Origin of the sequence: Mesorhizobium sp. M4B.F.Ca.ET.143.01.1.1 (genome assembly GCF_004792275.1) — a bacterium.
Classification (GTDB): Bacteria; Pseudomonadota; Alphaproteobacteria; order Rhizobiales; family Rhizobiaceae; genus Mesorhizobium; species Mesorhizobium abyssinicae.
The window spans coordinates 338,041-394,235 of the sequence record NZ_SRSR01000001.1 but is presented as its reverse complement, the minus strand read 5'-3'; the positions used below and the strand labels follow the sequence as shown (position 1 = coordinate 394,235).

Here is a 56,195-nt window from a genome sequence, read left to right as displayed (position 1 = left end):
CTGCCGGTGGTATCGAACGACCTTGAAGTGATGCGCGAGGTGCTGACGGCCGAGGACGGCGAAGCGGCGGCGATCTTCGTCAAGGCCGATGCCGACGGCATGGCCGGGGGCCTTGCGGAGATGCTCGCCAGGCCGGAGCTGATGGCCAGGCTCTCCGCGGCGGGACGGCGGCTGAGGGACAAGTACTCGCCGGCGAGGATGTGCGTGGGCTACGAGGCGCTACTGCTTCCCTGAACGCTTTCGCACCGCCGCGATCCCGTCGATCACTTCCAGCCGGCCCGCGCGGTTGAGGGTGTGGATCTTCGGGTATGGCCAATCGCCTTCCGGGTCTACCGGCCGAGGCTGCGAAAGCCGCACCGTCCGCCGGTCGAGGTCCAGCAATTCCGACAGGCCAAGCCCGCCGCCGTAGCCGAGCGTTCCGTCCTGTACCGGAAGCAGGATACGGCCCTCGCGGTTGCGAACGAAAGCTCCGCCTGGGCGTGCCATCCGAAGGTCGATCAGGACAGGGTTCATGGGATGCGGGGTCCACGGGCCGGAGAGCGCTGGAGCGCTGAAAACCACCAGCGTGTCGGACGTGCTGCCGTAACCGTCACGATCGGTCGCGAACAGCCAAAGTTGCCCGCCATGCTCGAGCAGCGTCGCGTCGGAGATCTCGCCTTCGACCAGCACCGTCTCGACGGCCCAGCGGTCCGGGAAGCCCGTGGCGCGATAGAGGGTGAGCCTGCCGCCGGCGCTGGCCTCGGGAAGCATCCAGACCGCGCCGTCACGCTCGAACACCTGCGGGTAGGAGAGGTGGTGCGGCTCCTCCAGCACGACCCTCGGCGTTTCGGGGGTGCCGCTCGCATCGAACGGCACGACGGAGATGACCGCCTTGCCGGTCGAATGAGGGTAATCCTCGACGAACAGGAATGACTGGCCCCGCCACTCGAACGGAAAAGGGTCGGCGTAGAAATGGTCGCCCGGATCCGGCAGGACCGACCAGCCGGTTCCGAGCCGGCCTGTGTCCGCCACGCCGGGCGCATCGGTGAAGCGGTAGCCGACGCGCCAATGCGCATGGCGATAACCGACGCGCCTTATGGCCTCCCTGCCGAGCCGCGGCAGCGCTGAGCCCAGATAGGCGGTGGCGAAGCCAAACGCCGTCGCGCCCTTTCGGCCCCGGGCGTCAGGCGTACCTTCGTTCGCGAGTGATCCGCTTTTAGCGAATGCCCGGGCGATCGAGACGACCAGGGTCCCGGCGCGGGCCAGCACATCCTCGGTGCCGAGCGCCGCCGATTCCCGCTTGTCCACCATCGGCCGAGCCCGGCCCACAACCGTCTTTCCGTCGAGGACGGCCTCGATGACCGGCAGCCTGCCTGCAGCGACCGCTGTAGCCGCCGACAGGTCGGAATTCGATCCGTCAAACAGAAGGCCAACTGTCGGGACATCCGATGGCGCCGCATTGCCGGCAAGGTCAAGTCTCAACGCGGCGGGCCGGCCGCCGGATCGTGCCTCGATCCTGTCCAGCGGAGCGCCGAGGCCGGGCCCTTTCCGTCGAAACAGGCGCTGCTCGAAGGCAAAGGCGAGCTTTGCCGCGGCCGGCCAGGCGGCGGCTTCGGCCTGATGCAGCACGGCCACGTCATGACCGTCGGCCCGAAGCCGCTCGATGACGAGCTCTTGCCATCGGCGAGGGGCGGATTGCGGAACAATCACGTCGATCGAGACCATGTCATTCCCGTTCGCGGTTGTATTGGTGCTCGGGCCGCAGACACTCGAAAAGAAATCACTTGGCTGAAAAAGCTTACCTTGCGGTTACACTTGAAATCCGGATGCGTGATTTGGGGAAAAATAAATCTCGACTGCCTCGGCCTGATCCTGCCGAGCGCCGAATGCATGACAGATTTGCGACCGGCGTCGCAACTCTTGCATATACCAAGTTTCTAACTTTCCTGCGATTTGCCTTGACGCGGAACGCAAGACATCGTCGATAGATCGGGCCGCAGTCTGCCGGTTCGGATACATATGTTTGAAGTCACTGCCGAGGATTCCTTCGACTTCCGCTCGACGGAATATGCCGAGCTGTTCGCCAGCTCGGCGGCGACAGCTTTTCAGCACCCGATATGGCTGGCGCAGCTCTATGAGCGGATCGTCCGGCAAAGCTCCGCCACACCGCTGATCATCGTCGTGCGCAGCCGGCAGGGCGGCAAGCTCGCCATGGTCCTGCCGCTGGTCAGGCGCCGGTACACGCTGCTCAAAGTCGTGGAATTCGCCGACATGCGCGTTTCCGACTATGTGTCCCCGGTCACCGACGAGGAGACCCTGTCGCGCATTCTGGCGGACAGCCGCGTCGTCGCCTCGATTCGCAGGCTCTTGCGACCCTATGATCTGCTGCGCATCGGCAAGCTGGCGGATCGGTCGCTCGCAATGGAGCGCCTGTTCGGCATTGAAAAGCGCGAAAGCATGGGCATGAGCGCCTATTCCAGCAAGCTGGAGCCGACATTCGCCGCCTGGCGCGAGCATCAGCTCGACCAGTCCTACCGCAAGGAGCTCGACAAGAAATCCCGGCAACTCGGCCGACTTGGGGAGGCGCGCTTCGAATGCGCCGAGAGCATCGACACCATCCGCACGACATTCGACGCGCTCAAGGTCTATCGCGGCAAGCGCTTCGACGGCAGCAACGGCCCCGCCGACCTGCTGCAGCAGCCGTCCTATTTCGATTTCTATCTGGCCGTGGCGGCGGAAGGATGCGGCGGCTTCGCGCGCACCTACACGTTCTGGATGAACGACAGGGCGATCGCCGGCGCGCTCGGGCTTGCGCATAATGGCTCGCTTCTCGTCATCCTCGGCGGCTTCGACGAAGCCGGGTACAGGAAGCAGTCGATCGGCAGCCTGCTGTTCGAACAGATCGCGCGCGACTGCATCGAGCGCGGCGACCACTCCCTCGACTTCACCATCGGCGACGAGCCATACAAGCGCATCTTCGGCGGCCGGCCGTCGCCGATGTGGCAGATTTTCCGAGCAGGAAGCCCGCTCGGCTACGCGGCGCATCTGACGGTGGAGAAACTGCCGGCGGCGAAGGCGCTCGCGCGGCGCGTGCTGCACGGCAAGAAGGCCGCGCCCGATCGCGCGATCGCGGCGCCGGTTCCCGTGGACGAGGAGTTCAGTTCCGAGGCCCGAAAAACCTGAAGCGCGTCGCGCCTGGTCGACCATCGGTGCAAGCGGTATGCGGTCTGGAGATCAGCCCGCGATCATGTCGCGGCTTCGAGGGCGGGCCTCTTGAGGCCGCGCAGCCTTGCGGCGAAACCGGGGCTCAGCCTGTTGATCCCATGCATGATGCGGCGGCGGCTGAAGTGGAGATGCCGGCGCGCGCGCCAGCGCAGATCGTTCTCGATGGTCAGGCGGCGGCGAAAATCCGCCAGTTGCAATCCGTGCGCATCCATCGCCAGCTTCGCGGGATCGCCGTAGAAGGCCGCGATTTTCGCGGCCGCCATGCCGGGGGAGGCCAGCCATTGCGGCACATGCGCCTTGCACAGGCGCTCGACGTCGGTGAGCAGACGGCTGACGCCCGTTCCCGCGGCCGGACAGGATGTCTGATAGGCATCGCCGATCAGGACGACGCCGTCCTTCACGCAATTCTCGGCGACGGTGATGTCGGTCAGCCAACTCTCGACCTTATCCATCACCTCGAAATCGCCGAATGCCTTGACCAGCCCCGGCAGCGTGTCGATCAGCGTTTCCTTCGGCTGTTCGCGCAGCGCCTTCACCCAGGGGTCGCGATGATCCCTGAAGACAAACAGATTGGCGCGCGTGACGTCGGCGGCCGGGAACAGGTTGAGATAGTCGATGCCGTCCGAGGTCCGCTCGCCATAGTAGGTGAGCGCGGAATGCCTGAAGGCGCCCGCTCCCGCCGGGTGAAGGTTGAAGCCGAAGGTCAGCGACTGCCGCTGGTGGACGAACCTGCGTTCGATGCCGAGGTCGCGCTTCAGGATGTCGCCCATACCGGTGGCCAGCACGAGCAGCCTGGCGGTGACGTCGCCCTGTCCCAGGATCGACACGCGCTGGCGCTCGGCGCCTGCCTCCAGAGCGTTGACCCGGCCGGCGATGAAGCGGACGTTGTCGGGCAATGCCGCCCGCATGGCGTTGACAAGATCGTCGTAGAAGATGCCGTAGTGGCGCGCGTGCGTGCGGTCGAGAAGGCGCCCCTTGCGGATGTTGACGATCTCATCGAATGCGACGGCCGCGCCGGCGAGCCTGTCGAGCAAGCCGATCCGGCGCAACTTTTCGATCTGGTCGCCGGCGATCTTCTCGACGCGGAATTCCCGGGGGAAGACGGCATAGCGATCGATCAGCGTGACCTGATAGCCGGCGCGGCCGAGCACGTTGGCCGCAAGCGTGCCGGACAGCCCGCCGCCGACGATGACGATCTCCGTATCGATGCCCGCCGGCAGCGGAGGGCGGGACTGATCGGCGGTCATTTGGAATACCTCAAGATGGCGTAGATGGCCTGGGGGCTGGTTGTGAAATAGCGCCAGAAAAGCCGGCGCGGCTCCATCAGTACGCGCCACAGCCATTCGAAGCCGGCCTTCTGCACCCAGAGCGGCGCCCGCCGCACTTTGCCGGCAAGATGGTCGAAAAGCCCGCCCGACGTCTTGATGACGCCGACATTCGAAAGCCGCGAGGCAAAGTCGCGCACGAAGATCTGCTCGCGCGGAACGCCGAGGCCGAGCCACAATATGTCGGGCGCGAGCGCGTTGATCTCGTCGAGCTTCTTCTCAAGCGCTTCGCCGGCGAGGTAACCGTGGCAATTGCCGACGATGCGCAGGCCGGGATATCTGGCCCTCATTCCGGCGACGGCGCTGCGGTTCTCGGCCTCCGTCGAGCCGAGCAGGTAGAATGTAGTGCCCTCGCGCTCGGCGAGCCTGGCCACATCGTGAAAAAGGTCGGTCGTGGCGACGCGTTCCGGCAATTGCACCCTGCACAACAGGCGCGAGGCGAAAACAAGCGGCTGACCGTCGGCGAAGATCTGGTCGGCTTCGCAAAAGAGTCCGGCGGTTTCCGCATTGACGCGCGTCTGGGCGATGACGTCCCCATTGGCAGAGGTGAAATAATAGGGGCGGCTGCCGGAAAGGTGTCCCCGCGCCGCCGCTACCATCAGTTGGGCCGCGTCCTGCCTGTCGATCACAGTGATCGGCAGCCCGCCGATCAAAACGGTCGGAAAGGTCGAAAGGCCTTCCGGAAGGGATGCTGCTTCCCGCCGCGCGGCGGCCGCCCCACCCGCACCGGACGCAGACCCCTCAAAAACTCCCTGTGACTGTTCCATTGCCCTGCGCATTCGAGAAGTATTCCACCTTCGAATATTCTAGGTAAAACCCGCAGAAAGTTAAGCAATTCGTTAATCGTTAGTTAACTCGTCAATTTTTACTAAAACTATCTGCAACGACCGGATTCTTTGTTTCATCCAAGGCGTGTATCGAGGTGGTATGAGAGCGCAAAAACTCGCCACCGAGTCGATCTCCGGGAAGAGGTGGCGGTGCCCAAAGTCCTGCCGTTTTTCAGGACTCCGGGCGGCCGATGGGAAGACCCGTCACGGTCAGAAGGTCGGCGGGGTGTTGATCCAGAGCAGGACGGTTTCGCCGTCGTGGCGATTGCGCCAGGAGTGGTAGCGGCGGCTCTCGAAATACAAGGAATCGCCCGGGCCGAGATCGAAGAACTGGTCGGCATCGAGCACCAGTTCCAGGCGTCCGGACAGCACGTGCATGAATTCCTCGCCTTCGTGGCGGTAGGCGCCTTCGCTGGCGGCGCCCGGCGCCAGGACGAAACGGTGGCAGTCCATCATCGTGCGGCCCTCGGCGAGAAGCTGCACCGTCACGCCCGGCGTGGTTTCCGGCCATGTGCGCCAGGCGCCGGCGCGCACGAGCGCCGGCACATCGTCACGCTCCTCGCCGGAAAGGCGTGAAACGGTGGTGCCGTAATACTGCGCCAGATCGTGCAGGGTCTTGAAGCTGACGCCCTGTGATGTCCGCTCCAGCGTGGAGAGCGTGGAGGCGGCAATGCCGATATCGGCGGCAATCTGGTCCAGCGTCTTGCCGGCGCCGTGGCGAAGGCTGCGCAGCCTGCGGCCGAGGTCGGACGCATCCGTGGCGTCGGGACTGTCAGACGGCGCCTCGCTTTCCAGCGCCTCGCGGATGGCCGCCGGGTTGAGGCCGCGCTCGGTCCGATACCAGGCGATCTTCTGCAGCCGCGCCACATCCTCGGCGCTGTATTGCCGGTGGCCGGTCTCCGACCGTCCCGGCACCACGAGCCCCTGGCTTTCCCAGAGGCGCAGCGTCGAGGCAGAGACGCCGGCCGATTTCGCCGCCTCCGCCACCTTGTAGCGTACCGGCGTGGCATTGCTCATGAGCCGAATATTCCCGGTTGGTTTGTCTCTCAGCCCTGTTCAGGACCATCGCCGAAAACGGCGGCGGTTTGAAGCCGAAAACACCGCTTGCATTCTTGCAGAAAAAATGTAGGAAGTTTGTATATGCCTTGCAGAAATTATGCAAGATATCAAATCCCACCCCAGAGCGCAGGAGCGCATGATGGCCGCGACCACCCTCACTGACCGCAAGAATGCAGCGATTTCCCGCGGCGTCGGCATGACCACGCAGATCTATGCCGAGCGCGCCGAGAACGCGGAAATCTGGGACAAGGAGGGCCGCCGCTACATCGATTTCGCCGCGGGCATCGCCGTGCTCAACACCGGCCATCGCCATCCGCGCGTGATCGCGGCGGTGAAGGATCAGCTCGATCATTTCACCCACACCTGCCACCAGGTCGTTCCCTATGAAAGCTATGTGCGCCTGGCCGAGCGGCTCAACGCGCTGACGCCGGGCGATTTCGCCAAGAAGACGATCTTCGTCACGACCGGCGCCGAAGCTGTCGAGAACGCTGTCAAGATCGCTCGCGCCGCGACCGGCCGCTCCGCCGTCATCGCCTTCGGCGGCGGCTTCCATGGCCGCACCTTCATGGGCATGGCGCTGACCGGCAAGGTCGTACCCTACAAGGTCGGCTTCGGCGCGATGCCGGGCGATGTCTTCCACGTGCCGTTTCCGATCGATCTCCATGGCGTGACTTCCGAACAGTCGCTGGCGGCGCTGAAGAAGCTGTTTGCCGCCGATGTCGATCCGCAGCGCGTCGCCGCGATCATCATCGAGCCGGTGCAGGGCGAGGGTGGCTTCTATCCGGCTCCGGCGTCGCTGATGAAAGCGCTGCGCGAACTGTGCGACCAGCACGGCATCCTGCTGATTGCCGATGAGGTGCAGACTGGCTTTGCCCGCACCGGCAAGATGTTTGCGATGGATCATCATGCCGTGGCGCCCGACCTGGTGACCATGGCCAAGAGCCTCGCCGGCGGCTTTCCGCTTGCCGCCGTAACCGGCCGAGCGGAAATCATGGACGCGCCGGGACCGGGCGGGCTCGGCGGCACCTATGGCGGCAGCCCGATCGGCGTCGCGGCCGCCCATGCCGTGCTCGACGTCATCGAGGACGAGGATCTCTGCGGCCGCGCCAACCAGCTCGGCAACCGGCTCAAGCAGCGCCTGGAATCGCTGCGCGAGAAGGCGCCGCAGATCGTCGATATCCGCGGTCCGGGCTTCATGAACGCGGTCGAGTTCAACGACAGGACGACGAAGCTGCCGAGCGCCGAGTTCGCCAACAAGGTGCGGCTGATCGCGCTCGATAAGGGCCTGATCCTGCTGACCTGCGGCGTGCATGGCAACGTCATCCGCTTCCTCGCCCCAATCACCATCCAGGACAGCGTCTTCGGCGAGGCGCTCGACATTCTGGAGAGCGCGATCCTCGAAGCAAGCGCCGGCAACTAGCCGGAGCCCCCGTCCATTTTCCGGAGCAGATGACATGGCCTTCACGACCGCGTTGACCAAGCATGTTTCCTTCTCTTCGCGCTTCCTGCGCGACACCGGCTACATTGACGGCGTCTGGACCGCGGGCGACGCGACCCGGACCTTCGACGTCCTGAACCCGGCAACCGGCGAGGTGCTGGCGTCGCTGCCCGACATGGGTGCCGCCGAGACGCGGGATGCGATCACCGCCGCCCATGTCGCGCAGCCGGCCTGGGCGGCGCGGCCGGCCAAGGAGCGCGCCGCGATCCTGCGCATAGCTGATGGTCGCCAACGCCGATGAGCTGGCGGCCATCCTGACCGCCGAAATGGGCAAGCCCTTCGCCGAGGCGCGCGGCGAGATCCTCTACGCCGCCGCCTATGTCGAGTGGTATGCCGAGGAAGCCAAGCGCATCTATGGCGAGACGATCCCCGCACCGTCGAATGACAAGCGCATGATGGTCATCAAGCAGCCCGTCGGCGTCGTCGGCACGATCACGCCGTGGAACTTTCCCGCCGCGATGATCGCCCGCAAGGTCGCGCCGGCGCTCGCCGTCGGCTGCACGGTCGTCTCGAAGCCCGCCGAGCAGACGCCGCTTTCGGCGCTGGCGCTGGCCGTCCTTGCCGAGCAGGCCGGCGTGCCGGCGGGCGTCTTCAACGTCATCGTCGGCGAAGACGGTCCGGCCATCGGCAAGGAATTGTGCGGCAACGACAAGGTGCGCAAGATCAGCTTCACCGGCTCGACCGAGGTCGGCCGCATCCTGATGCGCCAGTGCGCCGACCAGATCAAGAAGGTCAGCCTCGAGCTCGGCGGCAATGCGCCGTTCATCGTCTTCGACGATGCCGATCTCGACGCCGCGGTCGAAGGCGCGCTCGCCTCCAAGTACCGCAATGCCGGCCAGACCTGCGTCTGCGCCAACCGCCTCTACGTCCAGTCCGGCGTCTATGACGCCTTCGCCGCCAGGCTCGCGGCAAAGGTGGCGGCGATGCCGGTCGGCGACGGCTTCGAGGCAGGCGTGATGGTCGGCCCGCTGATCGACGACAAGGGCCTGGCGAAGGTCGAGAGCCATGTCGAGGACGCGGTATCGAAGGGTGCCAAGGTGCTGACCGGCGGCAAGCGCATCAAAGGCGCCGGCACGTTCTTCTCGCCGACAGTGCTGACGGGCGTCACAAGCGGCATGCAGGTGGCGCGCGAGGAGACTTTCGGCCCGGTCGCGCCGCTCTTCCGTTTCGACACCGTCGAGGACGTGATCGCGCAGGCGAACGACACCGAATTCGGACTTGCGGCGTATTTCTTCGCCGGCGACCTGAAGAAGGTCTGGCGGGTGGCCGAGGCGCTGGAATACGGCATGGTCGGGATCAACACCGGCCTGATATCCAGCGAAGCGGCGCCGTTCGGCGGCATCAAGCAGTCCGGCCTCGGCCGCGAGGGCTCCCGCCACGGCGCGGACGACTATCTGGAGATCAAATATCTCTGCATCGGCAATCTGTAGGCAGCTACTCTCGACTCAAGCGGCAACATCTGGCCCGTTGCCGACATCAGCCCGGACAGGTGCCGGTTGCAGGGTCCGCAGGCAGGAAGAAGCTCCGCCGCTCGCAAGCGGTGAGCTCGCGGGGCACGGTGCGCCGGGCGAAGTCGATGAGGTCCCTGGGTGTCTTGGAGACGCGAACGATGCGGATACTTTCTTTGCCGGAAACAATTGCGACATGAGTGCCGTCGGCGCTGAAAGCTGCGCGTGTAAGGCCGAGTCGAACGCTTGCTTCGTCCTGGCTGCCAAGGACTGCAAGCTGGCGCCCCGATTGCGTCGCCCATAACCGGACCGTTCGATCTTCGGTCGACGCGGTCACGATGTACAAGCCATTCGGACTGAACTCAGCGCTGTTCACCGCGCCGCTGTGGCCCCTGAGAACGGCCCTTTCCAGACCGCCGGCGACGCTCCAGATCCGCACGGTTCCATCGCGCGAGGCGGTCAGCAGCGACTGACCGTCGGGGCTGAAGGCGACCGCCGTGACCGCACCGGTATGTCCCTTCAGCGTTCCGACGGTCGCTCCGTCGGTGGTTGACCAAATTCGGGCCGTGTGGTCGCGTGAGCCCGTGGCGACCATTTGACCGTCCGGGCTGAAGGCCGCTGCCGTGACGCGATCCTGATGCCCCACAAGTGCCCTGAGCTCAGCTCCGTCCGGCTTGAGGATGTGGCCCGCATTGTCTTCCCGGGCCGCAAGCATCAGATTTCCGTCAGGGCTGAGAATGGCCTGCGGCAGATTGCTGCTTGTATTGATGACGGCCAGCTCGGTGCCGGTCGTCGCGTCCCACAGTTGCGCGGTACCGTGGATCGATGCGGATAGAAGCGATTTGCCATCGCGGCCAAACTGGATCTGGATCAAGCCGCCATCCGATCGGAACTGACCGGTCTCGTATCCCCTGGCCGCATCCCAAACACGGACCTGCCCCCCAAGAGATGCCGTCGCGACGCGCCTGCCATCCGGACTGAACGTCGCGCTTTGAACCATCTCATGTGTATCGAGCCGGACTATTTCGCGCCCGCTCGTAACATCCCATAGATGCGCCGCGCTATCGCCGCCACCGGTCAGCAGGTGGACGTTGTCGGGACTGAAGACGGCGAAAGTCGGCCGGTATTCATGAGAAAGCATGGTCGTCACGGCGCCGTCGACATCCCACAGCCGAGCGGTGCCATCGTGTGAAGCAGTGAGAAGAATGTTGCTGTCGACCGGGCTGAATTCCAGATGTTCGACCAAGGATTCATGTCCGGCGATCGTCGCCACCAACGAGGCGCGGTCAACGTCCCAGATGCGGATCGGCCCATTGACGGAAGCGGTCGCCAGGAAGCGGTCGTCTGGGCTGAAAGCACCGTTCATCTCCTCATCGCGTTCATCGGTGCCGATGTCTGAATACTTCAATTCGGAAACCTCCTGGCCGAGCACGCCATCCAGCGTGCCTGACGCTCCATCCCAAATCCGGGCAGTGCCATCGAGGGATATCGTGGCGATCCGCTGACCCCCGTGACTGAAAATCACGCCGTTCAATTGCGTATCGCTCTTGCTGCCGGCCAACTTTGCGATCTCCGTTCCTTTCGACACATCGAAAAGGCTGGAAGTGTCGCGGTGCGAATGCCAACCCCACGGACCGGCCAGCATCCGGCTTCCGTCCGGGCTGAACGCCAGGCTGTAGGGCCAGTAGTTCCCTCGGATTGTCCCCGTCAGCACGCCATCTGCGGTATTCCAGATCGAAACAAGATGTTTGCCCGCCGCCGCGAAGCTGCGGCCGTCTGAACTGAAAGCGGCACGCCCATATCCGTCGCTGTCTACGCTTAGGAGTTTCTTTCCGGTCCGAGCGTCCCAGAGCATTGCATCGCTGTCCTCCCCCGTGGTCAGCACCCGGGTGCCATCCGGGCTGAAGATTGCCGTTGGATAGTTGCCTACCGGCCGCAGGATGAAGAGCTGTTCTCCCGAGACGGCGTCCCAGAGACGTGCAGTGCTGTCCCTCGCGGCCGTCAGGATACGGCTCCCGTCCGGGCTGAATTCAGCCCTCTCCAAGGCCTCCTCATGACCTTTCAGAACTGCGGTTTCGGCGCCGCTGGAGATGTCCCAGACGGCTGCAGTCTTGTCATAGGATGCGGTGACGATGCGATCGCCGGTCGGATTGAATGCCGCATCCGCCACACCGGCGCCAGGCCGGAAGATCTTGATCTGGTGGTGCGCCAGCAGAGCCTTGTAGAGCGCTGCTTCCGCCTCGAAGAGATATGGCCGCTCGGATTGGTCTTTCGAGGGCAGTGCTTCAAGCGCCAACAGGATCGCAGCCTCGGTGTTGCCTGCCGCTGTGGACTGCTCCGAAAGAAACGAGAGCGAAAGGAACTGATTGCGCATCGCCTGGTCGCGTTGGCCCCTTGCGTCCTCGCGCGCTTTGAAGGCGACCAGCGCGCCTGCGCCCGCCATGAGAGCGAGCATTATCGCCACGATCGCGGCATTGCGCGTACGTCGGGCAAGCCGGTTTGCCGCGGCAGCCGCGAGGTTCCGGCGCTCGGCTTCGCGCTCCAGGCGCTCGCGTTTTGCCTCTTCCGCGGCCTCGATCAGCGCCAGCTCCGCGTGCCGGTCTTTCTCCTCCTTGTGCCGATGGGCACGCAAGGACTCTTCGATGTACTCAAGGACGGCATCGTCGACCTCCTCCCGTCGTGACAGCATCAGCTCTTCGCCCTCGGCGAGACGTTTGCCGGACGGAAGGAGAAGCTCCCTATTCCTGTTCTCCAGGTGCCAACGGTGAGCGTCGGCCCTGAGGCGGTCGCGTGTCTCGAGGAAGTTCCGGTTTGCGTTCACAATGTCACCGGCGCGCGGCCAACGGCTCAGCAGTGCTTCATGTGCTACGCGGACGACGACATGGCTTGCGGCGTCCTCATCGCTGACGAGGAGCCGGGCGTCGATCAGGGCCCTGACGAGGGCCGATCGCGCGGGAGTGCCTGCAACTTCGGTGAGCAGGGCAGGACGCGCCGTCACCGTTTCATCGCCCGGATTTGCCGTGGTGAGGGCGCCCAGCACCGCGGGCAAGGCCTCCTGGATCTTGGGCGCCAGCAGGTCTACGACTTCATCGGCGCGGCGGGCGATTGCGCCTTCGAGCCCGCCGAGCGCGCGATAATGCGCAAAGGTGAGGAGCCGGCGCTCGCGACCGGCCTCGTACAACGCGTCGAGCACAAACTCGAGAAGCGGCAATGATCCGGGATCGGCAGCAGCTGCCTCCTGCAGCACATCATCGAGCCGCCCCAACTCGGCATTCTGCTCGAAGCGGAGCCCGGCAACGCCCGCGGGCTCGCGGATGATCTGCGCGATCTCCGGGCCGGTCGGCGGCAGGAGTTCGTAGCTGGCGAGACCGTCCTTGAGCGCCGAGAAGCCCGGCACCTCGCCGCAGCGGTGAAAGAAGTCCGAACGGATCGCCGCGATCACCCAGACCAGTCCGCTCGCGGCCAGCACCGCCATGAACCGCACAAGGGCCTCGCGCGTCGCCGGTTGCTTCTGCGTGGTGAACAGCTCCTCGAGCTGATCGATGGCAACCAGCAATCTGATCTGCGAGCGGGCCGATCCGCCAGCCTTGCCAAGTGCCTGCCGGATCATCGCCAGCGCCCGATCCGGAGCGTTCCTGCAGAGCAGCGCCAGCTCCGTGGCTGTTACTTCGCGGGACAGTTCCGGCACAGCAGCTTCGCCAAGCAGTGCCGCAGCCAGCACAGCGAACGCATCCGGCCCTTCTGAGAGGCGGATCAGGCAGCGGCGCCACAGGGATATGCCCGCCACGGCCCCAGGCCGCGTCAAAGACGGCATCAGGCCGGCGCGCAGCAGGGAAGACTTGCCGCAACCGCTCATCCCGTAAATGAGCAGGAATGCCGTGCCGCTGGCTGCCTGCTGCTCCAATCTTGCGGTGCAGGCAGCAATCGCCCGCGCCCGGCCGAAGAACAGGTCGGCATCTTCGAATTCGAAGGCATCGAGGCCGCGAAATGGCGACTTGACCGGTTCCTCCGAAGCAAGGGGTACGCGGTAGATGCGCAAGGCGCGCGCGACACTCTTCAGCTTGTGCTCGCCGAGATCGACGAATTCCAGCGAGAGCCGGTCTTGCGCCTGGGCGTGGACCGCTTCGGTGACGCAAATCCCACCCGGTCGTGACAGAATTTGCAGATGCGCGGCGACCTCGACGGCCTCGCCCGCGAGGTGGTCGCCCTCGGCGACGACATAGCCCAGGTGGACGCCGATGCGGAAGCGCAGGCGCTTTGTCTCGGGAACTTCGCAGTCCCGCCTGTCGACCTCATGCTGGATCTCGCTCGCACACCGCATCGCCTCGACAGGGCCGGCAAACTCGGCGACCAGGCTCCCTTCGCCGTTCCAGAACGCGCGGCCCGCATGTTGGACCAGCAGCCGATCGATGATCTGCCGGTAGTCCCGGAGAGATGCGGCGGAAATCCGCTTGACTGTCGGCCGGCTCTCGGAGGCCAATTCGGCTGCCAGGATGGTCGCCATCCTCGGTCCGGCATTTGCGGGAAGGACCAGCCTGTAGCCGCGCCTCGGCACTGTCTGCACGACGGTCTGCCGGCTGTCGTTGAGCGCCGCACGGATCTCGTGAATGCATTGCACCAGGCTGTCGTCGGTGACGGCTATCCCGTTCCAGACCGCCCTCATCAGGTCGTCTTTGGTGACGACGCGATCCGCGTTCGCCAGAAGGTGACGAAGCACCGCAAAGGTCTGCTGGCGAAGTGCGATGGTCCTGTTGGACTTGTCGCGCAAGGTCTCGCTGCTCACGTCGGCGGTAATGCCGTTGAGTACGAACGTCGTGGGCGGCGAGCTATCCAAGCCGGTTTCCTCACGCACGAAGCCGCAGTCCAATGCTTCGATATTAGCACGGACTGCGAAGCGTCATCACCATCCGACGGGCGCGGAGCGCAGATTTCGGCGAATGATCGGAAGCTGTTCGTGACGCGCAGGACGCCTCGGACCGACAATTGCATGTCAGCGAGAGGCTCGCCATGGACGACCTTGTGCGGATTGCTCGATGTGCGGGTGCAAGACCGGTGCTGCGGCTCACGGCCGTCTGCTTTCTGCTCTTCGCTATGGCGTCGCAGGCTCTCGCGACCGACCGTCCCGCTGACCACCTGGCCGAAGTCGATCTGCAATTGATCCTGGCCGTGGACGTTTCGCCCTCGATGAGCAACGTTGAGCAACGAGTGCAACGCGACGGCTACGTCAGCGCCTTCCGCCACGCAGACATCGCGACCGCCATCAAGTCGGGAGAGCGGGGCAGAATTGCAGTGCTTTATCTGGAGTGGGCAGGGCCAGACCAGCAAACAGTCATCATGCCGTGGACAATTGTTGAAGGCCGCGAGGACGCCCTGATCTTGGCAGACAGGCTCGCGGCGCTGCCGTTGACCGTAGGTCGCGGAACGTCGATCTCCGGCGCATTGTGGGCGGCGCATGATCTGTTCGCGAAGAGTGGCTTGCGAAGCCCGCGCAGGGTTGTTGACGTATCCGGCGATGGACCCAACAATGCCGGAGCGCCGCTTGATCCCATCCGGCAGGTCCTTCTGGCGGAAGGCGTGACGATCAACGGGTTGCCGATCGCACTGCCCCGCATCGGCTGGGCCGGCGGGTTTGCGATCTACGACCGTTCCTATCTGCAATCCTATTTCGAACGCTGCGTCATTGGCGGACCAGACGCATTTGCGATCGGCGTCACCGAGGCCGCCATGTTCGCTACCGCGGTCCGGCTAAAGCTGGTGCGTGAAATTTCCATGAACATGGGTCAGGTGATCCACGCCGCCTACACGACGCGTTCCGACCGCACAGCCGACTGCAACATGATCGCTCAGTCGCCGGGCCGGTAAGTTCGGCAATGGGGACCGCGATGCAGGGCAGCAACGGAAGGCGCAAAGTCTAGTGGTGATGCGCTAAGTATGTGCGTTACCTAGCATCGCCCGGAGGCCTGAGTCGTTCTGGCGGAGACGTTCCTCGATCCATTGCGCCGTGCGGCCGTGGGCGTCCGAAAACAGCTCGGAATGCCGACTCCAATCCATGAAGGTGCTCGAGACCTGCGGACAGACCAAGACATCCTCGTCGCCGACGGCAATGTCCTGCGGCCCGTGTGCCAGCATACTCGCGGCAATAACCTGAAGCATGCTCGGAACCTGCGGCAGGCGGGCACGGCCGAAAGGGTTCAGCAGGGCGACCGCCAGTTCCGATCTTCCGGGGATGCGGTCATAGTCGACGTGGTATTTTTGCGGTCCATTGGACCCAAAGCTCACGATCACATTGGGGCCGGTCTTGAGTTCCCTCATCTGTTCCAGCGGCAAATTGTTCATGATGGCGCCGTCCACCAGCATATCGCCGTCAGCCGTAAAGAACGGCGGCAGGACACCCGGGAGCGAGCCGGATGCCCGAACGGCTTGCCAGAGTTTCCCACGACGGTGGACATGGGGCTGACGGCTGCTCAGATTGGTCGAAAGCGCAAAGAACGGAAGCCAAAGATCTTCGATCAGGACGTCGCCGTATTCTTCCCGAAGGGCTCGATCGAAGGCTTTGTGATCTAGAAGCGCGAAACGCGGCAAGGTGGGGCGCCGAAACGCCCTGCTCTTAACAAATACGTTGTGCGTGCCGCGGTCGATCTGCTCCGCGTCCAACCCTCTTGCGAAGCCGGCCATCATCGCGGCTCCGGAACTCGTCCCGCCGAGATAGTCGAAGCGCGCGCCCGCCTCGACGAAGGCCTTGTAGACGCCCAGATGGGCGCTGCCCAGGGACCCACCCCCCGCCGCCACGAAGCCACGGGCCTTGCAGGAAATAAATCGGACCAGGCGCTGGATATCAGACGCGTCCTCCAGCGCAACATGATGATGCTGGCCGACATGGGGACGCTCATCGAGCCACGCAGAGGTTCCGTAGACCGCAGCCGAGCGATTGTCGTGAACTAGGACAAGCCGACCGGTCGATGGTGGATGGACCGATAGCGCCAATTCCTCGGCCGTGTTCAAGCGAGGCGAGGAGGATGCGTTCGCTACAAGCAGGACGGTATCGGCCTGGCGAATGCAGACTCGTGTCCATTCATTAGGTTCTTCATCGGCGACGTAGACAACGAATTCAGCTTGCGCCTCGAGTTCGTTCAACCAGTTAAGGACCGGCTGGTCGTCGATCGGACGACCCGCGAACCTCGCGTGGACGTCATGCCGGGAAACGAACTGAGCGTGCGTGAGCGCACCGAACTCTTGCTGTAGGTGCCCGATGAAAACCGGTGAGATGCGGCTTCCGCCGGCTGCGATGATGGCAAGCGTTCGGATCTTGGCAGGTTTCTGACGTGACAAAATCGGAGATTGCGTGGCGAACCGGCGCGCCAGAGATGTTGTGACCGCCTCTCTCAGGTTCGGCAGAGCCTCGGCCGCCTTCTCGAAATGATTGCGACTGATTTCAAGGACGATCGAATCGCGCGCTGCAAGGACAGTGGCCGTACGGGGCAGCCCTGCAAAGAAACCAATTTCGCCGACCAGTTCGCCCTGTGCGATCTCGGCGACCGAGCCAATCCGATCTCCTTTGTGTACCGTAAAGCGACCGGACAGCACGACGAAGAACCTGTCCGATGGATCGCCTTCGCGAACCAGGACCTCACCGCGCCTTAGGACTAGACGGTCGGATTCGGCGGCCAAAGCCTCGAGCGCCAGCAACGACGCACGATCGAACATCAATGTCGCCGACAATAGTCTCGCGGCGAGAGAATCGACGGAGGACATTTGAGCCATCCCGAGGACGCATTCGCTCCGGCAATTGTATCCCGTGCCGCTCGTTTTTACAGCGTCGCAAGGCGCATTGGTTTCCGGTGGCGTCTGTGAGGCGCTCGATCCGCGGCAACTGGTGGGTAGCAGCGAGAGGCTTCGGAAGCCTAGGTGTTGTTAGCGGTGGTGGCGGAGGACCGTTCTCTCCGCTTCAACATTCGGCACCGGCCCATCTGTCGGTGGACTGGTAGCGGGAGAGCGCTACCGCCTTTCCCCCCCCCACCTACCAGATCGACGGTTCCTGCTCCGTCGAATCAGACCGGAAGGCCGAGTTGCTTTCGAAGGCTCTTGTCAAATGCGGACGCGGGAACGAAACGGCGCAGGAAACTGACCTGGCGAGCTGTTTTTCCGGCCGTGTAGCGCCGCTTCGGGTCTGGGTCGGTCGCAGCCGCCAGAACTGTCTTGGCCACCACCTCGGGCGTATCACCCTTTTCCATCGCTTTCCGAACCGCCTCTTTCATGCCGGCCCGCGACGAGTTGTAGATATCGAGCAATTGATCCGGGGTGGCGAGGCTTTCTTCGAATGACGTGCGGGTATAGGCGGGCTCGACCAATGCCACGCGAATTCCGAACGGGCGCACTTCGTGGTCCAGCGATTCGGAGTAGCCCTCGATCGCGTGTTTGGTCGAGGCGTAAAGTGCGAAATAGGGAGCGGGGATGAACCCCTGCACCGAACTCACATTGACGATTCTGCCCTCGCCCTGGCGTCGCATCGTCGGCAGGACCGTGTTTGTCATGCGGAAAACGCCGAAGACGTTCACGTCGAACAGCGCCTGGGCTTGACCAGTCGAGGATTCCTCGGCCGCGCCAAACAGGCCCATGCCGGCATTGTTGACAAGCAGGTCGATGCGCCCCGTTTCGTCCAGCACCTCGTCGACCAGTTGCGATACGGACGTGTCGTCGGTCACATCGCAGGTCAGCATGGTTACGCCGCCGCTTTTTCCAGAGACCGCGCGACGGCTGGTGCCGAATACGCGAAAGCCCGCGCCCTGTAGGGCGTTGGCCGTTGCATGTCCGATGCCCGAGGATGCCCCTGTGACGATGGCAACGCCAGGATTGATCTTGTTCATGGAAATCACTTTCTTGGGTTGGAGTAGAGTGGAGAAAGGCAGAAAGACCGGAGCAAAAGCGTCAATCATGAAGGGCTCCAGCGTTCACGCCTGGCACCTTCTCCGTCCCAGCGCCGGAATAGGGCGCTGGCGTTGACCCCTCCGAAGCCAAAACCGTTGGAGATCGCGTACTCCATCTCCATTCGCCGAGCCCGGTTTGCGACGAAGTCGATCCCTTCACCCGCTGGATCCGGGGTATTCAAATTGAGAGTAGGCGGTGCCACCTGATCCCTGAGCGCAAGGATCGTGAAGATCGCGCCAAGCCCGCCGGCGGCGCCGAGCAGGTGGCCTGTCGCCGACTTCGTTCCGCTGACGGCTATCCCGAAATCGTGCCCGAACACGCTCTTGATCGCTTCGATCTCACCAAGGTCGCCCACCGGCGTGGAGGTTGCATGGGCATTGAGATGACGGACCTCGCGCGCCGAAATCCCTGCCTGAGCGATTGCAATCTCCATAGCTCGGCGCGCGCCATCGCCGTCCTCGGGACCTGAAGTGACGTGATACGCATCCGCCGTCGTGCCGTAGCCGACGACCTCGGCGAGCGGTTCCGCGCCGCGCGCCAGTGCATGGCTCAACTCCTCGATGACCAGGATGCCAGCGCCTTCGCCCATGACGAAGCCGTCCCGTGACATGTCGAATGGACGAGAGGCCTGGTCGGGGCGATGATTGTAGGAGGTCGAAAGCGAGCGTGCCGCCGCAAAGCCGCCCAGACTGACCACGTTCATGCAAGCTTCGGTGCCACCGCACACGGCGACATCCGCGTCATCGGCCCGGATGAGGCGGGCGGCATCGCCGATTGCTTGGATACCTGCCGCACAGGCCGTCACAGGCGCGCCGAGCGCCCCCTTGAATCCGTAGCGAATCGAGATGTGGCCGGCCGCCATGTTGACCAGAAAGGATGGGACCGTGAATGGTGAAAGACGCCGTACTCCGCGCTGGTCGACTGTCCGCACCGCCTCCGTGATGGCCGGAAAACCTCCGACACCTGAAGCGATGATCGTTGCGGTGCGAACCCGATCGCTCTCCGAACTCGGCTCCCATCTCGCCTGGGCAAGCGCCTCTTCCGCCGCGGCCAACGCGAAAAGAATGAATCGGTCGATTCTGCGCTGGTCCTTCGGAGCCACGAAGGCATTGGCATCGAGGCCGGCCTCGGGATCGTCTTCCAGGGAGGGAACCACGCCGCCGACCTTTGCGGGCAACTCTCCCACGACCTCGTCCGCAAGCCTCGTGATGCCCGAGCGACCGCTCAGGAGCCGCGTCCAGGTTGCCTCGACGTTTGCAGCAAGCGGCGTGACCGCTCCCATGCCTGTAACGACTATGCGTCGCATATACTCACCTATCAAATCGCTTGCGCCGCGAGGCTCTGCCCCACGCGCTGGCACAATCCTGACGGACGTTGGATTGCCGCTTACCCATCAGCCTAAAGAGGTGGATAGAAGTGCATCCCGCTTGGAGAAACCACCGTCATAGGGGCGGCTCTTCCTGAGCATTGCTGGACGATGATCGCTGCAGCACGCTCTCGGCTGCGGCTTGCAGAAACTGGTTCGACAGTTGCTTGTCGTTGACGGCCCGTGAAAGGACGACCGCACCGACCATCGTCGATAGGACGGCCATGGCCTTTCCATCGGGATCCTCGCCGTGGGCATCGCCAACCCATCCGTCGAGCAGCCCGAGATATTCCCTGATCCCGGCTTCGAAGGATGCTTTTACGTCGCTGCCCTGCCTGGCAGCATCCGAGCCCAGCGCCACGACCGGGCAGCCGTCCATCCTTTCTTCGCGATGTCCGGCGCTGAGGTAGAACTCGATCACTGCACCAAGCGGGTCCTTGGGATTTTTCGCGGCCGCGTCCCACCATCGACGCGATGCGTGCTCCAGTGCCCGCCTGGAGGCCAGCGCCTCCAAGTCCTCCTTTGATGCGAATTGCTTGTAAAAAGCGCCTTGGGTCAGCCCGGCGCCCTTCATCAGATCCTTAAGGCCGATGCCGTCAAAGCCATGCTTCCGGAAAAGGCGGCTTGCCACATCGATCACCGTCTCGCGGTTTTCCGCAGCCTGAGTGCGACTCACGCGCATCATCGATCTCCTTTTTTAGATTGCGTTCGTAATCTATGCCAGTTATAGAGTGTGAATGCAATCTATTTTGACGTGAGGCGATGGGCATGAAAAAGAGACCCCTAATTGTGCTGGGCAGTATCCTGATCGCAGGATCAGCGGCACTGGCATTCGTGACACTTTCTGACCGCACGCAGGCAGCCGCCGTCGCTGCCGACCCGAGGCAGGAACCTCCGATCGTCAGACTGGTGACGGGAGAGCAAGTCACCGGGTCTGCGCGCAGTTTTACCGGCATTGTCGCGGCGCGAGTGCAGAGCAACCTTGGTTTTCGCGTGCCCGGCAAGATTGTCCAGCGCCTCGTGGATGCTGGCGATCAGGTCAAGGCTGGACAGCCGCTCATGCGGATCGACGAGACCGATCTACAACTTGCGCTCACGGCAAAGCGCAACGCAGTCGCCGCGGCACACGCTGTCCTAATCCAGGCGGCAGCAGACGAGAAACGCTATGCGGCTTTGGTGAAAGACGGATTGGCTGCAACTCCGCAGCGATACGAACAGGCCAAGACCGCGCTGGATACCGCTACGGCCCAGCTCGCCGCCGCCGAAGCGGAAGCGAAGGTCGCGGAGAACGAAGCGACATACGCAGTCCTGGTGGCGGACGCCGATGGAACGGTGGTCGATACGCTCGGTGAGCCGGGTCAGGTCGTCTCCGCCGGCCAGACAGTGGTCCGGATCGCCCAGGCCGGCCCCCGCGAAGCGGTGGTATCACTTCCCGAAACGATCAGGCCGGCGATCGGCTCGGCGGCCGAGGCCAGCGTGTATGGTGGCGATGAGCACCGCCATGCGGCACATCTGCGACAATTATCCAACTCCGCCGATACCCAGACCCGCACCTATGAGGCCCGCTACGTGCTTGACGGTGAGGCTGCGGCGGCACCGCTTGGCGCGACGGTGACCATTCGGGTTGCAACCCAGGCGAGTCAGCCTGAGGTCCAGGTGCCGTTGGGAGCCGTGCTCGACGACGGCCGGAAGACTGGCGTTTGGGTCTTGGACAAGGGCACGTCGACCGTGCACTTTCAACCCGTCCAGCTTGTTCGTGTAGCCAGCGAAACCGCTGTGATCTCCGGACTAAGCTCCAGTGTTCCCATCGTGTCGCTCGGCGCTCATCTCCTGCAAGAGGGTGCTCGCGTGAGGACTGCCTCTGAAATCGGGAGCAACTGAGGATGACCCTCAATCTTTCAGCGCTCGCCGTTCGCGAACGGGCCGTCACTCTGTTCTTCATCCTCCTGCTGGTGGCTGCCGGCGCCTACGCCTTCCTTATGCTCGGCCGAGCGGAGGACCCCAACTTTACCATCAAGACCCTGACCGTCACGACGACATGGCCAGGCGCGACAGCGCGCGAGATGCAGGACCTCGTCGCCGAACCCTTGGAGAAGCGGCTTCAGGAGCTGACCTGGTACGACCGGGTGGAGACGACTACGCGGCCGGGCTATGCGTATATGACGGTCACGCTGAAGGACAGCACGCCGCCATCCGCCGTGCAGGAAGAGTTCTACCAGGCCCGCAAGAAGCTCGGGGATGAAGCCCGCAACCTGCCGCCCGGCGTCTACGGGCCCTTCATCAACGATGAGTACTCGGATGTCAGCTTCGCTCTTTATGCGCTCAAGGCCAAAGGCATGCCGATGCGTGAGCTGGCCAGGCAGGCCGAGGCGATCCGCCAGGACCTCTTGCACGTGCCCGGCGTCAAGAAGATCAACATCCTCGGTGAACGTCCCGAGCAGATTTTCGTCGAGTTCTCCTACGCCAGGCTGGCTACGCTCGGAGTGTCGGCCCAGGATATCATTGCCGCCTTGCAGCGGCAGAACACTGTCACCCCGGCGGGCTCGATCGACACTGACGGGCCGCAGGTCTTCATCAGGGTCAATGGCGCCTATGACAGTGTCCAGACGATCGCCGACACGCCGATCGTTGCCTCCGGGCGGACGCTCAAACTTTCCGACATCGCCGAGGTCCGCCGCGGCTATGAAGATCCTCCCACGTATCTCATCCGGCGCCAGGGTGAGCCCACGATCATGCTCGCGGCCGTTATGCAGGAGGGCTGGGATGGTCGCGCACTCGGCAAGGCGCTGGAGGACAGGACGGCGGCCATCGTACGGACATTGCCGCTCGGGATGACGCTCGACAAGGTGTCAGACCAAGCGGTCAACATTACCTCGGCGGTCGACGAGTTCATGATGAAGTTCGCGATGGCGCTGGGCGTCGTGCTGCTGATCAGCCTGCTGAGCATGGGCTGGCGGGTCGGCATCGTCGTGGCGGCCGCCGTCCCCCTGACGCTTGCCGCCGTGTTCCTCATTATGCTGGAGACGGGACGGTTCTTCGATCGCATCACGCTCGGCGCGCTCATCCTGGCGCTCGGTCTTCTCGTCGACGACGCCATCATCGCGATCGAGGTGATGGTGGTCAAGATGGAAGAGGGCATGGACCGTATCAAGGCGGCGGCCTATGCCTGGAGCCACACGGCGGCACCGATGCTGTCGGGAACGCTGGTCACGATAGCCGGCTTCCTGCCGGTGGGCTTCGCTCGCTCGACGGCCGGCGAATACGCTGGCAACATCTTCTGGGTTGTGGGTTTCGCCCTCATCGTCTCCTGGATCGTCGCCGTGGTCTTCACGCCCTATCTCGGCGTCAAGATGCTGCCCGCCATCAAACCGATCGAAGGCGGTCACCACGCGATCTACGACACGCCTAACTATCGGCGCCTGAGGCGGCTCATCACTTTTGCCGTGCGCCACAAGTTCGTGACCTCCGGTATTGTCGGCATCGCTTTCACGCTCTCCGTTGTCGGCATGGGTGCCATCAAGCAGCAGTTCTTCCCCACATCCGACCGCCCGGAAGTGCTGGTGGAGGTTCGCCTGCCGGAAGGCACCAGCATCGAGACGACGACCGCCACGGTCGAGAAGCTCGAGCACTGGCTGGACGGACAGCCCGAAGCCAAGATCGTCACGAGCTATGTCGGTCAGGGCGCCCCGCGCTTCTTCTTCGCGATGGCGCCTGAGCTGCCCGATCCCGCCTTTGCCAAGATCGTCGTTCTGACCCCGAATGCCGAGGCGCGCGAGGAATTGAAGCACCGGCTTCGAGAGGCGGTGGCACAGGGCCTCGCGCCGGAAGCCAATGTGCGCGTCACGCAGCTCGTGTTCGGCCCCTACACGCCGTTCCCGGTCGAGTTCCGGGTCATGGGACCTGATCCTGCGCAACTCTACAGTATCTCCGAGAAGGCCCTCGGCATCATGCGGGGCGTCCCGGACGTGCGGCAGGCCAACCGCGACTGGGGCAATCGCACGCCCGTGCTTCGCTTCGTCCCGGACCAGGATAGATTGAGCCTCATCGGCCTGTCGCCGACCGAGGTGGCTCAGCAGCTGCAATTCCTCCTTACCGGCATCCCGGTCACGCAGGTCCGCGAGGACATCCGCAATGTCCCTATCGTGGCGCGCAGCGCCGGCGGCGAGCGGCTGGATCCGGCGCGCCTGGCGGATTTCTCATTGATGAGCCGCGACGGCCGGCAGATTCCGCTCGACCAGATCGGCCATTCCGAAATCCGTCTTGAAGAGCCGATCCTGAAGCGCCGCGACCGCACGCCCGTTATCACAATCCGCTCCGACATCAACGAAGCGACCCAGCCTCCGGAGGTCTCAAAACAGGTCGTGAAAGCCCTTCAGCCGCTGATCGCATCCCTTCCGGCTGGCTATAGCATCGAAATGGGCGGATCGATCGAGGAGGCTGAAAAAGCCAACACCGCGTTGGGCAAGATCTTCCCGGCCATGATCGCCGCCATGCTGATCGTCATCATGCTCCAAGTGCGATCCTTCTCGACGATGTTCATGGTCGTGCTAACGGGGCCGCTTGGCCTCGTCGGCGTCGTGCCGATGTTGCTCGTCTTCCACCAGCCCTTTGGCTTCAACGCCATTCTGGGCCTGATAGGATTGGCCGGCATCCTGATGCGCAACACGCTGATCCTGACCGAACAGATCAAGGAAAACCGCGCCGCAGGCCTCGACGCCTATCACGCCGTCATCGAGGCCACAGTGCAGCGCGCGCGGCCCGTGATCCTAACCGCGCTTGCCGCAGTGCTGGCCTTCATACCCCTCACGCACTCCGTCTTCTGGGGATCGATGGCCTATACGCTGATCGGGGGCACGGCGGTTGGCACGGTATTGATCCTACTCTTCCTTCCCGCGCTCTATACCGCGTGGTTCCGGATCAAACCGACCGCGGACGAGAACCATGAGGCCGCCCCAACGCAAGAGCCAGAACCGCAACTGCGGCTGGCAATGGCCGCGGAATAGGACTCGTGCCGGATGAAATGGGGTCGAGGCCGGCCCAAAGGACTTGCCTTGCGGGCGGGACGATCGTGCCCGCTTCCAGATGCTCGACGGGCAAGTCTTGCAGATCCGATTGATCAGTCCCGGAGAGATCAATGAATCACCCGATCCGAGTGCGAACTGATCTCGACTCGGTGCGCGCGCGCATTCTTGAGGTAGCGGAGAAGCACTTTCGCCGCATCGGCTCCCATAAGACGTCGATGTACGACATCGCCTCAGACCTCGGCATGAGCCGGGCAAATGTCTACCGTTTCTTTCCCTCTAGGGATGCGATCAACGGGTTCATCTGCAAGCGGATCCTGGACGAGGCTGCCGATATCGCCTTTGCGATCGCACGTACGAACGCCACGGCGTCGGAAAAAATCAGTCGGCTTTTGATCGCAATTCACAATCATGGCAAGGCGACACTGATCGAGCAGAAGCACATGCACGACATGATTGTCGCGGTCATGCGGGAGGACCGGGAGATCGTCAAAGCTCATATTGAGTGGATGGTCACGATCTTCGAGGCGATCATCCGCGAGGGCATTGGAGCGGGCGAATTCAAGGTCAGCGACCCGGCAGAGGCGGCGCGCGCGGTCAAGACCGCGTTCATGTCGTTCTTCCATCCGGTTCTGATCGAGCACTGCGTCCAACACGGCGAAGACACCGAGGCGAGCTTGCGAGAGCAGATTGGCTTTATCCTGAAAGCACTTGCCAAGTCGGACTAAGCGGCATGCAGAAACAAACGTTAGGCAATGTGCGGCACCCAGGCGGACGCCTCAACCCTTGAAATCATTCAAGATTCTTGGACGGGGCGCCACCACAACTACCCGTTTTCGCTATGATTTCAATGGCTTATGATGATTTGGTAGCGGGAGAGGGACTTGAACCCCCGACCCCAGGATTATGATTCCCGTGCTCTAACCAACTGAGCTACCCCGCCAGGGCGGCGAAAAGCCCGAAATCCACCTAAATCTAAAGGCATGTCGGAGCGTTCACCAAGGTCGGCGCGGATATAAGGTTGCGAGGGCAAGCCTGTCAAGCTTCGATGCGGCCGCCCGCCCTGCTTATTTGCGCTGCAGCAAAAGCTTTGCCGGACAGGCATTTGATCTGGGGCGCGGGGTTGAGTTCGACGGGGCACGTCGCTATGTCTCGGCCACGAAATTCTAGAGTTTGAGCGAATGAAGCCGCGCATTGCAGTCCTCGGTTGCGGATACTGGGGCAGCAACCATATCCGCACTCTCAAGGCGCTCGGCGCCTTGCACGCGGTTTCGGACCTCAATCGCGCGCGCGCGGAAGGCTTTGCCAGCGAGCAGGACTGCCTGGCGATCGAACCTGAGCTTTTGTTCAAGCGCGACGACGTCGACGGCATCGTCATGGCGCTGCCGCCGCAGTTCCACGCCGACATGGCGGTGCGCGCCATCGAGGGCGGCAAGGACGTGCTGGTGGAAAAGCCGATCGCGCTGACGGTCGCCGACGCCGAGCGCTCGGTGCAGGCGGCAAGGGACCATGGCCGCGTCTTCATGGTCGGCCATGTGCTGCGCTTCCACCCCGCTTTCGAGACGCTCAAGGGCCTGATCGACAATGGCGAGCTCGGCGAGGTGCGCTACATCCATTCGCATCGCCTCGGCCTTGGCAAGTTCCACACCGAGAACGACGCGCTGTGGGACCTTGCGCCGCACGACCTGTCGATGATCCTGGCGATCACCGGCACGGAGCCGATCGAAGTGAGAGGCGAGGGCGCCGCGCTGCTCGACAATCTCAGCGACTTCGCGCATCTGCACATGCGCTTTCCCAATGGGCTGCGCGGCCATCTCTTCGCCTCGCGGCTCAATCCCTACCGCGAGCGGCGGCTGACGGTGGTCGGCACCAAAGCTATGGCGGTATTCGACGATGTCGAGCCGTGGGAGCGCAAGCTCGCCGTCTACCGCCATGCGGTGTGGCAGGACAGCGGCCAGTGGGCCTTCACCGCCAACGAGCCGTCCTATGTGGCGGTCGGCGAAGGCATGCCGCTGACGCGCGAGCTGGCGCATTTCATGCAATGCATCGAAACGCGGGCCGAACCGCGCACCAGCGGCGAGGAAGCGATCAGGGTGCTGCGCATCCTGACGGCGGGCACCGTCACCCACTCCGGCCCTTCATCCTGAGCCTGGGCCAAAGACGCCCTTGACGTCCGGAAATCGCGGCGAAGCGCGTCGCGCTATTCGGCGGGGATCTGCGCCGGACGGGCGGCAAGCCGCGTCAGCATGGCCTCGGCCTCGGCGCCGCGCTCCGAGCGTTCGATGAAGCCGCCGCCGAACACGCGCGCCACGTTGCCGTCGTCGGAATAGAGCACGCAGGCCTGGCCGGGCGCGATGCCCGACTCGCCGTCGACCAGCTCCACCGAGGTGATGCCGTCGCGGTGATGCAGCACCGCCGGACGCGGCGGGCGCGTCGAGCGGACCTTGGCGAACAGTTCCAGCCCGCCGGCCGGCACGTCGGCGAGCGGCCCGTCGCCCAGCCAGTTCATATTGCGCAGATAGATCTTGTGCGTCTCCAGCGCCTCGCGCGGGCCGACGATGACGCGGGCACGGTCGGCGTCGAGATGGACGACATAAAGCGGCTCGCCGGAGGCGATGCCGATGCCGCGGCGCTGGCCGATCGTGTAGCGCAGGATGCCTTCATGACGCCCGAGCACGCGGCCGTCGATGTGGACGATGTCGCCCGGATTGGCGGCGGCCGGCTTCAGCTTGGCGATGATGTCTGAATATTTGCCCTGCGGCACGAAGCAGATGTCCTGGCTGTCCTGCTTGGCGGCGACCGTCAGCCCCATCTCCCCGGCGATGGCGCGAACCTGCGGCTTCGACAGGGCACCCAGCGGAAAGCGCAGATAGTCGATCTGCGCCTGCGTGGTGGCGAACAGGAAATAGCTCTGGTCGCGGTCGGCATCGACCGGGCGGTAGAGCGCGCGATGGGCGCCATTGGCGCCGGAGCGGATGTAGTGGCCGGTGGCCAGAGCATCGGCGCCAAGGTCCTGCGCGGTCGCGAGAAGGTCGGCGAACTTCACCGTCTGGTTGCACGAGACGCAGGGGATCGGCGTCTCGCCGGCGACATAGGAATCGGCGAAGGGATCGATGACCGCCTTGCGGAAGCGCTCCTCGTAGTCGAGCACATAATGCGGGATGCCGAGCGTCTCGGAGACACGACGGGCGTCGTCGATGTCCTGGCCGGCGCAGCACGAGCCGGCGCGATGCGTCGCCGCGCCATGGTCATAGAGCTGCAGCGTGACGCCGACGACGTCATAGCCTTCGTGCTTCAGGATGCCGGCGACGACGGAGGAATCGACGCCGCCCGACATGGCGACGACGACGCGGGTGTTTTCGGGGCGTCCGGGAAGGTCGAGGCTGTTCATGGTTCTTTCGTTCTGCGTGGCGTCTGAATGCCAATGGCCGGAATATAGGTCAAGCACCCGCGTGGCGCCAGCGTCTCCCGGACGGGTCGATTTTTTGCCTGCAAAATCAATGCCCGGCGGCGCATCTCTCAAATGCCGAGGAAAACGCTAACGCGACGTTCACGATCCTTACCTAGTCATTAGGGTTCGCTTAGGCAATTTTTAAAGCTGTGGCGGTACTGTGGCGGGGATTGGGTCTTTGAGTTTTTTGTAGAGAGTACGATGACCGATCTGGTTAGACCGCGAGTCAAGTATGTTATCGGGCCTGACGGCAGCCCTCTTACGATTGCCGATCTGCCGCCGACCAATACGAGGCGCTGGGTTATCCGGCGCAAGGCGGAAGTTGTGGCCGCGGTGCGCGGCGGACTGCTCAGCCTCGAAGAGGCTTGCCAGCGCTACAAGCTCACCACCGAGGAATTCCTCTCCTGGCAAGCGTCGATCGACGAATACGGCCTTGCCGGGCTGCGCACGACGCGCATCCAGCAATACCGGCATTGATGCCTCTCCAGGCTAAACGAAGGGCGCGGTAAACCGCGCCCTTCGCGTTTTCTGTCGGATCGTGCCGCGCTCAGACCGCCAGCACCACCTTGCCGATCGGCCTGGCGGCGAGGAAGGCATGGGCGTCGCCGGCTTGCGCCAGCGGAAAGCTTTCGGCCACATGCACGGCAAGCTTCTTCGCGTCGATCAGTTTGCCGAGTTCAATGAGACCGTCGCGATCCGGCACCACCGACATGCGCTCGACGCGGATGCCGCGGGCGCCGGCCGTTGCCCTGGTGGCGTCGTGAACGTTGAGCAGCGAAACCAGCACGCCGCCGTCACGCACGACTTTCAGCGACTGATCGGCATGATCGGCACCGATTGCGTCCAGCACCAGATCGACATCGCCGACCTTTTCGGTGAAATCACCTGCGGTGTAGTCGACGACCTCGTCGGCGCCGATCGATCGCACGAAGTCGAGCTTGTCGGGACTGGCGGTGGCGATGACATGGGCGCCGAGCGCCTTGGCGATCTGCACCGCCAGATGGCCGACCCCGCCGGCCGCCGCGTGCACCAGCACGCGCTGACCCTTTCTCAGGCCGCCATGGCGGACGAGGCCTTGCCAGGCTGTCAGGCCGGCCAGGGGCAGCGCCGCGGCGTGGATATGATCGATGCTGTCGGGCTTTGGCGCAATCTCGTCGGCGGGGGCCACGGCGAGTTCGGCGTAGGCCGCCGCCTGCTTCGGAAAGTGCGGCATGCCGAACACCTGATCGCCAACCTTGAGGCCGCTCACATCGGGGCCAAGCGCCTCGATGGTTCCGGAAATGTCCCAGCCGAGGATGAAGGGCGGCTCGCCGAGCAGCGGATAGTGGCCGCCGCGCACCGCGCCGTCGACAGGGTTGATGCCGGCCGCGCTGACGCGGACCAGCACTTCGCCGGCTTTCGGCGCCGGGTCCGGCCGGTCGGCGATGACAAGGACGTCGGGACCGCCGACGGTATTCTGGGTAACGGCACGCATGAGAGGCTCCTCGTAAGTTGGTGTGCCGCTATCATTTGGATAGTAATATTCCCTTGTCCAGTATGTAGCTTTTCTATATATAGGCACCTCATGGATAGCGATAACGACTCCCCCTTCGGCTATGACGCGTACCGGCGGACGTGCCCTTCGCACACCGTGCTCGAAATGCTGGCCAGCAAATGGGTCTACCTGACCGTCTGCGCGCTGCGCCGCGGGCGGATGCGCAATGGCGAGCTGGCCCGCAAGCTCGAAGGCATCACGCCCAAAATGCTGACGCAGACGCTGCGTGTGCTCGAGCGCGACGGGCTGGTGCGGCGGGAGATCTTTCCGGTGATTCCGCCAAGGGTCGAATATGAGCTGACCGATCTCGGCCGGAACCTGGCGGGACTGCTCAATCAGATACGGTCCTGGTCGGAAGAGCACGCGCCCGACATCAAGGCGGCCCGCATCCGGGCATCGATGGATCCTCAAGAGGATCATGCGACGCTGGGCTGAGCGGCCGCCAGGCTCCTGGCGGTTCGCCGGCTCGCGTCGCGGAGGTAGCGCTCGGCGGCGGCTTTACCCGATCATTGCGCTGCGGCCGCCGAGTTCGGCGTCGCGTATCTTGGTGTCGCGCGATTCCAGCATCTCTGCCTTGGAAAGCTCCGCTTCAGCTTCGCCGAGTAATGATTCGGCAGCGCTTCGCTGTTGGGCGAGGTCGCTTTGCGAATTTCTAAGGTTGTCGCGGCGCAGGCGCGCCGCCTTGGCGAAGGTCGGATAGGCAAAATGGTTGATGTCGGTGATGCCGGCCTTCTTCTCCTCGGCGGCGATCTGCACCTCCAGTTCGACGGCCATGCGTTCGAACTCGGCGATCATCATGTCGAGCTGCAGCAGCTGCCGCCGCTTCTCATTCACCTGAAACTGTTTCAGCCGAACGAGGTTTTCACGTGACTTCATGATTCGGTACTCCCGGAAACGCACACCCGCACATATCGTCCAATCCGCCCGGAAAGGCCCAAGCGCTGCCCGTATCCCCTGGCTTTCCCCCCACTATGGGAAACAAACTCCTAAAGTTTTTTGCCGTTGGTAACCATTCGTTTACGGGCATTGTTAATCATACGGCCGAGGACTTAAGGCCGGGTAAAAATTCCGGCTTTCGACGGGAAGCCGACCAGCGAGTCCCTGGAGTCACTTAGGCTGGCTTATTAATGTGGTGCATTAGCGGTTTTGGTCTGTGATTCATTATTAGATTCAAGAGGGTGTAGAAAGGGGTTAAAAAATCTGGTATCGTCCTCGGCACGAAATTAGGTTTTGTTAACCATTCAATGGCACCTTCTGTTCAGGCAATCACTGCTCCGGGTCCCGGACGGGTCGTGACATGGTCCGGCAGCAGAAAAGGGGAATGAAATGCGTGTTCTGCTGATAGAAGATGACAGTGCAACCGCACAAAGCATCGAATTGATGCTGAAATCGGAAAGCTTCAACGTCTATACGACCGATCTCGGCGAAGAAGGTGTCGACCTCGGCAAGCTCTACGACTACGATATCATCCTTCTCGATCTCAATCTCCCCGACATGTCGGGCTATGAAGTCTTGAGAACGCTTCGCCTGTCCAAGGTGAAGACGCCCATCCTGATCCTGTCCGGCATGGCCGGCATCGAGGACAAGGTGCGCGGCCTCGGCTTCGGCGCCGACGACTACATGACCAAGCCATTCCACAAGGACGAGCTGGTGGCGCGCATCCACGCCATCGTGCGGCGCTCCAAGGGCCATGCCCAGTCGGTCATCACCACCGGCGACCTGGTGGTCAACCTCGACGCCAAGACCGTCGAAGTCGGCGGCCAGCGCGTGCACCTGACCGGCAAGGAATACCAGATGCTGGAGCTGCTCTCGCTGCGCAAGGGCACCACGCTGACCAAGGAAATGTTCCTCAACCACCTCTATGGTGGCATGGACGAGCCGGAACTGAAGATCATCGACGTCTTCATCTGCAAGCTGCGCAAGAAGCTGGATGCGGCGTCGGGTGGTCAGAACTACATCGAGACGGTCTGGGGCCGCGGTTACGTGCTGCGCGAGCCGGAAGACATTCGCGTCAGCGCCTGACACGCCCTGTCGATTGTTTTTGAACACAAAAAACCCGGCTTCAGCCGGGTTTTTTGTTGCCGATCCGGGCCGGCCGTCAGGCGGCGATTTTCAGGACGCGAAAGCGTTCCAGCAATTGCGGCCGATTGAACGGCTTCAAGAGATAGCCCTGGGCGCCGGCCCGCTTTGCCCGCATGATCGAGGCGACATCGACTTCGACCAGCGAGATCAGGATCTGCGGCTTGACCGCGCTCTCCATGGCGCGAACCCGGCGAATGAAGTCGACCGCCTGCATGTCCGGCAGGCCGCCATCGACCACGATGACGTCAGGCATCTCGGCGGCGCACACCTCGACGGCATCAAGGCCGCTGGCGGCTTCGATCACGGTGAAGTCGGAGCCACCGAGGATGCGTTTTGCGACCTTCCTGATGACGCTCGAATCGTCGACGAACAGGCAGCGTTTCATTTCCGGGTCCTCTTTGCCATCTGGCGAACCGGCAACCTCTGGGCAACCGCAGCCACCATAGTTCAATCTGGTAAAGAAGCGGAAAAGCCGTTAGGTAAAGTTTTTGCAAAGATGCGGCGAGTTCGCCCCTTTCGTCGCGAACTCGGTTTTGGTCAGGCCAACAAAACTTTCTACGCCTGAAATGCAGGCCCAGCCGCAAATATTATTTGAAATAAATACTTGATCTGTTCTTGCCGACAGAACAGGCCGCTCAAGCGGCCGACAGCACGATTTCCTCGGCCGTCGCGTGGATCGAAATCGTCATGTTGGCCTCGCGCGCCAAGAGCAGCGTGTAATAGGGCTGGACCGAATGGGCGTCGATCGGTTCCTCGGGCTTGTGGCCGGAATGCAGTTCGAGGAATTTCGGCGGCACGCGCAGCATCGGACCGGCGGCCGACAGCGCAAAACGCGGCTCGGTGTCGAGATTCTCCAGCGTGACGACAAGCTTGCCGCCGCGTGGAATGGCGGCGTTGGCGACGAGAATGAGGTTGAGCAGCAGCTTGACCTTGTTCTTGGGCAGCAGCGCGCGGGCCCCGTTCCACACCAGTTCCGGCTTCTCGTTCTTGAGGAAGGCGATGGCGACCGCCTCGGCGTCGCCGGTGTCGATCATCATGCCGGCCGAGCCGGCGGCGCCGAAGGCGATGCGGGCGAATTGCAGCCGGGCCGAGGCATTCCTGGCGCTCTGGCGGATCAGCTTCATGGCGTCTTCGTCGGCGCCGCCCTCGTCGAGCAATTCAAGGCCGTTGTTGATGGCGCCGACCGGCGAGATGATGTCGTGGCAGACCCGGCTGCAGAGCAGCGCGGCAAGGTCGGGTGCGGAAAGGGTGAAAAGCTCGGCCATAGGCGAAGTCCCTGCTAAAGTTATTCACGGCCGAGCGATCAGTCGTCGCGCCCCGCCCGCACGAATCACGCGCTCTCCCTGGGCACCCTGAATACACAGCGCCCGAGCGTGCAGCAACAAATCCAAAATTGTCGTCGGCGAAAATGGTGGATTCGCGCGGAAATGCCGGGCTCCGCGCAGCGTTTCGGGGCCAGAGCTGGGTTCCCCGGCCTTCGAACCGCCATCTTCATGTGAGAGCTTAATGGTTGAAAAAGGATTACGGCATAGTTTGCCAGTGATAGTCACCTCGAGCGGCCGCCAAGAGCCGTGGGGGGTGCGAGGCGTCGGCGAAAGTGCTCCCTGACGGAGATTGGAAGCATGTTTTCCCGATTCTACGACCGGAATCTTTTCCGTGTCATTTCCATGGCGATTGCCCTCATGGGCGCTCTCGTCTTCTCAACCTCCGCGCTGCGGGCACAGGAATATACCGCCCAGGAGATCATTGATTCCGGCCACAAGTTCTTCGGCGCGACCTCCGGCGGCCTGGCCACGGTCGTCGAGAAGATCTTCGCCTCCTACGGCCTGCCCAACGGCTACCTGCTCGGTGAGGAAGGGTCCGGCGCGCTGATCGGCGGCCTGACCTATGGCGAGGGCACCCTCTACACCAAGAATGCCGGCGACCATAAGGTGTTCTGGCAGGGCCCTTCGCTCGGCTGGGACTTCGGCGGCGAGGGATCGCGCGTCATGATGCTCGTCTACAACCTCGACGACATAGGCAATCTCTATAACCGGTTCGGCGGTGTCGCCGGCTCCGCCTATGTCGTTGCGGGCGTCGGCTTCAACGTGCTGCAGAACAACAGGGTGCTGCTCGTCCCGATCCGGACCGGCGTCGGCGCCAGGCTGGGCGTCAATCTCGGCTATCTGAAACTCACGCAGCGGCCGACCTGGAATCCGTTCTGACAAGGTCATGACGGTGCCAATCCAACATCAGAACTGCTTGTTGCAGGTCTTGCCGCGGCATGCTCTTGCCGCGGCACTGGATTTCCGTCATGCCAAGATGGCAAAGTCGAGCTTTGGCGGTAGCCGCCATCCATAGCGGATAGTCACCTTGGTCCAGTCGATCCTGTTCTTCGCCCTCGGCTTTCTTTGCGCAGCGTTTTTGGCATTGCTGATCGCTCCGGCCATCTGGCGCCGGGCCGTCGCGCTGACGCGCAGGCGGGTCGAGGCTTCGATGCCGCTGACGCTGGCCGAAATCCAGGCGAACAAGGATCAGGTCAGAGCCGAGTTCGCAATGTCGACGCGACGCCTGGAGATGAGCGTCAAGACCCTGCAGGAGAAAGCAGCCGAGCAGCTGGTCGAGATCGGGCGCGGCCACGAGGCGCTCAAGGGGTTGGCGGTCGAGCGGAAGGACAAGAACCAGGCGCTTTCCGACCTCGAGGTGAGGACCGGGGAACTGCACCAGCGCGAGGAGCAGTTGCACCAGCTGTCCGAGAAACTGGCGCATATGGAACGCATGCTGGAGAAGCGCGCGCTCGAGCTGGAAAAGCTGGAGCATATGTATGACGATGCCAGCTTCGCCTCGAGCAACCGCCAGATCGAGCTGGTGGCGCGCGAGTCCGAGCTGGACAAGCTCGCCAACGACATTGCCGTGCTGCGCGCCCAGCGCAAGGAAGCGGACAGGCGCAACCAGGAGATGACGGCCGAAAGCAAGGCCGCTCGCGAGGCGCTGAAGTCGGAGAAGAAGAGAACCGGCGAACTGGACAAGAGGGTCGAGCGCCTGCTCGCCACGCTTGCCGATCGCGAGGAGAAGCTCGACCGCCGTGAGAAGGAACTGGCGCGGCTTCGCGAGCGGGCGAAGGGCGAGACCACGGCGCCCGCTCCCGTGGCCCCGACGGCCGGCGTCAGCAGCAACGACATCGACAAGGCGATCGCCAGACTGGACGGCGAGCGCGAGCGACTGGAGGCGCGGCTGACGGCGCTGGCGCGCGAGAACAAGCGCCTCAAGACCGACCTTGCCGCCCACGAGACGTCGAGGTCCGGGGCCAGCAGCGATGCCCGTGGCGCAAGCGCTGCGCTGCGCGACCAGATGAACGAACTGGCGGCGGAAGTCGTCAGCCTGACGATGAAGCTGGACGGACCGGATTCGCCCATCGCCAAGGCGCTGGCCTCTCCGCCCCGCGAAGGGCGCCCGGCCAATGGAGAAGGCGTCACCAGCCTTGCCGATCGCGTGCGGGCGCTGCAAAAGGCGCATTCGCCGAACGGAAAGTAGCGCACGCCGCAACCTGCTTGCACTCAGGGCTGGGCATCACCATGTCCGATGCGATGATCCTCCGTGCGGTCGCCGCGATATTCCTGCTCGCTCTCTGGCTCTTTTGTCCGCTGCTTTCCGCGCTGTTGGATGTCGCGACGTCGCTGTGGGATATCACCGAAATAGCCCACGATGCGCGATCGAGGGCAACCGGCGCTCCAGTGCCGCTCGCAGACGACATGGAAGTCTTCAGGATCGAGGCCGCGCCAACTGAGATCGGCACGACACGCATCGTTCCGAAACCAGGTCAGCCTTCGACCACACTGTCCCTCATGGGCGACATTCGTCAGCCGCCGCGCGAAAAATGATGCAGCGCGATGGCCGAGGCGGCTGCGACGTTGAGGCTGTCGAAGCCTTGCGCCATGGCAATCCGCACCGTGCGCAAGCGGGAGAGCAGAGCCTCGGGCAGGCCTTCGCCTTCGGTGCCGAGATAGAGCGCCAGCCGGTCCGTCCTCTGCGCATCGCGAATGTCGGTCTCGCCGCGCGGCGACAGGGCGAACTGGCCAAAGCCCAGCCGGTCGAGCAGGGCGGTGATGTGGCCGGCGTCGCCGAAGGATGCGAAGGGGACCTTCAGCGCGGCGCCGACCGAGACGCGGATCGCCTTGCGGTACAGAGGATCGCAACAGGTCGCGTCCATCAAGACCGCATCGGCGCCGAAGGCGGCGGCGTTGCGGAAGATCGAGCCCATATTGTCGTGATTGGCGATGCCGACGAGGACGACGACCAGCGCGCCGGCGGGCAGGGTAGCCAGCAAACTCTCGGCGGGTTGTTCGGCGCCCCTGCTGCCGATCGCCAGAATGCCGCGATGCATGTGGAATCCGGCGATCCTGTCAATGATCTCGCCGCTGGCGACATAGACGGGGAGAGCAGGAGCAGCCTTGCGCAAGGTGCTCTCGAGACCAGCCAGCCGGTTTTCCAGGACCAGCACCGATTCGACGGCGAAGCGGCCCGCCGAGAAGAGCACGTCGAGCACCACCTTGCCTTCGGCGACGAAACGGCCGTGACGGCCAACGAGATCGCGCTCGCGGATATCGAGATAGGCAGCGACACGCGGGTCCCGCGGATCGTCGATGCGGATAATGTCCATGCGTGCCTCGACCGGCGAAAATTCGTCAGCGAGGTAAGGGGTGATCGGACGCGCCGGTCAAGCCCCGGCGCGACGCAGGCGATGGGCCATCCGCGATAGATCGCCGTCGCCGAAAATGCCGTCCAGCATGCGGAGCAACTCGCGCGCGGCTTCCGACTTGCAGGAATAGTAGATCATCTGCCGGTCGCGACGGGTCTCGACGAGGTCGAGTCCGCGCAGCTTCGCCAGATGCTGAGACAGGGCGGACTGGCTCAGCTGGACCTTTTCGGCGATGGCGCCGACCGACATTTCGCCGTCGACCAGATAGCTCATGATCAACAGCCGTTTCTCGTTGCCCATGAGCGTCAGAAACGTGGCTGCCGATTCGGCGTTTGCGATTAGCTTGCTCGAGATCATCGATGCCCCATGCTTTTCAGCTCATCCAGACGCTATGGGGGCAATAGCGTCTGATTCCATAAACTCACGTGTGGGTGCGCGCTCGTGAATCAGCGTCACACCAAAAGGGTAGAACATTTCTTCCAAATCTCAAGACTTGCTTTTGATTCTAGGCGATTAACTATCGCCCTTGTGAATAGCCGGCGGCGCGACCGGTCTTTGCCATGTCGACCAGCACCGTTCGCAGATCGCGCGCGGCCTTCAGCGGTTCAGCAAAGAACACCCGGCATACGCTATCGCCAGCCGCAAGGTCCATGCCTTCGGCGTCGAAGCCGGTGGCGACCCAGCCGTCACCCTCGGCCCTGGCGAAATGAAGCGCATAGACGGCGATCGCGTCGAGATGGTCGGCATTCATGTGGTCGAGTGCCGATTGCTCGCCTGCGGCCAGGTCCTCGACAATCGGTCCGGCGATGATGAGGTCGGCGCGATCGAGCAGATAGGCCTTGCCGAAGCCGCCATTGAGGCTGGCACGCTCGGGTTCGAGCCGGAAAATGGAGAAGTCGCCAAGCCCGGCGTAGAGCCTTGCCTTGGGATTGCGGTTGAGATAGCGCCGCTCGGCGCGCTGGTGCTCTTCCGCCCCATGCTCCAGCCGCCTCGCCCGGCAGACCAGCGTTATGCGCGGATGCGCCAGCGGATCGCCCTTGCCGGGTTCGCCGACCAGCAGCGAACAGCGCGGGTCGGCAAGCAGCGCGCCGGTATGCGCCGACAGCATCGAGACCAGGATCAGCGGCGCGCCGTCACTGTCGGTGGCAACGCCGACCCGGCTCGCCAGCGGCGCTCCGGTGCCGGGCTCGATCACCGCCAGCGCGCCGAAGCGAGCGCTACGGATCAGCGTCTTCGCCAGCCTCACCGCTTCGGCATCGGTCTCGCGGATGACGTCCTTTTTACGATCTACCAAGAGCGCTCACCGTTTAAGCTGATTTTTCTGCTGCGCTTATCATCCGATCACGCCGGATTTGACAAGGGCCGCAATCTCGCTTCCGGCGACGCCGAAACGCGCAAGAACCGTCTCCGGCTTGAGATCACGATCGGTCGGCGCGGCGCCGATCGTCGACGGCGTTTGCGAGAAGCGTGGCGCCGGAGCGGGGCGATCGAGGTCGCCCGATCTGACAAAGGCGCCACGGGCGCGATTGTGCGGATGGTCTCTGGCTTCCCGCAAGGACAGCACCGGCGCGACGCAGGCATCGGTCGCGGCGAAGACCGTCTCCCAGTCGTCGCGCGTCTTCTGCCTCATGCGCGCGGCGATTTCGGCGCGCATCGCCGGCCATATGCTCCTGTCGTACTGGCCATGCGCGAAACGCTGGTCGAGCGGCAACAGCCTGGCGAATTCGGCGAAGAAGCGGGGCTCGAGGCAGCCGACCGCGACATGGCGCGCGTCCGCCGTCTCGTAGGTGTCGTAGAAGGGCGCGCCGGAATCGAGCAGGTTGACGCCGCGTTCGTCCCTCCACAGGCCGGCGGCCATGAAGGCGTGCACCGGCGTTGCCAGCATGGAAGCGCCTTCGACCATGGCGGCGTCGATCACCTGGCCCTTGCCGGAACGCGAGCGCTGGAACAAGGCGGCGAGCAGGCCGGCGATCAGCATCATGGCGCCGCCGCCATAATCGGCGACGAGGTTGAGCGGCGGGACCGGCGGGCTTGCCTGCCTGCCGATGGCGTGCAGCAGGCCGGAATAGGCCAGATAGGTGATGTCGTGGCCGGCGCGGCCCGACAGCGGCCCGTCCTGGCCAAAACCAGTCATGCGGCCGTAGATCAGCGCGGGATTGCGCGCCAGCGCCGCATCCGGTCCAAGGCCAAGCCGCTCCATGACGCCGGGCCGATAGCCCTCGATCAGCATGTCGGTCTTTGCGACCAGACCGAGCAGCAGTTCTCTGCCTTCGCCGCGCTTGAGATCGATGCGCAGGACGGAGCGGCCGTGGCGGTCGAGATCGTATTCGGCCGGCAGATCCAGCAAAGGCGGACTTGCGCCGATGCGCTCGATGCGCAGCACCTCGGCGCCCATTTCCGACAGTATCAGCCCCGCCAGCGGCACCGGGCCGAGACCGGCCATTTCGATCACCGTCAGACCGGCCAGCGGACCGGTCTTTCCGGCAGCGGAAATGCCGGTGTCCATCGCGGCTATTTGGGGGCCATGCGGATGGCGCCGTCGAGGCGGATGGTTTCGCCGTTCAGCATCTGGTTCTCGACGATGTGCAGCGCAAGTGCTGCATATTCGGAAGGCTCGCCGAGGCGGGACGGGAACGGCACCGCCGCACCAAGCGAATCCTGCACTTCCTGCGGCATGCCGGCCATCATCGGCGTCCGGAAGATGCCGGGCGCGATGGTGCAGACGCGGATGCCGGAACGGGCGAGGTCGCGGGCGACCGGCAGCGTCATGCCGACCACGCCGCCCTTGGAGGCCGAATAGGCGGCCTGGCCGATCTGGCCGTCATAGGCGGCGACCGATGCCGTGTTGACGATGACGCCGCGCTCGCCGCCATCCAGCGCATCAAGCTTGGCGGCGCGGTCGGCAACGAGGCGGATCATGTTGAAGGTGCCGATCAGGTTGATCTCGATCACCTTGCGGTACTGGCCGAGCGGGTGCGGGCCGTCCTTGCCGATCGTCTTCACGCCGATGGCGATGCCGGCGCAATTGACGAGGATGCGCGGCTCGCCGAGTTTTTGCGACACGTCCGCGATCGCGGCGGCGGCGCTGTCGCCGCTGCTGACGTCGCACTGGACGGCGATGCCGCCAATATCGTCGGCGACCTTCCTGGCGCGGTCGATGCCGACATCGAGGATGGCGACGCTGGCGCCCTTGGCGGCGAGGGCACGCGCCGTCGCCTCGCCGAGGCCGGAGCCGCCGCCGGTGACGATCGCTATCTGGCCATTCGGGTTCATGCCGGCATCCTCCACGCTTTTCCGGTCATGCTACGAAGGACGCCGCGAAGGCGCAACGGCAGACGGGGTCAATCGAAGTTTCAATCGAGATCAATCGGCATGCGCCGTTTGACCCGGGATCGATTGGCATGCGCCAATCGACCCGTGGATCAATCGTGCCGATTGACCGGGATCAATCGTGCCGATTGACCGGGATCAATCGTGTCGATTGACCCGTGGATCAGGCTATTGCCGGAATTTGTTCGGGCAAACGCGCCTGATCCGCATGGCCGACCTCGCCCGTCAGTTTGGCCACGGCGCCCGGTTTGATTTCGTGGTGAAGCAGCCTGTCGAGATCGACGGGGCGCGGCATGGAAATCTGACCGCGCGGGAAGCGCTTGAAGCCGAGCGGGCCATAATAGGGCTCGTCGCCGACCAGGATCACGGCCGGTGCGCCGGCCTTGGCGGCGGCTTCCAGCGCGATCGCCACAAGCCGGCGGCCGATGCCGAGATTCTTGAAGGCGGGGCGCACCGCAAGCGGTCCGAGCATCAGCGCGCGCCCGGCGCCGGCGGCGATACGCGTCATCCGCACCGAGGCGACGACGGTGTCGCCATCGACGGCGACGAAGGACATCGCGCGATCATGCCCTCCGGCCTCGCGGATCTTGTAGGCGGCAAGCACGAAACGGCCCGGCCCGAAGGCCTCGTCGTTAATGGCTTCGATCTCGGGGTCATGCGCCGGGGTTTCCGGCAGGTATTCGACGTCGGCAAGGCTCATGGTCTTCGCGTTCCGGTATGCGAGGAAAGGTTTGCTGCAAGCGGCAGCGTTCGCCAGTCAGCGCTTCATCAAGCGCGGGCGCCCTTTCGTCGTCGGTCGAACCGGATTGTGGCAAAGTCCAACATGCGGATTTTCCGCTAGCATCAATTTCCGGCCGCTGCAATCCGCCGTTTTCGTTCTTCGATTCCGGCAAAGTGACGGTCTGTTCGGCAGATCGCGTCTTCGGGATCGCCGCCGCGCGCCTACATGCAGCTCAAGCGTCAAGGAGATTTGCATGGGATTGCTGGTCGAAGGCAGGTGGCAGGATCGCTGGTATGAGACGGCCGACAATGGCGGCAGGTTCGTGCGGGCGCAGTCGCAATGGCGCGACTGGGTCACGCCCGACGGCGCGCCGGCAGAAGGTCGTACGCGCGGCTTCAAGGCCGAGCCCGGCCGCTACCATCTCTATGTCTCGCTCGCCTGTCCGTGGGCGCACAGGACGCTGATCTTCCGCGCCCTGAAGGGCCTGGAAGACGCAATCTCGGTCTCCATCGTGCACCATTTCATGGGTGCGCACGGATGGACCTTCCTTGCCGAGGACGGCGCCACCGGCGACACGCTGCATGGTCTCGATTTCCTGCACCAGGTCTACAGCAAGGCCGATCCGGCCTATTCGGGCCGGGTGACGGTGCCGGTGCTGTGGGACAGGAAGGAGGAAACGATCGTCTCGAACGAGTCTTCCGAGATCATCCGCATGCTCAATTCGGCTTTCGACGAATGGGGCGACAAGAGCGTCGATTTCTATCCCGTGGCGTTGCGCGCGGAGATCGACCGCGTCAACGCGCTGGTCTACCCGGCCATCAACAACGGCGTCTATCGCGCCGGCTTCGCCACCACGCAGGCCGCGTATGAGGAGGCGTTCGAAGAGCTGTTTTCGGCCCTCGACAACCTGGAGGATCGGCTGTCAAAGCAGCGCTATCTCGTTGGCGGCCGCATCACCGAGGCGGATTGGCGGCTGTTCACCACGCTGGTGCGCTTCGATCCGGTCTATGTCGGGCACTTCAAGTGCAATCTGCGCCGTATCGCCGACTATCCGAACCTGTCGAACTATCTGCGCGACCTTTACCAGGTGCCCGGCGTCTCGAAGACGGTCAATCTGCATCACATCAAGGCGCACTATTACGGCAGCCACAAGACGATCAACCCGACGGGCATCGTACCGGTCGGGCCGGAGCTCGACTATGGCGCGCCGCACGATCGGGCGTGGTTCGGGAAGGCTGCCTAGAATTACCAATAAGGCGAGATCTCGGCCTTCGCGAAAATCTCGGCGATCCGCCGTAGCGTTGCAGGCGTCGTCGCTTCCGGCAAACGGTCGAGCGGGAAGAAACCCGCCTCGGCGATCTCGTGGTCGGGCGCTTTCGGCGCGGTCTGTTTGAAGCTCTCGATCAGATAGAAGCCGACATGGTCGCGCCTGCTGGAGCGACGGTTGAAATGCACCGACTTCAGCACAGGCGCGGCCGCAATCGTGATGTTGCCCTCCTCGGCCAGCTCGCGCGCCAGGGCCTCCAGAAGCGTTTCGCCGACCTCGACGCCGCCGCCCGGCAGCTGCCAGCCCGGCACATAGGTGTGGCGGATCAGGAAGACGCTGTTCGAGGCGCGATCGTGAACCAGGCCGCGCACACCGAGCGTCATCGGCCGCCTGAGCAGGAACAACAGATGGAACAGTCTTGCCCTGAGCCCCGGCCAGCCGGTCTGACGCATGGCCTGTTCCGGATCGAGGGGTTCCGTCACCGGGAGAACCGCGAGCCGGCGCAAAACCATGAGTGGAAAGCAGGCAGCGGCTCGCTTATGAAGAAGCTATGTTCAGGCTCGCGCATATTTCCGATGTCCATCTGGGGCCGCTTCCCGGTGTAACCTATCGCGAACTCGCCTCCAAGCGCGTGGTCGGCTACGTCAACTGGCAGCGCAACCGCCGCCGCCACATGCATGACGCGGTGATCGACACGATCGTCGCCGACCTCAAGGCCAGCCAGCCGGACCACCTCGCCGTCACCGGCGACCTGGTCAATCTGGCGCTCGACGGCGAGATCGAGATGGCCAGGCACTGGCTGGAGACGCTGGGCTCGCCCGATAACGTTTCGGTCGTGCCCGGAAATCACGATGCCTATGTGCCGGGCGCCTTCGACAAGGTCTGCCGGTCATGGGCGGCGTGGATGAGCGGCGACGGCACCGGCGGGCCGGTCGACCGCAATGCCTTTCCCTATCTGCGCGTGCGCGGCAATGTCGCGCTGATCGGCGTTTCGACGGCGCGCGCCACCGCGCCGTTCATGGCCAACGGCTTCTTCAGGGCAGGCCAGGCGCGAAGGCTCGGCAAGATACTGGACGCAACGGCCGGCAGCGGCCTTTTCCGGGTGGTCATGATCCACCATCCGCCGGTGCGCGGCGCCGTTTCCCAATACAAGCGCCTGTTCGGCATCGAGCTCTTCCAGCGGACGGTAAATCGGCATGGCGCCGAGCTTGTCCTGCACGGCCATTCGCACGATCCGAGCCTGTTCTTCATCGGCACTCGCGGTGTCAGGATCCCGGTCGTCGGTGTCGCCGCGGCCGGGCAGGGGCTCGGCGGCAGGCACCCGGCGGCGCAGTACAATCTGGTCGACATCGAAGGCGAAAAGGGCGACTGGCAGGTCCGCCTGACCCGGCGCGGGCTGACTGGACCGGCAATGCCGCCGTCGGACCTGCAGGTGATCGAACTGGGAGCCGATGCCGAGGCATCGCGCCCATTGGTCAAAAGCTGATCTTCATCGCCGCGAGACGATCCCAGAACAGTACGAGCGATACGGCTAGCCCGACCAGTGCGCCGGCCGCAATCAGGCCGAGACCGGACAGGACAGCCGACCAGGCCCTGCCGCGCCGGGCCGCCCGCAAAGGCGGTTCGGCTTCCGTCACCAAGGCGCGCTGCAGCCTCGGAATGGCATGTTCGGCACCGCCTTCCATCATCCGCTGTCGCTCGACGACGCGCTCTGCCACATAGCGTGTCACCTGATCGGCGACGACCTTCATCTCGCTCGATTCAGCGAGGACCACGCGGCCGATGCGCGTGTCCCTGAGGAAGCGATAGGTGCGACGGTCGCGGCCCATGGCGACGTGGCTGACGGCATCGATCCACAGGCGCGGCTGCAGACCTGACGAGACCGCGAAGTCGAAATTGTCCATGTCGGTGGGCACCTCGGCAAAGACAGGGGCGAGCTCGGCGGCAAGCAGATCGAGCCGCATGCGGTGCGCATCGCGCATGTCGACGACGATATCGTCGCGATCGGCGAAAGCGTTCTTCACGTCGCGGATGGCGTCGGACAGCTTGTGCGACGCCTCGATCGGGGTGGTTTTCTCGCCTGCGTCCTTCATCGGCGGCTGCCTCGCGGTTGGTTAACAGCGGGTTAACACAGTCGCCGGCAAAATGCACTGCCGAGATGGCGGTTCAGCCTTGCCGCCCTTACGCCATGGCCGAGCGCCTGGGGCGCCGACTTGTGTTGCGACGCACGGCGGAAGCGACCAGATCGGATGCTTCCTCGACCAGCATATGGCCGGCTTCCAGCACATGATGCAGGTGAAAATGCTCCGGCAAGTCGTCAGCCTGGGCAACCGGCAGCATGGCGTCGTCCGTGCCCCAGACCACCATCACCGGCATGGCGAGCGTGCCCAACTGTTCGCGCGGAATGGCGCCTTGCCGATCGTCCTTGGTCATCACGGCGGCGATCTCGACAAGCTTCTGCACCTGACCGGGGCGTTCGCGCATCTCGGCAAGCGTATCCACAATGTCTTCCGGGGGCAGTTCCCCTGGTCCGGACATGGCGGCCAAACAGGTACGGACCTCGTTTCTGCCGGCGGCAGCCGCATAGCGGCGCAACAGCGGCCCGTTGATCTCCGTGCCAAATCCACCCGGCGCCAGAAGCGTCAGCGAGGCTACCCTTTCGGGCTCGCTCAACGCCATCAGGGTCGCGACCGCGCCGCCCATCGAATGGCCGACGAGATGCACTTTCTTCCTTCCGCGTGTCGCCAGGTCGGCGAGAATGGCCTTGGCAGCGGAGCGCGCCGATGTGCCTGGGACACCGAGCGAATGGCCGTGGCCGGGCAGGTCGTAGGCAAGCGTCCGCAGACCGGGAGACAGCGTCGAGATCACCCGGCGCCAGACATCATGGCACCCGCCAAAGCCGTGCAGGAAAACGACAACTTTCGAGCCGGCGCCCCGTTCGGCGGCATAAACGGAAGAATCCATGAAAATATGAGTTTGCCCAAGCCCAAGCGACCGAACGGGCGCCCGTAGTCAAATTGTGGCTCGATTGCTCTTTGTCCAGAGCAACAGCCAGTAAATTTTCTGCGATCAGTCGCGCCAGTCTAGTACAATTTAGCTGGGGTTACCAAGGCCTGCTGCATGCAAAGCTTGGACCAACCTGTCGGTGAGATCGGCGGGGTATTTCCGGTCGACGAAGGTCGCGCGCGGATCGGCGGCGAATTTCGGGAATTTGGCGACGAGTTCGTCGACCAACTGGCCGGCCAACTGGTCGCGGCCGGCAAGCTTGGCGCCGATCAGGCGCGCGGCCAGATAATGCGACTTGGTTGCGGTCGTGCGCAACGATTCACTGGCGATGGCAGCTTGCCTCGTATCGCCCAGCATGAATGCTCCGACAAAAAGTCCGTAGTCCCACCATGTCGGATGGCCGCTGAAGGTCTCGACGGCGTGCGCCATGATAGGGGTACCTTCGCTGTACCTGCCGGCGAAGACCAGGCCGTAGCCGTAGGCCGCGGCCATGCCGAGATCGTAAGGGTTCAGCTCGTGGGCCTTGCGCATCCAGCGTATCGCTTCATCCGTATTGCCGAGGCGCGAATTGAGATAGCCATAGGCGCGATGCGCATAGGGGCTGGTCGGCCCGATCTGCACGGCGCGATGGGCAAACGACATCGCCTGCTCGATCGTGGCGCCGGAGGGGTAGGCGTAGTGATCGGTGACGGCCTCGAGATGCAGGGAGGCAAGCTCTGAATAGACGAGTGACGATCGTGCACCCTGGCGGGCCAGATCCTCGAGGCAACGGTAGGCGGCCTCATGCGTCGTGGCGCTTTGATCGAGATAGTATCTGTCGTTGAGCACCAGGCATTGCGTCAGGCCGGTGCCGAGACCGCCTTGATCGATATAGCCGTAGATCGGCCCGGAGGCCGGAATGGTCGAGGTCAGTATGTTGGCGACGCTGTCCTCGACGGCGTCTGGCGCATTGTCCTCGGCCGTCAGGTTGCGCGACAGAAGCACCCTGCCGGTAGCGACGTTCTGCAGCTCGATCGTTACGTCGCTCGGCGTGGGTCCAGGCACGATGTCGAATACGAAGCTGGTGGCGTCGGCGGCCGGATCGTGGGTGCCGTCGGCGTCGCGTCCAATGAAGTCTATGGTGTCGAAACCGGCAAGGCCGGAGCGCAGCGAAGCGGCGACGCGTGCAGCTTCCGGACTGCCCGCCTTCACGGCGATGTAGATCAAAGGCAGGTTCTCCGCCGGCGGCGAAGCGACGCTGCTGGTCGCCGTCGTCTCGACCGTCGAGGCGGTATCCGCGCCGCCGAGCAAGGCATCGCCACCCTGGCGAAGGATGAGCACGCCCAGCATGGCGATGACGAGGGCGAACGCGCCCCAGAAAAAGCGCAGGTGGCGTGTGAGCGAAGGAGCAGGCGCGGAAGCCGCAGGCGGCGACATCAGCGGCGCCTGAGCAAGGCCGGGTTCTTCGGGCAATCCCGGCGCGACGATGGCCGAAGCGGCGCTCTCCGCCTGCCTTTGTTCGTCCGGCAGGCGAATGGCATTCAGCTCATAGGAGGGAACATAGCCGCCGCGCGGGATGGCGATACGCACCGGTTCGGCAATGCCTTCATTGGCGAAATAGTGCTGCAGAAGCTCGCGCAGCCTGCCCGCCTGCACGCGCACCACGGCATCGGTCGACGGGTCGAAGTCGCCGTCCCTGCCGAAAACATCCATGGCGATGGAGAAGCCCTTGAGCCGGTCGCCTTCGCCGGCCTGCTCGCGCTCGACCAGATAGCGCAGCAGCTTTCGGGCACGCTCCGAGCGTCCGAATGTTTCGCTGGCAAGCAGTCGCTCAAGTGTCTCGCGCACTGCGGGGGCGGCAGGCGTGGCATGCTGCAAGTGTCGAACCTCTCGAAGTCGGCACAGGTTAGGGCGCGATCATATAGTGATGGGACTGCCGCACAAGCATACTTGTATTATGCTATCGCGTAAGCCACCGGATAATTGCCCATGGTTAACGGGGCCGGTATCGCAATGCGTGCGGAGCGCCGCGGACGTGCGACGCTCCGGGTAGGCATTGATCAGCCCGCCTTGCGGCCGACGATGCGGTTGGCGGCCGAGACCACAGCCTCCAGCGAAGCGGCGACGATGTTGGTGTTGATGCCGGCGCCGAACAGCTTGCCGCCGGGGTGCTCCATCTCGACATAGGAGATGGCGGAGGCATTCGAGCCGCGCTGCAGCGAATGTTCGGAATAGTCGAGCACCGACATCTCGACGCCGACATGGCGCGACAGCGCATCGACGAACCCATCGATCGGGCCGGTGCCGGTGCCGGTGATGGTCACCTCTTTGCCCTTGTCGAGGATCACCGCCTCGATCACGCGCCGGCCCTTCACCTCGGTGTCGGGATAGGTTTGGTGGTCGATGAATTTCAGCCGGGCGCGGGGCTGGTCGACATAGGTATCGAGGAAGCGCTCATGGATGCGCTTGGCCGGCACTTCCTTGCCTTCGGCGTCGGTGATCGCCTGGATGGCCTGGCTGAACTCGATCTGCAGATTGCGCGGCAGATTGAGCCCGTAGTCGGCCTGCAGCACATAGGCGATGCCTCCCTTGCCGGACTGCGAGTTGATGCGAATGATCGCCTCGTAGGTGCGGCCGACATCGGCAGGGTCGATCGGCAGATAGGGCACTTCCCAGAGCGGCGTGTTGGCCTTCTTCAGCGCCTTCATGCCCTTGTTGATGGCGTCCTGGTGCGAGCCGGAAAAGGCGGTGTAGACCAGCTCGCCGACATATGGATGGCGCTCCGGGATTTTCAGCTGGTTCGAATATTCATAGACGTCCTTCATCCGGTTGATGTCGGAACAATCGAGCTCAGGATCGACGCCTTGTGTGTACATGTTGAGCGCCAGCGTGACGATGTCGACATTGCCGGTGCGCTCGCCATTGCCGAACAGCGTGCCCTCAACGCGGTCGGCGCCGGCCATCAGGCCGAGCTCGGTGGTGGCGATGCCGGTGCCGCGGTCGTTGTGCGGATGCAGCGAGACGATCAGGTTCTCGCGATTGTCGAGATTGCGGCACATCCACTCGATACGGTCGGCGTAGATGTTGGGCGTCGACATCTCGACCGTCGAAGGCAGATTGATGATCAGCTTGTTTTCAGCCGTCGGCTTCACGATCTCGGTTACCGCGTTGCAGATCTCCAGCGCGACTTCGAGCTCGGTGCCGGTGAAGCTCTCCGGCGAGTATTCAAAGCGATAGCCGCCGCCGGCCTTTGCCGCCATGTCGGTGATCATCTTGGCGGCGTCGGTGGCGATGCGCTTGATGCCGGCAACGTCCTTTTCGAAGACGACGCGGCGCTGCAATTCGCTGGTGGAGTTGTAGAAGTGCACGATCGGGTTGCTGGCATCCTTCAGCGCCTCGAAGGTGCGGGTGATCAGCTCCGGGCGGCATTGCACCAGCACCTGCAGCGAGACATCGGCCGGCACGTTGCCTTCCTCGATGCACCAGCGCGCGAAATCGAAATCGGTCTGCGAGGCCGAAGGGAAACCGATCTCGATCTCCTTGAAGCCCATGTCGAGCAGCAGCGCGAACATGCGCGCCTTGCGCTCATGGCCCATCGGGTCGATCAGCGCCTGGTTGCCGTCGCGCAGGTCGACCGAGCACCAGATCGGCGCCTTGTCGATGACCTTCGACGGCCAGGTGCGATCGGTGAGGCCGACGGTCGGGTAGGGTTGGTATTTGCGGGCGGCGTCCGTCATGCCCTTCTCGGCATGGTCAGCCTGAATGTCTTCTCGTGCGTTCATCGTCATCTCTCCCGGCGGCTCGCGGATCCGCCTTCAGACGGATTGGTGCCGAGCGGCGCCTTTACCAAAGTTTCGTTCGCTTGATGTGACTTGCCAACTGGCCAAGGAGCGTGCGCGTAAGCGGCGATTTCGACCGCCGGGCGCTCCTTCAGCGAACCCGGCGATCGCCGATAAGGCCGAGAAGAAGCAGAGTGGAAGCAAGCGCGCGCACGGTCTCGCCGGCAAAGCCGGTCGGACGGGAAGCGACAGAGGAGGCGCGCGTGTTCATGGCGGTTCTCATACAGGAGCAGCATTCGAGAGGCAAGTGCCGGCGCGGCCAGGCTCTTCCCCACGTCCGGCAAATGCGCCAAACTCGCCGGACGAGGCAGCGACGCCGGGGGAGGCCCATCCATGAATTTTGTGTTCTTCTCGCCGCATTTTCCGGCCAATGGCGCCGACTTCTGCGATCGGCTGAAGAAGGCCGGCGCCACCGTGCTTGGCATCGGCGATGCGCCTTATGAGGCGCTGAGCGGAAAACTGAAGGCGGCGCTGTCGGAATATTACCGCGTCGCCGACATGGAGGACTACGAGCCGGTGTTCCGGGCGATGGGCCATTTCATCCACAAATGGGGGCGCATCGACCGTTTCGAGTCGCTCAACGAGCATTGGCTGGAGCTGGAAGCCAACATCCGCACCGACTTCAATATCTTCGGCACCAAGCTCGATTTCGTGAAGAACCTGAAGCGCAAGAGCCGCATGCGCGCCTTTTTCCGCAAGAGCGGCGTCGAGACCATTCCGCAGCGCAAATGCTCCGATCGGGCGGGCGCCATGACCTTCATCCGCCGCGTCGGCTATCCGGTGGTGGTGAAGCCTGATTCCGGCTCGGGCGCCTCGAACACGTTCAAGATCTCCAATGCGAAGGAGCTCGACCAGTTCTTCCGGGACAAGCCGGAGGGCGTGACCTTCGTCATGGAGCAATTCATCGAGGGGCTGGTGGTGACGTTCGACGGTCTGGTCAACCGCGACGGCGAGGTGGTGCTGGCGGCCAGCCACCGCTACGATCAGAGCGTCATGGAGGTGGTCAACCGCGACCGCCACATGAGCTACACCTGCTTTCCCGAAATCAGCCCGGCGGTGGAAGAGGCGGGCCGCAAAATCCTCAAGGCGTTCGACGTCCGCGAGCGGTTCTTCCACATCGAGCTGTTCGAGACCAAGGACAAGCGCGTCATCGCGCTCGAGGTCAACATGCGCCCGCCGGGCGCCTGGATGACGGATGCCATCAACTACACGTTCGACGTCGACGTCTATGCGGCATGGGCCGACATGGTGGTCAAGGACGCCGCCGGCGGACCCTACGAAGGCAAGTATTTCACCGCCTACGCCAGCCGCAAACGCCACCTCGACTATTTGCACAGCCATGCGGACGTGCTAGCCGCCCATGGCGACAAGATCGTCCATCACCAGGCAATCGAAGAGGTTTTCAGCCGCGCCATGGGGAATTACGCCTACCAGATGCGTTCGAAGGACCAGACGGCGCTGCGCCAGGCGGTCGACTACATCCACGCGGAAAAGGCGTGAGCGATGGACGTCTCCTACCACAAGGGGTTTGCCAAAAATCTCGGCCGCGACATGGAGTACAAGCGCTACGGCCACGCCGGCCGGCCGGTCGTGGTGTTCCCGACCTCGCAAGGGCGCTTCTACCAGTTCGAGGATTCCGGCGGGGTGGGGGCGCTGGCCGAATTCATCGATACAGGCCGCATCCAGCTGTTCACGCTCGACGGCATCGATTCCGAATCCTTCTTCGACAAACATGGCGATCCTGCGCAGCGCATCGCGCGTCATGAAGCCTACTTCCGCTATGTGCGCGAGGAAGCACTGCCGGAACTGCAGTCGATTGCCGCCAAGGCCAATGGCGGGCGCAATCTGAAGCCGCTGTTCTCTGGCTGTTCGATGGGCGGCTATCATTCGTCGAACTTCGTCTTCCGCTTTCCGGAGCTGGCCAGCGGCGTCATTGCGCTGTCCGGCGTCTATTCGACCCGCGATTTCTTCGGCCGGACGCTCGAGGGCAGCATCTTCTTCAACTCGCCGCTCGACTACCTGCCGGGCATCGTGGACCAGAAGCTGCTCGGCCGGCTGCGGGCGCTGAGGCTGATCTTCTGCTGCGGGCAGGGCGCCTGGGAAGAGCGCATGCTGGTCGAAACGCGCGAACTGGAACAGGTGCTGCGCGACAAGTCCATCCCCGCCTGGGTCGACTATTGGGGCGGCGATGTCAGCCATGACTGGCCATGGTGGCACAAGCAGCTGGTCTATTTCTTCGGCCGCTGGCTGGACGAGGACCTGATGAAGCGGCTGGATTGAACCGCACCGACCCGGTCCGCGGTTTTGCGAAGCTTGCCGATGCCGGCGGCACAAGGGCCTTTCCAGACAGGTTCGGGCGCTTTGCCCTATTCCTTGATGCTTCTCGCCACCAGCCGCGCCACGCTCGGGCCGACGAGCAGCACGACGAGGAAGCGGGCCGACTGCAGCGCCATGACGAAGGAAATGTCGACGTTCTGCGCCGCGGCGGCGATGATGGCGACGCTGTCCATGCCGCCGGGGCTGGTCGCCAGATAGGCGGTGAGCGGATCGATGCCGAGCACGCGACTGATGAGGAATGCCATGCCGCCGCAAAAGGCGATCAGCGCCACGATCGAGCCGATGATCTGCGGCAATGCGCGGGTCGCGTGGCGCAGGATCGGCCGGGTGAAGTTCAGGCCGATCGACCAGCCGATCAGGGCGTAGCTGACGGCGAGCAGCCATTGCGGCAATTGCATCTCCACGCCGAAGCCGAGATGGACGATGGTGCCGAAGATGAAGGTGCCGAGGAAGAACGGCGACGGCAGCCGGCAAAGCCGGCCGAGCAGGCCGCCGACAAGCGCGACAGCGAGCATCGCGGCAAAGGCCATCCATTCGATCGCCGGGAACCAGACGATGGCCGGGGCTTCGATGCCCGATGTGTCGACCCACATGCGGGCGATCAGTGCCGCGGTCATCGAGACGAAGATGACGCGCAGATACTGCATGAAGGCGACGAGCCGCTGGTCGGCGCCGAAGGCGCCCGCCATCAGCACCATGGCCGTGGCCGCTCCCGGCGACGAGCCCCAGACTGCCGTGGTGCCGGGCAATATGCGCCAGCGGCTGATCAGCCAGCCAAGCAGGCTGGAGGCGGCGACGGTCGCAATCACGGCGCCAAGGAAGAGCGGCCATTCCTTGTAGAAGACGGGGAAGATGTCGGCGGAGATCGAAGCGGCGACGAGGCAGCCGACGACGGCTTGCGCCGAGCCGAACAGGGGGCGCGGCACGCGCACCGTGGCGCCGTTGGTTCCGGCGAGGATCGCCGCCAGCATCGGTCCGATCAGCAGCGCCGCCGGCAGGGCGGCGACTTCCAGCGCGCCGGCGAACAGCAGCGAGAGCGCCAGCAGCACCAGCCACTGCCGCGGCGGACGGAGTTGCGCCATGCGTTCAACGGGCGGTTGTTCCGGCGAGGAGTCCATACCCGGCTCTTAGACCGGGCGGGGACAAATGCGAACCCATTTCCCGCGCAAAAGTCCTGATTTGCGTTGCTCCAGGGCGTCAGCCGGTGTTGCCGGCGGGCAAGCCGAAGCCGCCGACCGGATGGGTCTCCACCTGGAATTCAAAACCGGCGATGAAGGGCCGCGCCTTGGCGATCGCCGCCTGGACTTCGGGCAATTGCAAGGACGTCTTGTGGCTCGCCTGGTCGGTCCACACCTCGGTGACCCAGATCGCGTCGGCATCGGCGGGGTCGGTGGCGATGATGTAGCTCAGGCAACCGGGCAAGGCGCCGGTGCTTTCGCGCAGCACGTCCATGACCGCATCGCGCTGACCGCGCGCCGCCCGCATCTTGCCGATCAGTCCGTACATTTGCCCATGTCTCCTTACGGTTGCGCGACAAGAGTATGCAGTCGGCGCCTCACGGCATCAACTGGCCACCGTTCACCTCGATCACCTGGCCGGTGATATAGCCGCTCAACAGGTCGGACGACAGGAACAGATAGGCGCCGACGCAATCCTCGGCGGTGCCGGCGCGCCCCTGCGGAATGGTGGCGACCATGCCCTTCATCTGTTCATCGGTCGAATAGCGTTCGTGGAAGGGCGTGGCGATGGTGCCCGGCGCCACGGCGTTGACGCGGATGCCGAAGCCTATCAGTTCCTTGGCCATGCCGCGGGTCACGTTGGAGACGAAGGCCTTGGCCGAGCCGTAGAGGCCGGCGCCGCCGCCGGCGCCATTGCGGGCGGCGATCGAGGAGGTGTTGACGATGAAGCCACCCTGGCGCTTCAGCCAGGGTATCGCCTTGCGCGAGGCGGTGAGCACGGACCGCGCGTTGAGGTCCATCACCGCGTCATAATGCGCCTGGGTCTGCTCGGCATAGGCAACCCGGCCGAGCATGCCGCCGGCATTGTTGACCAGCCCGTCAAGGCGGCCGAAATGGCTGGCACTCTCCTCGACGACACGCTCGACATCGGCGGACACCGAGAAATCACCCCGGGTGAGGAAGACCTCGCCGCCGCGGTCGCGGATGATGCCGGCGAGCCTCTCGGCGGCCTCGCGGCTCGCATTGTAGTGGAGAGCGACGCGGCATTTCTGCTTCGCATAGGCCAGTGCAAGGGCGGCGCCGATGCCGGTCGATGCCCCGGTGACCAGCACCGCTCTATCTGCGAGATCCGGGATGACAAGGGCAGAGCTAGCGGTCGCCGGCATTTCGATCCTCCGAATTTTCGCCCGTCCTTGGTAGGACCTCGCCGCCCCGGTATTCAAGCCTCCGGTCGTAATCCCGGGACTCTAGGGCCTGAGATAGACATAGCCCTGGCGCTGCAGCTCGGCGAGCTTGACGACGCCGCCCTTGTCGGCGACCTGGAAGCCGGCGAGCAGGTCGGCAAGCGTGATGTCCATGCCATGCATGGTGTTGCCGCAGGCTTGCGGAACCAGCCCCTGCTGGACCAGCCCGGCAAACCGGCCGGACGTGGCGCCGGATGCGGCCTTGGTCTTAAAGGCCGCAAGGGCCGGGCCATGCACGACAAGCACGATGTCGACATTGCCGCCGGTGCCTTCGTAGTGGTTCTTGATGTTGCCGAGGACGAAATTGGCCTTGTCGACGTCGCTGAGGTGATAGGCGACCTTCAGCCTTTCCTCCTCCGCGGTAGCCGCCTTGACCTGGCGCAGTCCGAAAAGGCCGGCGGCCCCGGCAAGACCGGCACGGAAAATATCTCGGCGCAGCATCGCTCTTCCTCCACCAGCCGGGCACTATGGTCTTGCGTGGCCCCGGCCTCGCTAACCATTTGTTTCTACGCAATTCCCTATGGAAAACCGTTACACGCTTTTCCCGGAACTGCTCCTAGACTAGCATGAATCGCAGTCACGTCCTGTCGGTGGGAGGAGGGTCACATGACGTCGAGGATAGCGGTGGGCGCGGCGCTTGGCGCTGCATTGTTCGTTGTCGGCGCGGCTCTTGCCGACGACACTCCCAAGCTGACGGAACTCAGCCCCAACGGCGCCGATGCCTGTTTCGGACGCGTCTACGACGCGGCGCACCTCAAGGCGCATCCAAAGCAGAAGGTGGCGCGCATCTTCTTTTACTATGGCCACGATCCGGTCAGCCGGCCGAACGAGGAGCCGAGCACGTTTGGCGGCGCCGCCTATGATGGCTTTCTCACCACCACGGTGCGCGGCACCAAGAAGCCGGAATGGGCAGCAGGCTGGTGCAAGCGTCAATCCGAGGACGGCAAGAGCGGCCAGATCCATTGCGGCATGGAATGCGACCGCACGCTCGCTTCGCTCAAGGTCGACGACAAAGGCCGGCTGATCGTCTCCAACGTACAGCCCGATGTCTATCTCGACGCCGGCGCGGAGGAGGAACTCGGCACGGCGCAGTACAACAAGCAGGCGCTGGGCAGCGAGGACGACAATTTCCGCCTCGACCCGATGCCGGCCGCGACCTGCAAGGCGCAATTCGCGCGCATCGATCCGATCGATCCGGCGCTCGGGGCGCCGTTGCGGGAGCGGCTGAAGCCCGACCAGGCCTTCTGCTATGGCCGCGACTACGATGCCGCGCATCTGAAATCGCACCCCGACCAGGTGACTCAGTCGATCCGGGTTTTCCGCGGGCCGGTCGAACTCGCCTCCTACGCTTCAGGCGGCGATGTGGCCAACTGGCCGGACGGTGCCGACATCGCCGTTTCGGTGACGACCAGGCTGAAAACGGGCAAGGTCACGCAGACCTATTCCTGCCAGGGCGAGGCCGACCAGTGGCGCTGCGCGGCAAGCTCGAAGATGAGCGATTTTGCCTGCGACGTCTCGCAGAAGGAGATTTTCCTCAAGCGCGGCGCCAACGGCACGATGATGCTGGCCAACCCCAACAGCGCGCTCGCCATCGTCGATCTCTGCTCGCAGGCGGCGGATGGCAAGACGAAGTCCGACGACAAGGTCTATCGGCTGAACCCAATGCCGCAGTCGGCCTGCGCACCGTAAGGTCTGTCGTTTCAGGTGATGCCGGCCTGCGAACGGCAACTTCCTGCGCTTCCGGTGCTCACGTACTTCAAGTACGCTCCGCCCCGGTTCTCGCATCAACAGACCTTGCTCGAGATCAAGCGAACGGCACCGCCGTCGTGCCCTTGGGCAGCTTCGCCTCATCGTCCGGCTCAACATGGATGGTGACGCGGACCGAGGGGATTTCGGCCTTCAGCGCGTCCTCGATGCGGTCGCAGATGACATGGCTGTCGCCCACCGTCATACCGGCGTCGACGACCATGTGAAATTCGATGAAGGTGGCGCGGCCGGCGATGCGCGTCTTGAGGTCGTGCACCTCAAGCGCGCCCTTCGAATTGGCCGAGATGATGTCGCGGATGCGCATATGCTCCTGCGTATCCACCGCGCGGTCCATGAGGCCGCTCAGCGATTCTCCGGTAAGCTTCCAGCCCTGGTAGAGGATGTTCAGCGCCACGAGCAGCGCAAGCAGCGGGTCGAGGATCCGCCAGCCGGTCATCACCGCGGCAACAAGGCCGACGATGACGCCGACCGAAGTCAGCACGTCGGTCATGATATGCTGACCGTCGGCCACCAATGCCGGCGATCGTTCGGCGCGGCCGTTGCGGATCAGCACCAAGGCCCATGCGGCATTGACCACAGCAGCGCCGCCGTTGATCATCAAGCCCTCCCAGGGCTGTTCGATCAGTGCCGGGTTCTGCAGCGACTGCCACACCTTGGCTATGATCAGCATCGCCGCCACGACGATCAGCACGCCTTCGAGCACCGCCGAAAAATATTCGGCCTTGTGATGACCGAAAGGATGGTCGCTGTCGGCTGGTTTGTGGCTGATGCGGATGGCCCAGAGAGCGGCGGTCGCCGTGATGACGTTGACGATCGATTCCAGCGCGTCGGAATAGAGGGCGACGGAGCCGGTCATCTGCCAGGCGACAAACTTCAGCCCCATCACCAGGAAGGCGATGACGATCGACCAGAAGGCAAGGCTGGCAACCTTGCGCTTGGCTGCGGCTTTTGCCGCGGCCGCCGCCATGTCTTCCGTTGCGGCCATCGCTGCTAGGCTGCCTTTTCCTTGGCCTTGCGCGGCAGATGCGCAACGATGTTCTCGATGATGCGCATGCCGGCATTGTGGCCAAGCGTCATGATCGATTCCGGATGGAACTGCACGGCGGCGA

Annotated in this window: 50 protein-coding genes, 1 tRNA gene and 1 pseudogene (2 of these 52 only partly in view); 20 read left to right on the top strand and 32 right to left on the bottom strand. The window is 63.8% G+C overall.

The window, feature by feature from the left end:
• A protein-coding gene (locus EN786_RS01885) for a glycosyltransferase family 4 protein (protein WP_127308865.1) crosses the window boundary here: on the top strand, positions 1 to 234 show its 3' portion. The gene continues 861 nt to the left of window position 1, outside the view; 234 of the gene's 1,095 nt are visible here — the last part of the coding sequence; its start codon lies off the left edge, out of view; the stop codon is at positions 232 to 234.
• Here EN786_RS01885 and EN786_RS01880 read toward each other — a convergent pair.
• Entirely contained in the window at positions 220 to 1,704 is a 1,485-nt protein-coding gene (locus EN786_RS01880; RefSeq protein WP_127308866.1) for a hypothetical protein, read from the bottom strand. The genes EN786_RS01885 and EN786_RS01880 overlap by 15 nt on opposite strands.
• A 294-nt stretch (positions 1,705 to 1,998) precedes the next feature.
• Between EN786_RS01880 and EN786_RS01875 the strand changes: the two genes are divergently transcribed.
• On the top strand, positions 1,999 to 3,162 hold the full coding sequence (locus EN786_RS01875; protein WP_245478102.1) for a GNAT family N-acetyltransferase: 1,164 nt from the start codon (positions 1,999 to 2,001) through the stop codon (positions 3,160 to 3,162).
• A 62-nt stretch (positions 3,163 to 3,224) separates the two neighbouring features.
• Here the strand turns inward: EN786_RS01875 and EN786_RS01870 are convergent, their stop codons facing one another.
• The 3 genes from EN786_RS01870 to EN786_RS01860 all read right to left on the bottom strand — a co-directional run bounded on the left by EN786_RS01870 (position 3,225) and on the right by EN786_RS01860 (position 6,373).
• Complete coding sequence (locus EN786_RS01870; RefSeq protein ID WP_127308867.1) at positions 3,225 to 4,451, bottom strand: NAD(P)/FAD-dependent oxidoreductase; 1,227 nt, start codon at positions 4,449 to 4,451, stop codon at positions 3,225 to 3,227.
• The gene (locus EN786_RS01865; protein ID WP_246688712.1) at positions 4,448 to 5,158 is read right to left on the bottom strand and encodes a WecB/TagA/CpsF family glycosyltransferase; all 711 of its coding nucleotides are present in this window, start codon (positions 5,156 to 5,158) and stop codon (positions 4,448 to 4,450) included. The genes EN786_RS01870 and EN786_RS01865 overlap by 4 nt, the downstream gene beginning before the upstream one ends.
• A 408-nt stretch (positions 5,159 to 5,566) precedes the next feature.
• Positions 5,567 to 6,373 carry a MerR family transcriptional regulator gene (locus EN786_RS01860; RefSeq protein ID WP_127308869.1) on the bottom strand — a complete coding sequence of 269 codons (807 nt, stop codon included), beginning with the start codon at positions 6,371 to 6,373 and terminating at the stop codon, positions 5,567 to 5,569.
• A 181-nt stretch (positions 6,374 to 6,554) separates the two neighbouring features.
• Here EN786_RS01860 and EN786_RS01855 point away from each other — a divergent pair, with 181 nt between their 5' ends.
• Complete coding sequence (locus EN786_RS01855) at positions 6,555 to 7,835, top strand: 4-aminobutyrate--2-oxoglutarate transaminase (RefSeq protein WP_127308877.1); 1,281 nt, start codon at positions 6,555 to 6,557, stop codon at positions 7,833 to 7,835.
• 34 nt (positions 7,836 to 7,869) lie between these two features.
• Positions 7,870 to 9,343 (top strand): annotated as a pseudogene (locus tag EN786_RS01850) (NAD-dependent succinate-semialdehyde dehydrogenase).
• A gap of 46 nt (positions 9,344 to 9,389) precedes the next feature.
• Here EN786_RS01850 and EN786_RS01845 read toward each other — a convergent pair.
• On the bottom strand, positions 9,390 to 14,195 hold the full coding sequence (locus tag EN786_RS01845; RefSeq protein WP_127308871.1) for a winged helix-turn-helix domain-containing protein: 4,806 nt from the start codon (positions 14,193 to 14,195) through the stop codon (positions 9,390 to 9,392).
• A 173-nt stretch (positions 14,196 to 14,368) separates the two neighbouring features.
• Here EN786_RS01845 and EN786_RS01840 point away from each other — a divergent pair, with 173 nt between their 5' ends.
• Positions 14,369 to 15,223, top strand: a complete 855-nt coding sequence (locus EN786_RS01840) for a DUF1194 domain-containing protein (protein WP_127308872.1) — start codon at positions 14,369 to 14,371, stop codon at positions 15,221 to 15,223.
• Positions 15,224 to 15,286: 63 nt separating this feature from the next.
• Here the strand turns inward: EN786_RS01840 and EN786_RS01835 are convergent, their stop codons facing one another.
• From EN786_RS01835 to EN786_RS01820, 4 genes are all read right to left on the bottom strand, one after another.
• On the bottom strand, positions 15,287 to 17,113 hold the full coding sequence (locus EN786_RS01835; protein WP_189340215.1) for a patatin-like phospholipase family protein: 1,827 nt from the start codon (positions 17,111 to 17,113) through the stop codon (positions 15,287 to 15,289).
• Between the two features lie 296 nt (positions 17,114 to 17,409).
• On the bottom strand, positions 17,410 to 18,225 hold the full coding sequence (locus EN786_RS01830) for an oxidoreductase (protein WP_127282285.1): 816 nt from the start codon (positions 18,223 to 18,225) through the stop codon (positions 17,410 to 17,412).
• Positions 18,226 to 18,290: 65 nt separating this feature from the next.
• Positions 18,291 to 19,592, bottom strand: a complete 1,302-nt coding sequence (fabF, locus tag EN786_RS01825; protein ID WP_127282281.1) for a beta-ketoacyl-ACP synthase II — start codon at positions 19,590 to 19,592, stop codon at positions 18,291 to 18,293.
• 136 nt (positions 19,593 to 19,728) lie between these two features.
• Complete coding sequence (locus EN786_RS01820; protein ID WP_127282280.1) at positions 19,729 to 20,334, bottom strand: TetR/AcrR family transcriptional regulator; 606 nt, start codon at positions 20,332 to 20,334, stop codon at positions 19,729 to 19,731.
• Between the two features lie 86 nt (positions 20,335 to 20,420).
• Between EN786_RS01820 and EN786_RS01815 the strand changes: the two genes are divergently transcribed.
• From EN786_RS01815 to EN786_RS01805, 3 genes are all read left to right on the top strand, one after another.
• Entirely contained in the window at positions 20,421 to 21,533 is a 1,113-nt protein-coding gene (locus tag EN786_RS01815) for an efflux RND transporter periplasmic adaptor subunit (protein WP_127308874.1), read from the top strand.
• 2 nt (positions 21,534 to 21,535) lie between these two features.
• Entirely contained in the window at positions 21,536 to 24,655 is a 3,120-nt protein-coding gene (locus EN786_RS01810; RefSeq protein WP_127308875.1) for an efflux RND transporter permease subunit, read from the top strand.
• A gap of 131 nt (positions 24,656 to 24,786) precedes the next feature.
• On the top strand, positions 24,787 to 25,401 hold the full coding sequence (locus EN786_RS01805; RefSeq protein WP_127282277.1) for a TetR family transcriptional regulator: 615 nt from the start codon (positions 24,787 to 24,789) through the stop codon (positions 25,399 to 25,401).
• 138 nt (positions 25,402 to 25,539) lie between these two features.
• Here EN786_RS01805 and EN786_RS01800 read toward each other — a convergent pair.
• Positions 25,540 to 25,616: transfer RNA gene (locus tag EN786_RS01800), tRNA-Met, on the bottom strand.
• Positions 25,617 to 25,854: 238 nt separating this feature from the next.
• Here EN786_RS01800 and EN786_RS01795 point away from each other — a divergent pair.
• Entirely contained in the window at positions 25,855 to 26,820 is a 966-nt protein-coding gene (locus tag EN786_RS01795) for a Gfo/Idh/MocA family oxidoreductase (protein ID WP_127310660.1), read from the top strand.
• A gap of 53 nt (positions 26,821 to 26,873) precedes the next feature.
• On the opposite strand, the gene mnmA is transcribed toward EN786_RS01795, so the two are convergent.
• On the bottom strand, positions 26,874 to 28,064 hold the full coding sequence (gene mnmA / locus EN786_RS01790) for a tRNA 2-thiouridine(34) synthase MnmA (RefSeq protein ID WP_127310661.1): 1,191 nt from the start codon (positions 28,062 to 28,064) through the stop codon (positions 26,874 to 26,876).
• Positions 28,065 to 28,325: 261 nt separating this feature from the next.
• Here mnmA and EN786_RS01785 point away from each other — a divergent pair, with 261 nt between their 5' ends.
• A complete protein-coding gene (locus tag EN786_RS01785; protein WP_006203587.1) occupies positions 28,326 to 28,601 on the top strand; it encodes a DUF1153 domain-containing protein in 276 nt (91 codons plus the stop codon).
• 70 nt (positions 28,602 to 28,671) lie between these two features.
• Here EN786_RS01785 and EN786_RS01780 read toward each other — a convergent pair whose 3' ends face one another.
• Entirely contained in the window at positions 28,672 to 29,598 is a 927-nt protein-coding gene (locus EN786_RS01780) for an NADP-dependent oxidoreductase (protein ID WP_127310662.1), read from the bottom strand.
• A gap of 90 nt (positions 29,599 to 29,688) precedes the next feature.
• Between EN786_RS01780 and EN786_RS01775 the strand changes: the two genes are divergently transcribed.
• Positions 29,689 to 30,093 (top strand): helix-turn-helix domain-containing protein, encoded by a 405-nt coding sequence (locus tag EN786_RS01775; protein WP_127310663.1) that lies wholly within the window; start codon positions 29,689 to 29,691, stop codon positions 30,091 to 30,093.
• Positions 30,094 to 30,156: 63 nt separating this feature from the next.
• On the opposite strand, the gene EN786_RS01770 is transcribed toward EN786_RS01775, so the two are convergent.
• The gene (locus EN786_RS01770) at positions 30,157 to 30,534 is read right to left on the bottom strand and encodes a flagellar export protein FliJ (protein ID WP_127282272.1); all 378 of its coding nucleotides are present in this window, start codon (positions 30,532 to 30,534) and stop codon (positions 30,157 to 30,159) included.
• 450 nt (positions 30,535 to 30,984) lie between these two features.
• Here EN786_RS01770 and ctrA point away from each other — a divergent pair, with 450 nt between their 5' ends.
• Complete coding sequence (gene ctrA / locus EN786_RS01765) at positions 30,985 to 31,680, top strand: cell cycle two-component system response regulator CtrA (RefSeq protein WP_006203583.1); 696 nt, start codon at positions 30,985 to 30,987, stop codon at positions 31,678 to 31,680.
• Between the two features lie 76 nt (positions 31,681 to 31,756).
• On the opposite strand, the gene EN786_RS01760 is transcribed toward ctrA, so the two are convergent.
• Both EN786_RS01760 and EN786_RS01755 read right to left on the bottom strand, forming a co-directional pair.
• Positions 31,757 to 32,125 carry a response regulator gene (locus tag EN786_RS01760; RefSeq protein WP_127282271.1) on the bottom strand — a complete coding sequence of 123 codons (369 nt, stop codon included), beginning with the start codon at positions 32,123 to 32,125 and terminating at the stop codon, positions 31,757 to 31,759.
• 250 nt (positions 32,126 to 32,375) lie between these two features.
• Positions 32,376 to 33,005, bottom strand: a complete 630-nt coding sequence (locus EN786_RS01755) for a histidine phosphotransferase family protein (protein WP_127282270.1) — start codon at positions 33,003 to 33,005, stop codon at positions 32,376 to 32,378.
• Between the two features lie 402 nt (positions 33,006 to 33,407).
• Between EN786_RS01755 and EN786_RS01750 the strand changes: the two genes are divergently transcribed.
• The 3 genes from EN786_RS01750 to EN786_RS01740 all read left to right on the top strand — a co-directional run bounded on the left by EN786_RS01750 (position 33,408) and on the right by EN786_RS01740 (position 35,600).
• Positions 33,408 to 33,944, top strand: a complete 537-nt coding sequence (locus tag EN786_RS01750; protein ID WP_245478323.1) for an EipA family protein — start codon at positions 33,408 to 33,410, stop codon at positions 33,942 to 33,944.
• Between the two features lie 148 nt (positions 33,945 to 34,092).
• Entirely contained in the window at positions 34,093 to 35,253 is a 1,161-nt protein-coding gene (locus EN786_RS01745) for a hypothetical protein (protein WP_128346109.1), read from the top strand.
• 41 nt (positions 35,254 to 35,294) lie between these two features.
• Entirely contained in the window at positions 35,295 to 35,600 is a 306-nt protein-coding gene (locus EN786_RS01740; RefSeq protein ID WP_127310665.1) for a hypothetical protein, read from the top strand.
• Here the strand turns inward: EN786_RS01740 and EN786_RS01735 are convergent.
• The 6 genes from EN786_RS01735 to EN786_RS01710 form a co-directional block, all read right to left on the bottom strand.
• Positions 35,579 to 36,379 carry an RNA methyltransferase gene (locus EN786_RS01735; RefSeq protein ID WP_127310666.1) on the bottom strand — a complete coding sequence of 267 codons (801 nt, stop codon included), beginning with the start codon at positions 36,377 to 36,379 and terminating at the stop codon, positions 35,579 to 35,581. The genes EN786_RS01740 and EN786_RS01735 overlap by 22 nt on opposite strands.
• Before the next feature lie 57 nt (positions 36,380 to 36,436).
• Positions 36,437 to 36,775 carry a metalloregulator ArsR/SmtB family transcription factor gene (locus EN786_RS01730; RefSeq protein ID WP_127282265.1) on the bottom strand — a complete coding sequence of 113 codons (339 nt, stop codon included), beginning with the start codon at positions 36,773 to 36,775 and terminating at the stop codon, positions 36,437 to 36,439.
• Between the two features lie 160 nt (positions 36,776 to 36,935).
• On the bottom strand, positions 36,936 to 37,712 hold the full coding sequence (locus tag EN786_RS01725; RefSeq protein WP_135907932.1) for a HugZ family protein: 777 nt from the start codon (positions 37,710 to 37,712) through the stop codon (positions 36,936 to 36,938).
• 39 nt (positions 37,713 to 37,751) lie between these two features.
• Positions 37,752 to 38,924: a CaiB/BaiF CoA-transferase family protein gene (locus EN786_RS01720; RefSeq protein ID WP_127282263.1), complete on the bottom strand. Its 1,173-nt coding sequence runs from the start codon at positions 38,922 to 38,924 to the stop codon at positions 37,752 to 37,754.
• A gap of 5 nt (positions 38,925 to 38,929) precedes the next feature.
• Entirely contained in the window at positions 38,930 to 39,691 is a 762-nt protein-coding gene (locus EN786_RS01715; RefSeq protein WP_127282262.1) for a 3-hydroxyacyl-CoA dehydrogenase, read from the bottom strand.
• A gap of 220 nt (positions 39,692 to 39,911) precedes the next feature.
• Positions 39,912 to 40,448, bottom strand: a complete 537-nt coding sequence (locus EN786_RS01710; RefSeq protein ID WP_127282261.1) for an N-acetyltransferase — start codon at positions 40,446 to 40,448, stop codon at positions 39,912 to 39,914.
• A 274-nt stretch (positions 40,449 to 40,722) separates the two neighbouring features.
• On the opposite strand from EN786_RS01710, the gene EN786_RS01705 reads away from it, so the two are divergent.
• Positions 40,723 to 41,712 carry a glutathione S-transferase family protein gene (locus EN786_RS01705; RefSeq protein WP_127282260.1) on the top strand — a complete coding sequence of 330 codons (990 nt, stop codon included), beginning with the start codon at positions 40,723 to 40,725 and terminating at the stop codon, positions 41,710 to 41,712.
• Positions 41,713 to 41,714: 2 nt separating this feature from the next.
• On the opposite strand, the gene EN786_RS01700 is transcribed toward EN786_RS01705, so the two are convergent.
• Complete coding sequence (locus EN786_RS01700; protein ID WP_189340357.1) at positions 41,715 to 42,188, bottom strand: NUDIX domain-containing protein; 474 nt, start codon at positions 42,186 to 42,188, stop codon at positions 41,715 to 41,717.
• Positions 42,189 to 42,286: 98 nt separating this feature from the next.
• Here EN786_RS01700 and EN786_RS01695 point away from each other — a divergent pair, with 98 nt between their 5' ends.
• Positions 42,287 to 43,222 (top strand): metallophosphoesterase, encoded by a 936-nt coding sequence (locus tag EN786_RS01695; RefSeq protein ID WP_127309611.1) that lies wholly within the window; start codon positions 42,287 to 42,289, stop codon positions 43,220 to 43,222.
• Here EN786_RS01695 and EN786_RS01690 read toward each other — a convergent pair.
• The 4 genes from EN786_RS01690 to leuA all read right to left on the bottom strand — a co-directional run bounded on the left by EN786_RS01690 (position 43,212) and on the right by leuA (position 48,503).
• Positions 43,212 to 43,829, bottom strand: coding sequence for a hypothetical protein (locus EN786_RS01690; RefSeq protein WP_127282257.1), 618 nt, complete (start codon positions 43,827 to 43,829; stop codon positions 43,212 to 43,214). The two genes, EN786_RS01695 and EN786_RS01690, sit on opposite strands and share 11 nt — an antisense overlap.
• Positions 43,830 to 43,917: 88 nt before the next feature.
• Entirely contained in the window at positions 43,918 to 44,700 is a 783-nt protein-coding gene (locus EN786_RS01685; RefSeq protein ID WP_127282256.1) for an alpha/beta fold hydrolase, read from the bottom strand.
• A gap of 129 nt (positions 44,701 to 44,829) precedes the next feature.
• A complete protein-coding gene (locus EN786_RS01680) occupies positions 44,830 to 46,599 on the bottom strand; it encodes a hypothetical protein (RefSeq protein ID WP_127282255.1) in 1,770 nt (589 codons plus the stop codon).
• A 182-nt stretch (positions 46,600 to 46,781) separates the two neighbouring features.
• Positions 46,782 to 48,503, bottom strand: a complete 1,722-nt coding sequence (leuA, locus tag EN786_RS01675) for a 2-isopropylmalate synthase (protein WP_127282254.1) — start codon at positions 48,501 to 48,503, stop codon at positions 46,782 to 46,784.
• A 390-nt stretch (positions 48,504 to 48,893) separates the two neighbouring features.
• On the opposite strand from leuA, the gene EN786_RS01665 reads away from it, so the two are divergent.
• Both EN786_RS01665 and EN786_RS01660 read left to right on the top strand, forming a co-directional pair.
• Positions 48,894 to 50,060: an ATP-grasp domain-containing protein gene (locus tag EN786_RS01665; RefSeq protein ID WP_127282253.1), complete on the top strand. Its 1,167-nt coding sequence runs from the start codon at positions 48,894 to 48,896 to the stop codon at positions 50,058 to 50,060.
• Positions 50,061 to 50,063: 3 nt separating this feature from the next.
• A complete protein-coding gene (locus EN786_RS01660; protein ID WP_127282252.1) occupies positions 50,064 to 50,840 on the top strand; it encodes an alpha/beta hydrolase-fold protein in 777 nt (258 codons plus the stop codon).
• Positions 50,841 to 50,926: 86 nt separating this feature from the next.
• On the opposite strand, the gene EN786_RS01655 is transcribed toward EN786_RS01660, so the two are convergent.
• From EN786_RS01655 to EN786_RS01640, 4 genes are all read right to left on the bottom strand, one after another.
• Positions 50,927 to 52,015, bottom strand: coding sequence for an AbrB family transcriptional regulator (locus EN786_RS01655; protein ID WP_127309610.1), 1,089 nt, complete (start codon positions 52,013 to 52,015; stop codon positions 50,927 to 50,929).
• A gap of 79 nt (positions 52,016 to 52,094) precedes the next feature.
• A complete protein-coding gene (locus EN786_RS01650; protein ID WP_127282250.1) occupies positions 52,095 to 52,403 on the bottom strand; it encodes a putative quinol monooxygenase in 309 nt (102 codons plus the stop codon).
• Between the two features lie 49 nt (positions 52,404 to 52,452).
• Positions 52,453 to 53,241 carry an SDR family oxidoreductase gene (locus EN786_RS01645; protein WP_127282249.1) on the bottom strand — a complete coding sequence of 263 codons (789 nt, stop codon included), beginning with the start codon at positions 53,239 to 53,241 and terminating at the stop codon, positions 52,453 to 52,455.
• An 81-nt stretch (positions 53,242 to 53,322) separates the two neighbouring features.
• Entirely contained in the window at positions 53,323 to 53,760 is a 438-nt protein-coding gene (locus tag EN786_RS01640) for a DsrE family protein (RefSeq protein WP_127282248.1), read from the bottom strand.
• Between the two features lie 165 nt (positions 53,761 to 53,925).
• On the opposite strand from EN786_RS01640, the gene EN786_RS01635 reads away from it, so the two are divergent.
• Positions 53,926 to 55,008: a hypothetical protein gene (locus EN786_RS01635; protein WP_127309609.1), complete on the top strand. Its 1,083-nt coding sequence runs from the start codon at positions 53,926 to 53,928 to the stop codon at positions 55,006 to 55,008.
• A 115-nt stretch (positions 55,009 to 55,123) separates the two neighbouring features.
• Here the strand turns inward: EN786_RS01635 and EN786_RS01630 are convergent, their stop codons facing one another.
• Positions 55,124 to 56,071 carry a cation diffusion facilitator family transporter gene (locus EN786_RS01630; RefSeq protein ID WP_127282246.1) on the bottom strand — a complete coding sequence of 316 codons (948 nt, stop codon included), beginning with the start codon at positions 56,069 to 56,071 and terminating at the stop codon, positions 55,124 to 55,126.
• Between the two features lie 5 nt (positions 56,072 to 56,076).
• A protein-coding gene (locus EN786_RS01625) for an anthranilate synthase (RefSeq protein WP_127309608.1) crosses the window boundary here: on the bottom strand, positions 56,077 to 56,195 show its 3' end. It continues 2,071 nt past the right edge of the window; only the last 119 of its 2,190 coding nucleotides appear in the window; its start codon lies off the right edge, out of view; the stop codon is at positions 56,077 to 56,079.

What these genes read in the sequence shown, in the direction of transcription:
- EN786_RS01880 (WP_127308866.1), bottom strand. Translation starts at nt 1,704, where the DNA reads ATGGTCTCGATCGACGTGATTGTTCCGCAATCCGCCCCTCGCCGATGG.
- EN786_RS01875 (WP_245478102.1), top strand. Translation starts at nt 1,999, where the DNA reads ATGTTTGAAGTCACTGCCGAGGATTCCTTCGACTTCCGCTCGACGGAA.
- EN786_RS01870 (WP_127308867.1), bottom strand. Translation starts at nt 4,451, where the DNA reads ATGACCGCCGATCAGTCCCGCCCTCCGCTGCCGGCGGGCATCGATACG.
- EN786_RS01860 (WP_127308869.1), bottom strand. Translation starts at nt 6,373, where the DNA reads ATGAGCAATGCCACGCCGGTACGCTACAAGGTGGCGGAGGCGGCGAAA.
- EN786_RS01855 (WP_127308877.1), top strand. Translation starts at nt 6,555, where the DNA reads ATGGCCGCGACCACCCTCACTGACCGCAAGAATGCAGCGATTTCCCGC.
- EN786_RS01840 (WP_127308872.1), top strand. Translation starts at nt 14,369, where the DNA reads ATGGACGACCTTGTGCGGATTGCTCGATGTGCGGGTGCAAGACCGGTG.
- EN786_RS01835 (WP_189340215.1), bottom strand. Translation starts at nt 17,113, where the DNA reads ATGTCCTCCGTCGATTCTCTCGCCGCGAGACTATTGTCGGCGACATTG.
- EN786_RS01830 (WP_127282285.1), bottom strand. Translation starts at nt 18,225, where the DNA reads ATGAACAAGATCAATCCTGGCGTTGCCATCGTCACAGGGGCATCCTCG.
- fabF (WP_127282281.1), bottom strand. Translation starts at nt 19,592, where the DNA reads ATGCGACGCATAGTCGTTACAGGCATGGGAGCGGTCACGCCGCTTGCT.
- EN786_RS01820 (WP_127282280.1), bottom strand. Translation starts at nt 20,334, where the DNA reads ATGCGCGTGAGTCGCACTCAGGCTGCGGAAAACCGCGAGACGGTGATC.
- EN786_RS01815 (WP_127308874.1), top strand. Translation starts at nt 20,421, where the DNA reads ATGAAAAAGAGACCCCTAATTGTGCTGGGCAGTATCCTGATCGCAGGA.
- EN786_RS01810 (WP_127308875.1), top strand. Translation starts at nt 21,536, where the DNA reads ATGACCCTCAATCTTTCAGCGCTCGCCGTTCGCGAACGGGCCGTCACT.
- EN786_RS01805 (WP_127282277.1), top strand. Translation starts at nt 24,787, where the DNA reads ATGAATCACCCGATCCGAGTGCGAACTGATCTCGACTCGGTGCGCGCG.
- EN786_RS01795 (WP_127310660.1), top strand. Translation starts at nt 25,855, where the DNA reads ATGAAGCCGCGCATTGCAGTCCTCGGTTGCGGATACTGGGGCAGCAAC.
- mnmA (WP_127310661.1), bottom strand. Translation starts at nt 28,064, where the DNA reads ATGAACAGCCTCGACCTTCCCGGACGCCCCGAAAACACCCGCGTCGTC.
- EN786_RS01785 (WP_006203587.1), top strand. Translation starts at nt 28,326, where the DNA reads ATGACCGATCTGGTTAGACCGCGAGTCAAGTATGTTATCGGGCCTGAC.
- EN786_RS01780 (WP_127310662.1), bottom strand. Translation starts at nt 29,598, where the DNA reads ATGCGTGCCGTTACCCAGAATACCGTCGGCGGTCCCGACGTCCTTGTC.
- EN786_RS01775 (WP_127310663.1), top strand. Translation starts at nt 29,689, where the DNA reads ATGGATAGCGATAACGACTCCCCCTTCGGCTATGACGCGTACCGGCGG.
- EN786_RS01770 (WP_127282272.1), bottom strand. Translation starts at nt 30,534, where the DNA reads ATGAAGTCACGTGAAAACCTCGTTCGGCTGAAACAGTTTCAGGTGAAT.
- ctrA (WP_006203583.1), top strand. Translation starts at nt 30,985, where the DNA reads ATGCGTGTTCTGCTGATAGAAGATGACAGTGCAACCGCACAAAGCATC.
- EN786_RS01760 (WP_127282271.1), bottom strand. Translation starts at nt 32,125, where the DNA reads ATGAAACGCTGCCTGTTCGTCGACGATTCGAGCGTCATCAGGAAGGTC.
- EN786_RS01755 (WP_127282270.1), bottom strand. Translation starts at nt 33,005, where the DNA reads ATGGCCGAGCTTTTCACCCTTTCCGCACCCGACCTTGCCGCGCTGCTC.
- EN786_RS01750 (WP_245478323.1), top strand. Translation starts at nt 33,408, where the DNA reads ATGGCGATTGCCCTCATGGGCGCTCTCGTCTTCTCAACCTCCGCGCTG.
- EN786_RS01740 (WP_127310665.1), top strand. Translation starts at nt 35,295, where the DNA reads ATGTCCGATGCGATGATCCTCCGTGCGGTCGCCGCGATATTCCTGCTC.
- EN786_RS01735 (WP_127310666.1), bottom strand. Translation starts at nt 36,379, where the DNA reads ATGGACATTATCCGCATCGACGATCCGCGGGACCCGCGTGTCGCTGCC.
- EN786_RS01730 (WP_127282265.1), bottom strand. Translation starts at nt 36,775, where the DNA reads ATGATCTCGAGCAAGCTAATCGCAAACGCCGAATCGGCAGCCACGTTT.
- EN786_RS01720 (WP_127282263.1), bottom strand. Translation starts at nt 38,924, where the DNA reads ATGGACACCGGCATTTCCGCTGCCGGAAAGACCGGTCCGCTGGCCGGT.
- EN786_RS01715 (WP_127282262.1), bottom strand. Translation starts at nt 39,691, where the DNA reads ATGAACCCGAATGGCCAGATAGCGATCGTCACCGGCGGCGGCTCCGGC.
- EN786_RS01710 (WP_127282261.1), bottom strand. Translation starts at nt 40,448, where the DNA reads ATGAGCCTTGCCGACGTCGAATACCTGCCGGAAACCCCGGCGCATGAC.
- EN786_RS01705 (WP_127282260.1), top strand. Translation starts at nt 40,723, where the DNA reads ATGGGATTGCTGGTCGAAGGCAGGTGGCAGGATCGCTGGTATGAGACG.
- EN786_RS01700 (WP_189340357.1), bottom strand. Translation starts at nt 42,188, where the DNA reads ATGCGTCAGACCGGCTGGCCGGGGCTCAGGGCAAGACTGTTCCATCTG.
- EN786_RS01695 (WP_127309611.1), top strand. Translation starts at nt 42,287, where the DNA reads ATGTTCAGGCTCGCGCATATTTCCGATGTCCATCTGGGGCCGCTTCCC.
- EN786_RS01690 (WP_127282257.1), bottom strand. Translation starts at nt 43,829, where the DNA reads ATGAAGGACGCAGGCGAGAAAACCACCCCGATCGAGGCGTCGCACAAG.
- EN786_RS01685 (WP_127282256.1), bottom strand. Translation starts at nt 44,700, where the DNA reads ATGGATTCTTCCGTTTATGCCGCCGAACGGGGCGCCGGCTCGAAAGTT.
- leuA (WP_127282254.1), bottom strand. Translation starts at nt 48,503, where the DNA reads ATGAACGCACGAGAAGACATTCAGGCTGACCATGCCGAGAAGGGCATG.
- EN786_RS01665 (WP_127282253.1), top strand. Translation starts at nt 48,894, where the DNA reads ATGAATTTTGTGTTCTTCTCGCCGCATTTTCCGGCCAATGGCGCCGAC.
- EN786_RS01660 (WP_127282252.1), top strand. Translation starts at nt 50,064, where the DNA reads ATGGACGTCTCCTACCACAAGGGGTTTGCCAAAAATCTCGGCCGCGAC.
- EN786_RS01655 (WP_127309610.1), bottom strand. Translation starts at nt 52,015, where the DNA reads ATGGACTCCTCGCCGGAACAACCGCCCGTTGAACGCATGGCGCAACTC.
- EN786_RS01650 (WP_127282250.1), bottom strand. Translation starts at nt 52,403, where the DNA reads ATGTACGGACTGATCGGCAAGATGCGGGCGGCGCGCGGTCAGCGCGAT.
- EN786_RS01645 (WP_127282249.1), bottom strand. Translation starts at nt 53,241, where the DNA reads ATGCCGGCGACCGCTAGCTCTGCCCTTGTCATCCCGGATCTCGCAGAT.
- EN786_RS01640 (WP_127282248.1), bottom strand. Translation starts at nt 53,760, where the DNA reads ATGCTGCGCCGAGATATTTTCCGTGCCGGTCTTGCCGGGGCCGCCGGC.
- EN786_RS01635 (WP_127309609.1), top strand. Translation starts at nt 53,926, where the DNA reads ATGACGTCGAGGATAGCGGTGGGCGCGGCGCTTGGCGCTGCATTGTTC.
- EN786_RS01630 (WP_127282246.1), bottom strand. Translation starts at nt 56,071, where the DNA reads ATGGCCGCAACGGAAGACATGGCGGCGGCCGCGGCAAAAGCCGCAGCC.